This is a genomic window from Bacillus suaedaesalsae (genome assembly GCF_016890225.1).
Lineage (GTDB): Bacteria > Bacillota > Bacilli > Bacillales > SA4 > Bacillus_BS > Bacillus_BS suaedaesalsae.
In genome coordinates this window covers 1-48,597 of sequence record NZ_JAFELM010000027.1, presented here as the reverse complement: position 1 = coordinate 48,597, position 48,597 = coordinate 1, and the positions used below count along the sequence as shown (strand labels likewise).

The window sequence follows — 48,597 nt, the reverse complement described above, 5'->3', positions numbered from 1 at the left end:
AAATAAAAAAATCCGAACTCATTCAAATCCTATTAAACGAATTTGAGATGATTGTTCAGATTTTTCTTCACCGAGTATACTTTTTGCCCAGCCTCAAAAACTATTGTTTATTCGTTGTAATCGAAAGCTGTTTTCTAAAGTGTGTCATAACCATATAGGATACACCGTTTTGGTCATTGGTCCGCGTTACCCATTTAGCTGCTCGTTTGACTTCGTCTGTTGCATTCCCCATTGCAACTCCTAAGCCTGCTCTTTCAATCATTTTCAAATCACTACTTGAATCTCCTATTACGACGATTTCCTTCCAATCAATACCTAAATATCCGGCTAGAAGTTCTAACCCCTTATCCTTAGACATCGGCTCTGATACAACTTCTAGCTTTAACTTTCTATCAGTGTATACATGAATGCCCTCAAATGCGTTTTCAATGGTTACTTTTGCTCGTTCTAATTCCTCTTGTTCTTTAAAATAGACATCTATTTTCGGAGTCGAGACAGGTTCATCACGTAATGTATCTCCTAACGACTCTACAAATTGCATCGGATAAAAGAGTGGGTCACCAGAATTAAAAACAGCTTTTGCCACAATATTGTTGTTCAAGTTTACTCGATTTCCAAGTGAATATCTCTCGTGTAAAATACGAATTGTGCATTCAAAGTTTTCAAGCACTTGAACGAGATTAAATGTTTTTTCTTGTGAAATTCTTCTATTTATAATTGGCTGGTCAATGCTTGAAGCAATGAATGCACCACCATGAGTAACGAGAATACCGTCCAGTTTCAATGCTTTTGCGATTTTTTTTGCAGAGGGAAAATTACGGTTCGTAACTAAGGTGATGTACACACCTCTTTTTTTGACAAAATCAACTGCTTCTTTAATCCCCTTTTGCAAACGCCCGTTGGAACGAAGTAGTGTTCCGTCAATATTTATGGCAAGCATACGATGTGACATATGAACCTTCCCCTTTCAAGAATCACTTACCTAAAATTATGACGAGTATGGACTGAATAGAACTTGCCTGCACACTTACATTCTCCGCCATCCTTCTAACAATTAATGTTCCTACTACCAACAGTCAACATTTCTTCCTTATTTTGCACAAGTACAACCTATGAAATTTATACTATGATAAAGAGACCAAACTATAAAAGTGGTGAATATCAAATGCACGTTCTCATAATATTTAGACAAGAAAAAGTGATGAATTTACTACTTAATATATCTCTCGCTTTCCTATTCTTCATGATCTTAATCACTGCCATTTCGATATATGTTGGTTATCAAGTTATGAATCCTATGAGATTAGCAATCTCACAGTTACCTTCTGAATATCACCTTGAATATGAGGAAATTACCTTTTATAACAATTCAGATTCAGTGGAATTAAAAGGCTGGTGGATTCCAAGTACTAGACGGGATTTCATCACACAAAAGGCTGTTATTTTCTCTCATAGCTATGGTGACAACAGACAGAGTATGCCGATTGAAACGTTAAAGCTAGCGAAACGGTTATCTTCCGAAGGGTTTCATGTATTCATGTACGATTTTAGAAACAGTGGAGAGTCTGGTGGAAGATTTACAACAATTGGTCGTAAAGAAAAAACGGATTTATTATCAGCCATCCATTTCGTCAAACATGAAAAAGGTATTCATGAAATTGGATTGATAGGTTGGTCCATGGGGGCATCTACCTCGATTATTGTTGGAAGTGAGTCACCCAATGTTCGAGCAGTAATTGCAGACAGTCCTTTTGCAGATTTAGAAACTTATACGAAAGAAAGCTTTACGTACTGGACTGGATTGCCGAACCAAGTGAGCAAGTATATGGTTCAAGTAGCAGAGAATGTATTTATAGACTTAAATTTATCTGATGTGAAGCCATATATTGCTGCGAGACGTTATGAAAATAAAGGGTTAATGCTCATTCATAGTACGAAAGATGGAGCCATCTCCTATAAACAAAGCGAGCTTATTTATAACAATGCGCCTAACGCTGAAATATGGATTACAAAAAAAGGTGGGCACATTCGGAATTATAACCATCAAAAAGATAAATACGAAGAGCGGATCATTGAGTTCTTAAACAAATATATGTACGGCGACTTTATGTTTACACCAATATCAAAAATGACGTGGTCATAGACCGCGTCATTTTTGATACGAAATATTTTATTGATGCATTGGGCCGTATAAGTCCTCAAGAGGTTTCATAATAATTTGGTTTAACTCACCGATTACCATGCTCATTCGTTGTTCAGCTTCCATTAGTTTTGAAATTTTTTCATGTTGCTGAACGATCATTACCTGCTGTTGAGCTTGCTCGATTTCTTGCTGTGAGATTTCTTGACCAGACATTTGCTTTTGTTGAAGCTGCAGCTGAATATCACGGAAGCTTTCGAAAAGCTGCTTAGCTGATGGGTCATTATTGACATCATCATAGAGCTGCTTTAACTGTTTGTATTCATTACTTTCTCTAACCGCTTTTTCTAAATCATACGCTACATCATATAAGTTTGTAGACATATTCACCCTCCTCATTTAAGCTACTCTTTCACTATAACAAACTGTGTACTGTTTTTCACCCGATAGCAATCGCTAGTATTCCTTGGAATAATCCAATAATCCCACCTAAAACTGCTCCTAAATACGTAATCATCTTAAATTCTCTTTTAGATATAGATAGAACCATGTCCTCAAGACGATCAACGGAAAACCCTTCAACTTGATCACGAACTAAGTCTTCAACTCGTAACTTTTTCAGAAGAACATCTGTATGTGAAGCCAAATAACTTCCCGCTTTTTCAACTAAAAAAGGAATGCCCCTCTCAACTATATATGCTTGAACTGGAGCAACTATTTCTTTTAACGGTTTTCTTGTTAGTGTTGAGACAGAAAGTTCTTGAATAATTTTTCTCTTGATAAGCGAAGCGGCTTGTTCCTTTGAAAGAAAAGAACTAAATTCCTCTAATTTCCTGTTCTTCAGCTTGTTCCATTCTCTTCTTATCATTCTTGTAATAATATCTTTCGTCCCCTGATGTTGCATGAACTTTACAATCTCTGGATGCACCTTTTCAATTAAGCTACCTTGTCCTAAAAACATTTGAATCATATTGCCCAGCATCCCTCTTGTCGATAAGAAGTCATCAATCATCTTCTTTAAAGCAGCCTTTCCTTCTTCACTTTCAAAATATTCGGCTCCTTTTAACGTGATATATTCACTAATGGACGGTATTTTCTCTTCAGCTGACTCAAGTAATTGAGAGGGAAATAGTTCATGAAGCGGCTTGTTATAACTGTTATGTAAGAAACGAGTTATTCTAATTTCTAACGCATCTTTTAACTTCTCATTTAACTTATCGTCAATTTGTTTTATTCCTAGATCATCCGCAAGTTCCAAGACAGTTTTATCTGATTGAAGGAATTTTGTCGCCTCATTTGTTGCGAGTATTGTTAGCTCGTTAATAAAACTTGATTCTTGAAACTTCTGTTTAATCCCTTCTGCTGTAACAAGATGCTCTACCACTAACTTTCCCATCTGTACCGCTAACTCATCTCTCCGTTTTGGAATTAAGCCTGGAGTAAATGGAACTCTTTTCCCCATAATGTATTTCGCCTGATGTGGCCTAAAAAGCATCTTAATTGCAAGATGGTTCGTAACCCCACCTATAATTGCTCCAATGACCACCATCATGCCGATTGTTAGTAACACCATTAAATAAACACTACCTTTCACCAACTATTGCTTTCATTCATACGATACGATATCAGCATTTGCCTATATTATAGAGCTTGTCATCATCTCAATCAAATGAGGGCTGCATATGATTGTTAGTGAAAAAGTAAAAATAGAAAAAAAACAAGTGACCTCATCTCCAAGAGAAATTGAAATGGATGAAGTGTTATTTTATAAATGGTCTATATCTACTAGTAAAAAATACAAAATTCAATGTGGAGATAACAGTGTGCAAGTAACATTTATTCCTTCTGATATCCAGCAATCCATTCGTATGGATGAGTCGCTTTTTAGGGATCTACAGCTTCCGCCACTCACTCATTCCTTACATTTATATCTTCATGAAGGATTAGACATTTTCACTTTAGGGATTTTCATCGGGTTACTAACCGAGGTAAAAGAAACAGAATATGGTGTTAGTTTTGGCTCAGTTCATGAATTTTGCGTGGAACTAGCGACGTACTGTGTTAAAAATGAAACATTATTTTACGTGTTCTCACTAAAGAATTATCATGAACCTAATTTAAAGGGATATGTGTGGAACGGAGAAAGCTGGGAGTTGCATGATGTTCCGTGGCCACACGTTGTTCACAACCGAATTCATTCTAGAAAAAGAGAACAATCAACTGAATATCAGCAATTCACGCTGTACTTGAAGGAGAAACATATCCCCTTTTTCAACGACCACTTCTTGAACAAATGGGAATCACATCAACACCTAGTTCAGCAGGATCATTTATTAGCGTACCTGCCACACACAGAACTATTATTGAACTTCTCTACCTTAGATACCTTTTTACAACAACATAAAAGTGTGTATATAAAACCAATTCACGGAAGCCAGGGAAGAAAGATTTTTCGAATAGAGGACAATGGAAAGGAATATATCCTTGATTATACGACGTTTACTGGAGATATTGAAAAAAGCTATGAAACAACACATGACCTTTTCATAGCAATTCGTCCACGGTTAAAAGGAGCATTTATTATCCAACAAGGAATTCCGTTACTTCGATATGAAAATCGAATTCTTGACTTTCGATTTCTCTGTCATTTAAATACAAGCAATGACTGGAAAGTAACGTCTTCAGTTGCAAGGATTTCCTCCCCAAAGGAGTTTGTCTCCAATATTGCAAGAGGGGGAGAAATTCAAAAAGTACAGTCGGTTTTAAGAGAATTATTAGACCCAAAGCAAGCGATAACAGTAGGAAAAGTGCTACATGAGCTCGCGATTGAAATTGCTTCCTCGATTGGGCAATCAGAAGAAGGGTTGTTTGGTGAATTTGGAATTGACTTAGCGCTTGATGAAAACGGTAAGCCTTGGATTATTGAGGTGAATACAAAGCCCTCGAAAAATATGGACGCATCTACTCCATCCACAACCATACGTCCATCCGCAAGGTCAGTTATTAACTATTGTCTTTATTTAGCGAATCCGTTTAGAGGAGTGAATTAATTTGAAAATTATTGGTTTGATGACAATCCGGAAAAATCAAGAACTCTCGTATTTTACAGCCATCGCCTCCCATGCCCCTGATACAGTCAACATTGTACGTTTTACTCCTTTAGATATTGATCCATTAACAGAACTTGTTCACGGCTACTTCTATCATCATGAAGAGGGAAGCTGGGAGGAGACGACGTTTCCTATTCCTGATTATATTTACGACAGGTGTTTTTATAATGATCAGCTTCTCTCTAAAAAATGTGATCCGATTGTTAAATGGCTAAAGCAAAGACCACAAACGACATTTTTAGGATATGGTTTGCCCAACAAATGGGAGGTTTACGAAAATCTAATTAATGAGGAAACAATTGCCCCATATTTACCTGAAACAAACATTGTATCTTCTTATCCTAAGCTTATAAAACTACTAAAAAAGAATAAATCGGTCATTTTGAAACCAGTAAAAGGTTCAGGCGGGAATGGAATCATACACATAAAACTAGTAAAGAACGGTATCAACTTACACTATCAACGTAAAGGTGAAAATATTTATCAAACGTTCGCAAAGCAAAACGAATTCCGAGTATTTATTGAAAAACTTCTTTCCGAAACAAACTACTTATCACAAAGTTACCTACACCTTCAAAAAGGAAACCGACCATTTGATATACGTATTCTCTTGCAAAAAAACAAGGATGGAAAGTGGGGTGAGCGCGGAAGAGGAGTAAGACTTGGAACTGAAAACGGATTAGTTTCAAACCTGCAAAATGGTGGTATAGTTTTATCCTTTGAAGAGCTAATAAATGAATGGAAGCCTACCCAAAAGCAATTAATTCTAGAGGAAATTGATACAATTATCACTCATATTCCAAGATTATTAGAAGAAAAGTTTGGAAGATTATTTGAACTAGGGTTAGATATTGGAGTGAGTGCCAATGGTGCTGTCTGGTTACTAGATTTAAATTCAAAGCCTGGTAGAAAGGTTATTAATACGATAAAAGAAAACAAAGAATTATATACGTCAATAACAGACTATATGAAATATCTTGAGTTACAACAAACAACCATTCGAAAGGAGTGAACACAATGAAAAATACTGTCATGGTAAAAGAACTCCATGGTGAGACAATGACGGTCAAATTACCACCACAACTTTTTCGTACCTCACTCGGTGGGATCGGATTTGGAACAATGCAACTACATTGCTCTATCACTGTTCATTCAGATAACAGTGATGTGTTATACATGAGCTCTGACATTATTTCGGAACTAAATCTTCCACTTCATCGAACTCTTCATTATTTTATTCATCATGATATTTTTCATATTGGGCCTCTTATCGGGATTTTCACTGCAGGATTTACGGATTCTCTACTCCGTCCAATTGGGGAACGATCGTTATTTTTCGCAAAACTCTTATCTACTGAGAAATCGGTCGGTGTATGTGCATTTGTGTTTGGTGCACATTTAATTAATTGGGATGAAGGTACAGTAACTGGTTATTTTTATAATGAAAAAGAGGGATGGACGAAACAAAACATCCCACTTCCTAACGTCATTTATGATCGCTTACCAAATCGTCGAACGGAAAATCATAGCGGTATTAAATCAATTAAGCATAGACTTCAGTCTGAATATTTAATTCCTTGGTACAATCCTGGCTTTTTTAGTAAATGGGATTTATATCAACAGCTCATTCAGGATAAACATTTAAATAAATATCTACCTGAAACTCTCTATCAACCGAGTTTTAAGGATATTGAGCAAATGGTTAAAAAGCATAAGCATGTGTATATTAAACCAGCTAACGGTAGTCTTGGACTTGGCATTTATCAAGTCGTGATGTCAGATGAAGGGACGTATTATTGTCGTTATAAAGATGGTGAGGAAAACAGGTTGCAGAAATTTTCATCTTTAAAAAAGCTAATTTCTTACTTATTCAGACATAAAAATTTAGATCAATATTTAGTACAACAAGGAATTGATTTAATTCGTTATGAAAATCGTGCTGTTGATTTCCGTATTCACACGAATAGAGATGAAAACGGGACGTGGCGGATGACGGCACTTGCCGCTAAAATAGCTGGTCGTGGCAGTGTAACGACACACCTTAACAATGGAGGAATGATTAAGACGTTGGAGGAGCTCTTTCCAGCTAAGGAAACGTATGAGCAATTAAATTCTTCCCTTCAAAACACTGTTCTCCAATTTAGTCAGGCAATTTCAGAGAGAACAAATGGATGTATAGGTGAAATTGGGTTTGATATTGGATTAGATCGCGAAGGTCACATATGGTTATTTGAAGCGAACTCTAAACCTGGTCGTTCAATCTTTTCACATCCAAAACTCCGCATGCAAGATCGACTAACGCGTGAGCTCTCAATGTCTTTTGCTATCTATTTAACAAGACTCGAACTAGAGCGGCAAGAGGTACACTACAAATGAGCACGTCTTTTTTTCAGACCAACAATGAACACATTACGTGGGGGGAGCACTTACCTTTTCGTTCCTCTCCCCTCTCCTTTTTTCCGTTAGTTGGAATTTTAGCAGGAACTAGTACCCAAAAGGCATTCTTAGGCAATGAAGCAGCGTTCAAGAGAATTCAATTAACATTGCAGCGCGCTGGAGGACTTTCCTTTGTCTTTACTCCCTCTACCTATTCATCTGAGAAAATCTTAGGTTATGTATATGATTTTCAAAACGAATGTTGGAGAAGTTATCGGTTCCCACTTCCAAGTGTTGTATATAACAGAGTTCCCCTTCGGAAAATGGAGCAAACCAAGCAGTTCCTAAATCTAAAAAACTTCTTAAACACGTGTAACATCCCTTTTTTTAATGATTGTTTTTTCCACAAGGATGAAGTATTTACTATACTCTGTTCAAATGAAAACTTACTACCTTTTCTTCCAGTAACATGTGACCTAGATTCTATCATGACGTTTCATGACATGATTCAGCAATTTCAGTCTGTTTATTTGAAGCCTTGTAAGGGGAAGAGAGGAAAAGGCATTGTTGTTGTCAAAAAGAATGACGATGATTCATGGGATATAGAAACAATTGATACCAAACTCAAGATACATTCAGACATTGAATTAATCAATGGATGGATACAACCAATGTTAGATAAAGATTATATTGTGCAACAATTTGTCGCACCTTTAAATTGGAACGGATCTCGTTTTGATTATCGTGTACTTGTTCATCGAAAGAACGAAACAGATTTCGTAATGAGTGGAATCGGAGTTAGGCAATCTGGTCATCAACAAGTTACTACACACGTTCCAGCAGGTGGGAAAATACTATCCTTCTCTCAGCTCCCCTTTAAAGAAGATAAAAGAACTCTAAACTTCCTAGCAAGCGAGATCGGAAAAACACTCACCAACCAATACGCGAACATAGGTGAGTTTTCAATGGATGTTGGAAAAGGCAAGAATGGTGATTTGTATATATTCGAAGTGAACTCTAAACCTATGGTATTTGATGAAGATCATATACGAAGAAAAGGTTTAAAGAATCTAATTGAATTGTTTATTTTTTTCTCGAAGCAAAATGGAGAAAAGTGAAAACTGCTTTCCTCTCTTTTTAATTGTGTAGTATGATGAAAGAAAAAAGAGAAGGAAGCGGTTTGAATGTTATCACACTTTTCGTACAAGCCTTTGTTTCAAGACAAATCGTTACCAGGTTGGTATATCCGTTTTTACTATAAAGGACAACTTTTCGAAGCGACGTATCATAAAGATGGAAACATAGAATGGAAAGAACAAGCTCCTCCAAATGATGACTTACAGAACGTGATTTCTGCAGTTCATGAATTAATGCTATTTCACGTTTACGAGTAATTTTTTCCAGTAATTTTTTCCAGTATTAAACTCCTGTTCATTTACACAAGGTAAAAGGAAATGGAGGAGATTAATATGTCTAAAAAGAAACCAACTTTCCGTGAAGACTTAGAAAACGAAGGAAAAGAATTTGCCTACTTAGATGTTGACCGTATGATTAACGAAGGACTATCAGGTGGATCTGTTCATGGTAGAGGAGATATGGTCAATATTGAGGAGACGATTCATTTACCTGAAGAAGCACCGCCTAATGAAGATTAATTAGAAAAAGAGGCTGGGCCAAAAATATTTTCGGCTAAAAAAAATCCGAACAATCATCTCAAATTCGTTTAATAGGATTTGAATGATTTCGGATTTTTTATTTGTTTTGTTTGAGACTACGTATTGTTTTAAGTATGTTCTAGCTGTTAATTGGAGTGCAAGACGAAGACTCCTGCGGGAGAAGCGAGTTAGGTGAGACCCCGCAGGGAGGAACGACTGAGGAGGCTCACCAACCGCCCGCGGAAAGCGAAGTCTTGCGTGGAAATTAACAGGTGTATTAAAAGCCTATCTAATTTGAAATTGTTCGTCTTTAGAGTATCGTGTTTTAGTTTTGTCCCAACCTCTTTTTACATTTCACTACAAATCTCAATATAATGACCATCAGGATCTGCCACATACGCGACAGTTTGTCCCCATGGCTTCGTGACAGGCTCTAGTAAAACTTCCACACCTTGTCTCCGTAAATTCTCAACAGTCTCATCTACATCAAGTGCAACGAAGCCAAGTTCAAAAGTTTGTGAGCGCATCGATCCTACTGGCGTTTCTAATCCAGTTATATCTTTAAAGGATTCACGAGTGTTAATAGAAAGCGTAGTTGCACCTGTATCAAATTCCACGTATGTACCGTGCTCCCCTTTTACAGGTAGCTGTAAAATATCCCTGTAAAACTTCATCGTTTTTTCAAAATCATTAACATACATAATGACATATTTCATTGCAAGTTTCACTTTTAAACACTCCTTCAAATTTTGTATTCATTTAAAAAAAGACTACCATTTATTGATAGTCATTGCTAAATTCATATCTGTTCTTACCGTTATTTTTGGCAATATATAAGGCATCGTCCGCGAGCTTAATCATTAGTTCTGGACTTTGTCGATTATCTTCTCCATTACTTACATAAATTCCGATAGAAGTCGAAATATATAATTCTTCGTCATGTATCATTATTGGAGATGTTAACGTATTCAAAATTCTTTTTGCAAACAAATCTGCTTTCTCGCGATTGCAACCAGACGCTAAAATAACAAACTCATCCCCACCCATTCTACAGACAATATCTGTCTCTCGAACAGTTTGCTTTAACTTTTCGCCAAACTCAATCAGTACTTTATCTCCAATGTTATGTCCTAATTGATCATTAATTTTCTTTAAATTATCTAAATCTAGATAAAATAACGTAAAGGATTCATGAATTTTATTTGTTTTTTCAATTCATTCATCAGTTGTTCTATAAATAAACGACGATTTGGTAAACCGGTTAACGGGTCGTGAAAAGCAAGCCGTTTTAGTTCTTCCTCATAATTTTTTCTATCACTTATATCTCTTGATACTAATATAAATCGTTTTTCATTATTATCTCTTTCACACGTTCCTTTAACTTCGAACCACTTATGCCTCAAATCCTTCGTTACATATCTAATTTCAAAAACATCGGAAGTCTTGTTTTCACTTAACTTACTTAGCATAAGTTTCGCTTTTTTCTTATCTTCTTCATAGATACACTCCAAGAGATTTCTGCCAATCATATCATCAGGACTCAATTGTAAAATTTCTATTGATGAGGGTGAAATATAAGAAACTGAGGCATCTTCCTCTAATACTTGTATTAGATCAGTGGTATTTTCTGTTATAAAGCGATATTTTCTCTCACTTCAATTTATCGTCTCTCAATTTCCTTTTGCCTAGTTACATCTTTATACATAGCAACAATAAATTGAAGTTCTTTTGCTTCAGAAAGGTACGGCCTGTAACTTGCAACGATATCAATTAAATGACCTTTTTTAGTCACACGTTGCGCCTCATAATATTCTCGAGCTTCTCCTCGTTTCATTTGCTCCAAAAATGGTTGTTGTTCTTTAATTAAATGTGCTGGCAATATAGGCGGAACAGGGTCTTTTTCTAGCTCTGCTGGTGAATAGCCAAGCATTTTTTCAAAGGCTGGATTTGCCTTTAATACTGCACCAGTTGGAGCTATCAAAAAGATTGCATCATTTGAATTGTTCCAAATAATCTCTAGCTCAGATTGAGTAGCTTTTCCTAAATCATTTATTGTATAGTTGGAATTCATATTTTCTTCCTCACAATACGTTGTTATTAGACATTAGCAAACATTCCCATTTTTAATTATACAATGTTTCCATACATTTTAGTATAGTAAAGTATTTATATCATTTGATTCATATAAGTGTGTACCAGCTTCATTTTGTAAAGCTGCCTTTATCAATCCTTCAGCTACTCTATCAGCCGAGATTGGTTTATATTTGTTCATTTTTCCCGTAAATAAAAACGGTAATGCCTTACTAAGAAGTTCTGCTGCCTTTTCACCAAATCTAAACTCTTCTCTCTCTCCTAACAATAATGAAGGTCTAAAAATATGTAATGCTGAAAATGATATGGACTTCAGTTTTCCTTCTAGTTCTCCTTTTACTTGAGAATAAAAAAACGGTGATTCCAGACTTGCACCCATTGACGAAATTACTAAAAATTGATTCGCTCCTTGTTCTTTCGCAAGTATAGCTGCTTGAATTGGATAGTCATAATCAACTTTTCGGAACGCTTCCCTAGAACCAGCTTTTTTTATTGTTGTACCGAGACAACAAAATACATCATCGACAGCAAATTCATCCTTCCTATTTTCTAACCTATCGAAGTCTACCTTAACAGTGTTTAATTTTGAATGTCGAATGGATAAATCATTTCTAACTAGAATCGTGATTTTACTATAAGCTTGCTCATTTAGAAGTTTATGAACTAAGCTTTTTCCGACAAGACCAGTTGCTCCTATTACTAACGCTTCTTTTCCCACTGAATATTCCTCTTTTCTAAAAGGCATTTTCTTCATATTACCTTATTAGAAGGGTCTGTTAAACAATGTTGTTGATTTCCTAAGTTCTCTTTCACTATTTGTTTGCAAAAATATTAGCTGCCCTCTTCTTACTCGTACCTACTACTACAACTACAATCAACTATTAATAACATAAAATCAACAAAGCCTATAAACAAGATAAACTGAAACTTAAAAAGCTTTACCTCACTTGAAGTAAAGCCCCTCTCTTATTCTTCATCCTTCTCAACTAAATGTTTTAACATTGATATTTTGTTATCCCAAAATTGTTCATAAAACGCTAACCATTCTTTTAGTTCAAGTAAGGCTTCTGGTTGTAGTCTGCATTTCACTTCTCTACCTATCTTTTCCATACTCACTAAGTTTGAGGCAGTTAATATTTTTAAATGTTTCGTAATAGCAGTTCGACTCATCGGAAAGTGAGAACTGATCATCGTTACTGGTAGTTCTTCTTCTGCAAGAATACGTAAAATCTTTCGTCTTGTTGGATCAGCGATTGCTTGAAATACATCATATTGTTGCTGTGCTAACATTATCCTTCAACTACTTCACGTAGACGATCGTATACAATAGATTCCCATCCACCGTTCATCGTATTTCTAATATCTAGGTGTGTTTTATTAGCCGGTCCTGGGACAAGCTCGTCTTGTGGGCCCCAACCAGAATGTATTAACGTGAAATCTGTTTTACCATCCACTTCTTTTAACTCAAATGATACTCGCCAACCAAATTCGCCCCACGAAAAAACTAACTTGTTTGGAGGATTTAGTTCAACAACTTTACACAGTTGTGGTCCAAAAGGTGATTGAATGGTAAATTGAGATCCTAATTCTTGTTTAAAATCGTTCGGCATAAACCATGAATTGATCCCCTCTTGTGTTGCTACCGCATTCCAAACTTTTTCTATGTTTGCATTAAAGATTGCATGTTTTTTTATATCAGGTGTTTGTGTACTCATGTATATCCTCCTCCTTATATGTAACCAAAAGGTTTCGTAATAATTATACGAAACCTTTTGGTTACATGTCAATTGTACCTTCATCATCTTTGCCTCTTTTTATATTTTTATCTAGCTTTGATATAATAAAGAAAATACGAACATAAAGGAACGTTAATATGATAGAGAAATTACGAGAAGAGTTTCCTAGCCTAGTTCTCGAAGAAAAATTACCTACAAATCCCGAAATGCAATATTATCGTTTACAGGACGGTCAGTACATTGGTATTCACAAAAATGAATTGGACTCAAAAAATAGGAATGTGCTTTCTGTTTTTTTAACTCCGATCCATCTTGCTCATAATGTCACACCTCTTCAAGCCCTATGGCAAGAGGTATTACATACGAAAGCTGGAAACTCATTAACACATTTAAAAAAACATTATCCTCCATCACTTTTTATGAGATTTATACATTTTCAGTTGCAAAACGAAGTAGACAAAATAGCCTTTGAAGAGGCATTATCGTTTTTATCATTAAGTCATTATACAGTCATATGGATGAACTCTATTTCAGGTGTAATTATAGAGGAGAAAGATCAAGAGGCTGTATCAAAAAGTGAATTGATTGATTGGAGAAATGCCATTACTTCAGACTTTTATACAGATGTATACCTGTATGTTGGAGATTACTTCAAAGTGGACGAACATGTGCACTCACTGTATGAATTTGAAAACCATTGCTCTCATTTATCAAGGCAATATAATAGTAGCCAAACAGTCATCCAATCGTTTGAGCTTATCCCATATTTATTACTTCATGATGCAACGGTTGATACACGTAAAAGTATTGAACAATGTACTCGTGACATTACAAACGATGAACTGCAAGATATCAAAACTTTTATTGAATGTGGCTTAAATATCTCATTAGCAGCCAAAACGTTATTCATGCATCGGAACAGCTTGCAATATAGAGTCGATAAATTCATTGAAAAAACGGGCATTGATATAAAATCGTTTCAAGGTGCATTAGTTGTATATTTGGCAATATTAAGTAAAAAATTTTAACTTTCGTATACATGCACAATTGCATGTATTTTTTTTGTGCACCTTTTACATATCGACTCGTACAGTTTTTGGTTAAAATAAAGGTAGATTTTAGAATTCAGCTTTTAGGAGGAATATATTCATGGCAGAATTACGCTTAGAGAATATTTATAAAATTTATGATAACAAAGTAACAGCTGTAGAAGATTTCAACCTTCACATTCAAGATAAAGAGTTTATCGTATTCGTTGGTCCATCTGGTTGTGGTAAATCTACAACTCTTCGTATGATCGCTGGTCTTGAAGAAATTTCAAAAGGTGACTTTTACATTGATGAAAAGCGTGTAAACGATGTTGCACCAAAAGATCGTGACATCGCGATGGTATTCCAAAACTACGCATTATACCCTCACATGAGTGTATATGATAACATGGCATTTGGATTAAAATTACGTAAAATTGCAAAAGACGAAATCGATCGTCGTGTACAAGAGGCAGCTCGAATTCTAGGTCTTGAGCAATATCTAGACCGTAAGCCAAAAGCTCTTTCTGGTGGTCAACGTCAACGTGTTGCATTAGGACGTGCAATTGTTCGTGATGCAAAAGTATTCTTAATGGACGAACCATTATCAAACTTAGATGCTAAGCTTCGCGTACAAATGCGTGCAGAAATCACAAAGCTTCATAACCGTCTACAAACGACTACAATTTATGTAACGCATGACCAAACAGAAGCGATGACAATGGCAACTCGCCTTGTTGTTATGAAGGACGGTATTATCCAACAAGTTGGTGCACCAAAAGAAGTATATGATAAGCCAGAAAACTTATTCGTTGCTGGATTTATCGGTTCTCCTGCTATGAACTTCTTATACGGTAAGCTTGAAGATGGTAAGTTCGTTGTTGGAGATATTACGATAACTGTCCCAGAAGGCAAAATGAAAACATTACGTGAGCAAAATTACGTTGGTAAAGAAATTATCCTTGGTATTCGTCCTGAAGATATCCATGACGAGCCTGTATTCATTGAATCTTCAAAAGGCACAACGGTTACAGCTGAAGTTGAAGTAGCTGAGCTTATGGGTGCAGAAACAATGCTTTACTCTAACATTGCTGGTCAAGACTTCGTGGCACGTGTTGATTCCCGTACAGATATCAAGCCTTCTCAAAAGCTTGACTTAGCTCTTGATATGAACAAGTGTCATTTCTTTGATAAAGAAACTGAATTGCGTATTCGTTAATAAACACTTAAAACCCTCGTACAATTACGAGGGTTTTAAATGTATTTTTACCAACTTTTTTATCAATTTGAACTTAATTAATTAACGATTCCCATTACTTTTTTGATTATTAGGAAGCTTTTCGTCCTCATGTCCTTGTGCTTGTCTCTTTTTATTCTTTTCATCTTTCGCTTGTCTCTCATGTAAATTCTCTACGAATTCATGTGTACTTTCCATTATAATTCCTCCTTTAATATTGGACTGCTTATACTTTCTCCATCTTTTACTACATTCATTCTATTCTTTTACAAAGTATATTTGTTCTTGATGACATAATGGACAAACTAACAAATGAGCACATTGCTGATCTTGATGAGTTTGACTATATCCATCTATTTTTTTCATATCTTCAATTTCCATATAAGGACTGTAATCATCGAAATAATCGATGACACGCCCCTTGTCTTCTACCTCGGAGTGACAATATTCACAACTAATCGCTAACACTTCAAACCCATTACATAATGGACATATTCCCATAAGTCACCTCTGTTTTTGACTATATCATTATCTGTAGTTTCACGAGTTTGGCTCTTCATTATGTATGTCATCTACTTAATATAAAATTGGTAACAATTTCTACATTTTTTTTGAATAGTAACCCCGAATTCGACTCATAATACAATTAAACAAGCAAGCAACACACTTTACTCGATGGGTTAGAGCCAGGCGGCGGCGAACATGCTTCGCATACTGGTTCAATTCCAGCTAACCCAACCAAAAAAATTTATGAGGAGATGATTGCATCATGGCAAGCAACAACAACTCAAACCAATTATTAGTACCAGGAGTACAACAAGCTCTAGACCAAATGAAGTACGAAATCGCTAACGAATTTGGTGTAAACCTTGGCGCTGACACTACTTCACGTGCAAACGGTTCTGTAGGTGGAGAAATCACTAAGCGTTTAGTATCAATGGCTGAACAACAACTTGGTGGATCTATCCGCTAATCAACAATTAAATACTATGGCTTGAAATCCCAAGCAATTGCTTGGGATTTCTTTTTTTGGGCTTTTAATCAAGGTGTAGGGATTCCGTAGTTTTTAAAGGTTTATTGCCTAAAGTTGTTGAATATTTTTCAATTTTGAAATGTAATGATAAAAGTCGTAGGATTTTTTTTGAAGGGATGCTATTCTTTCTCCAGTAGACTGGCACAAAAACTTAATCATTTTCATATAGTAACCTTGAAGGAGGAGGTTATATGGAAGTGATGGATTGGAAATTCGTAAGCTTCATAGCCCTCACTATTTTGAATGATCATTATTTTGCACTTCATAAGCCTAAGGTTTATTATTGGACCCTGCAGGAATTTAAGGAGAGAAGTTGAGCTTTAATTGTTAGATAAACTTCGCTGATAAATGAGGTGAATCGTCAAAAAGTTAGCCACATCGCTGATATAAGCATGTACTCGATGGTTGATGATTCAACTTAGCTACCTTTACTCCGCTATATATAATCCATTTCCGTCGATTAACTACTTAATTTAGAAGATAAGCAAGATAAACGCTTATAAAGTTATGATATTTTTTACCTTTTGAAACAAAAATTCACTATAAAGTGAACCAATACAAACATAAATAAAAACGGTACCCTTCATACCGTTTTATTTTATGCTTGTATAAGATTTAGAAATTGTTTTGTTCTTTCTTCCTTTGGCTGGCTGAATAGTTCAGCTGGAGCTCCTCTTTCAATAATGACACCTTGATCCATAAAAATAACTTCATCAGCTGCTTCTTTTGCAAACCTCATTTCATGTGTGACGACAACCATTGTCATTCCTTCACTTGCTAAATCTTTCATAACTTTTAGTACTTCCCCAACTAATTCAGGATCTAATGCTGAAGTTGGTTCGTCGAAAAGCATTACTTTTGGTTCCATTGCAAGTGCTCTTGCAATTCCTACCCTCTGCTGTTGTCCGCCTGACAATTGATACGGGTAATCTCCCATTTTTTCTTGTAATCCAACTTTTTTCAACAATTCCTCTGCTTTTTGTTTTGCATCACTTTTGGATATCTTTTTAACTGTAACCGGTCCTTCCAATACATTCTCCAAAACAGTAAGATGTGGAAACAGATTGTATCCTTGAAATACCATTCCTGTTAGCTTGCGAAAGGATAGGATATCATTTCTATGTACTTTTTTTGTAAAATCTAACTTAGAATCTGCAATACTTATCACACCTGAAGTTGGAGTTTCTAATATATTTAGACATCGCAAAAAGGTTGTTTTCCCCGATCCTGAAGGACCAATTACAACGACTACCTTGCCTTTTTCAACCTTGAGACTAATTCCTTTTAATACATGTAAGTGATCAAATTGTTTATGTAAATCTTGAATCTCAATCATAGGGTGAAACTCCTTTCATCGTATTTATCTAGCCACATAACGATCGAGTTTCCTTTCAATTCGCCCTTGAACTAATGATAAGAGCAGACAAATTATCCAATATAAAAAAGCAGCCTCAATATATAAAAATAAGAATTCATATGTTTGAGCTGCAATTTCTTGAGCTCTTCTAAACATTTCTGTTACTAAGATAAGTGATGCCAGCGAAGTGTCTTTGACCAAACTAATAAACGAATTTGATAATGGTGGAATAGATACTCTAGACGCCTGTGGCAAAATGACTCTTTTTAGTGCCTGACCATAATTCATACCTACTGAAAAAGCAGCCTCCCATTGTCCTTTTGGAGTTGACTGAATCGCTGCTCTAATAATTTCGGATGCGTACGCACCTACACTTAATGAAAATCCAATCACCGCTGAGAGAAATGGATTAATCGTAATTCCAACTGAAGGTAATCCATAGAAAATAATAAATAGCTGAACTAATAATGGAGTTCCTCTTACAATAGAGACATATGCTCTGGCAATCCATGAAAAGATGGGATTTTTCGATATACGAGCAAGTGCGGTAAACACAGCTATAATGATTCCGAGTATAAACGAAATAATCGTTAATGGAATTGTATAATAGAGAGCCCCTTCTACCATTGGTAAAAGGGAGCTTATTAATATATCTGCTACTTTATCTAGACGTTCAGGATCTGAAAAAATGTTACTTAGATACATCTTCACCAAACCATTTCGTTGAAATTTCTTCGTACGTACCGTCTTCTTTCATTTCAGACAACGCTTTATTAACAGCTTCGACTAATGTCTCATTTCCTTTACGGAACATTAATCCACTCTCAGCAGCATCTTCTGCTGTAGCGACAATTTTAATATTTGCGTTCGGTCTTTCATTCATAAAATCTAATATGGATAACTTATCATTAATCGTTAGGTCCACACGATTAGAATTTAGAAGTTCAATTGCTTGGAACAGTCCCTCTACTCCTACTATCTCTGCTCCATTTTCCTTTGCCATTGTTGCATAATTACTCGTTAATGACTGAGCTGCTTTTAATCCTTTAATGTCCTCAAAGGATGTAATATTGTTATTATCTTTTTGAGTAACTAACACGGCAGCAGAAGATATATAAGGATTAGAAAAATCATACTTCTCTTTTCGGTCTTCTCTTATCCCTACTTGATTGGCAATCATATCGAATCGTTTTGCATCAAGCCCTGCAAACATTGCATCCCAAGCAGTTTCTTGGAATACAGGCTTCACACCTAAACGTTTTGCTACTTCGCGAGCAATTTCTACATCGAACCCTGTTAACTCACCTGTTTTTTCATCATGAAAGGTAAATGGAGGATAAGTTCCTTCTGTCCCAATTAAGAATTCACCTTTTTCTTGGATTGAAGATAATAAATCCTGTTCTGCAGTTTTGCTCTCTTCCTTATCGGCGTTTCCACCACACGCTGATAAAACAACTAATAACCCAAGTAGTAAAGTCAAACTAATTTTTTTCATAATTCTAATCCCCTCTATTCTTATATGAATTGTATAAAATAAACCAACTTTGTAAGTTTAACTCACGTAAAAAACGTATGTCAAAAAATTTGTTTATAGTTATTGTGTCCAAAAATTGGTTATTTATCTTACTATGTTTTTTTAGAGAAGGGCTTGGATTAGATTTTTCGCATAAAAAAGAGGTGCGCTATTGCACCTCTTTTAACCTGCCAATGTAGCTCCTTGCTGCAACTGATACATTTGATAATATCGTCCTCTAAGTCCCATCAATTCATCATGGTTCCCTCGTTCAACGATATTGCCCTTATCTAACACAAGAATTTGATCGGCATTTTTAATAGTAGAAAGTCTATGAGCGATAATAAAGGTTGTTCTTCCTCTTTTTAACACCTCTAACGCTTCTTGTATGATTGATTCAGTTTCTGTATCAATAGAAGCCGTTGCTTCATCTAGTATTAAAATGGCCGGATCAAACGCTAAAGCTCTCGCAAATGAAATCAACTGCCTTTGACCTGCTGACAATGTACTTCCCTTTTCAATCACCGGTTCATCGTACCCACCAGGTAAGTTTTCGATAAATTTATCTGCTCCAACGTCCCTTAACGCTTTTATCACTTTTTCACGCGTAATGGCTGGATCATGTAGACTTACATTGGAAGCAATGGTACCAGTGAACAAGAATGGGTCCTGCAGAACAATTCCCATATGCTTTCGAACTTGTTGCTTCGTTAAGCTTTGAATGTCCTTGCCATCGATTAGAATCTTCCCCTCCAACGCATCATAAAAACGGAATAACAGGTTCATGATTGAGCTTTTTCCTGAACCCGTATGACCAACAAGTGCAACAGTTTCTCCTTGATTTGCCTTAAAGTCAATGTCCTTTAAGACGTAATCTCCTTCTTTATATCCGAAAGAAACATGATCAAATTGAACGTCACCTCTATATCTAGGAGGGGTATCTTCTGACACATCTACCCCTTCTTCATCTAAGAGCTCGAACACTCTTTCTGAAGCGACTAGTGCCTGTTCCAGCATTGCTAATTGATTAACGATCCCTGTGATCGGCTGGAACAAGCGGTTTAAATAATCAACAAAGGCGTAAAGGACACCAATTGAGATAACTGTTCCTATTTCGAGAGATGCACCACCGAAATACCAGATCAACGCAACGAACGCTAAGTTTCGTAAAACGAAAACTAAGTTATGAGATGTCATTGAGTTCAAACTTAATAGCTTATTTTGATACGTAAAGTATTTGTCATTCATCACTTCAAATTCTTTCGTTGTCTCTTTTTGACGTTTGAACGCTTGTATGATTGTCATTCCTTGGATGCTCTCATTAATCATTCCATTAATATCACTCAGTGTGGAACGTATAACATGATTATACTTGGATGCGTATTTACGATAAATAATAATCCAGACAATTAAGATTGGTACTAGTATTAAGCATATTGCTGCCAGTCTTACATCTAGTAAAAATAGGGCAATGTAGATACCTGTAATATAAATAACCCCTGTGAAGAACGTGGACAATACTGTCACAAATAAATCTCTTATTGCTTCGGTGTCATTCGTTACTCGAGATACCACTTTCCCTGCAGGAAGGTTATCAAAATAGTTAATCGATAATCGTTGAATGTGTCGAAATACATCCTTCCTCATTCTTTGAATAATACGATTTGCTGATACTTGTAACAATACTCGCTGACCATATTGAAAGATAGAGGAAACGATAACTAAACCAAAATACAGACCCATCAGAAAAAGTATATTATCGATTTCAGGTGAGTAAAACCCAAATAAATCTTTGCCACTCAGTTTATCAGCTGAATATTCCGCTACACGACCGTCTCTTGTAATGGTAAGCGTCCCGTCCTTAAACGTTCTCACTCCATCAAACTCGATTTGTGAATGAACAAAGTAATAGCTTCTTCCGACTTGGAGTACCCGGACTTCGTTTCCCTTTTCATCACTTTCAAAGTGGTCAGAGCGTTTATATAACTTTCCGTTATATTTCACTGTATCTTTATCAGCATTTTCTGTCTCATGCCAAGGAAGTTCGATACCTAATATATGCTTATCAATCATCTGCTTCGCAATAAATGGGCCAGATAACTCTGCAGCCACTGAAAAAGAGAGCATAATGAGAGCAAAGATGATTGTTTTTTTATAAAGCATTGCATATTGAAATAAACGCCTTGTTATACTCATGCTCTCACCTCCTCTGTACCTAAAGCTTCTTCCACTTGTTGTCTTATCCATTGTTCTTTATACCAACCATCGTTTTCTACTAGTTGTTCATGTGTACCTTCTTCTACAATTTTCCCTTCATCAAATACAACGATCCAATTCGCATGTTGAACAGCAGACAAACGATGTGTTGATATAATGGTTGTCTTTCCAGCACGTTTGTTTTGAATGTTCTCGATAATAGCTGCTTCAGTTTTGGCATCTACTGCAGACAGTGAATCATCCAAAATTAATATTTCTGGATTAATGAGTAAGGCTCTCGCGATTGAAATACGTTGTTTTTGCCCTCCTGAAAGTGCTACACCTTTTTCACCGACGAGTGTTTGTAAACCTTCTGGTAACATTTCTAAATCCTTCCTAAACGCTGCCTGTTCAATTGCATGCTCTACCTCTTTGTCTGTTCCACCTGGCTTTCCGAACAAGATATTTTCTTTTACTGTTCTAGAAAATAAGATATGTTGTTGAGGAACATAACCGATCCAGCTTTGAATTCGTTCAATTGGAATTTTGTTTAATGGTACACCCGAAATGAGGATCTCTCCTTCACCAAGTGGGTATTCACGTAAAAGTTGCTTAATAAGTGTTGTTTTCCCACTACCTGTCTTACCGACAATGCCAAGCGTTTCACCTTTATTTAATGTGAGATTCACATCAATTAAGTTAGCGAAAGATGACGAAGGGTATTGAAACGTAACATGCTTGAAAACAATACTATCAGGTTTCTCGATTTCTATTGGTTTCCTATCATCCTTAACATCTTCTTCATACGATAACGTCTCCATTACTCTGTCTAAAGACGCATTTCCTTGTTGCATGATATTGATTAACTCTCCAACTGCAAACATCGGCCAAATGAGCATCCCAAGGTATACGTTAAAGGAAACAAGTTCTCCTAGAGTCAATTGTTGATGAAATACTAGATACGCTCCATAACCCAATCCAATTAGATAGCTGATACCTACCAATACTTTTATTGTTGGATCAAACAATGCATTAATTTTTGCTACATGGAGGTTTTTCTGAAAAACATCTTCTGTTAACGAATCGAAACGCTCGACATCTGCATGTTCTTGAACATAGGCACGTATTACCCTGACACCCGCAATAGATTCGAGTACATTGTCGTTTAAATCGCCAAATGCATCTTGTGCTGCAGTAAAGCGTTTATGCACTTTCTTTCCATAAATATTAATCACCACAGCCATGATTGGAAGCGGAAGGATTGCAGCAAGAGTTAACTTCCAGCTGATGAAAAATCCCATGGTAAAAATGATAATAAACATGAAGAAAAACGAATCTACAAGAGTTAAAATACCAAATCCTGCTGTTTGTGCGATTGCTTTAAGATCGTTTGTAGAACGAGCCATTAAGTCACCAGTGCGATTTTTCTCAAAAAAGGTTGGTGTCATTTTTAAGAAATGTCTCATTAATTTCGATCGTTGTAATCTTTCTAAAACAAATGCCCCACCAAAAAGCTTATACATCCATATATAAGTTAGTCCATACATTGTAAAAGTAATGAGTAATAATAAGCCAATATGCTTAAATAACTCATTAGATGTTAATGTCCCAACATGAATGGCATCAATCGCAATACCATAAATTTTAGGGGGAATAACTTCTAATCCACTTACAAGAATTAATAATGATACAGCTACTGTGTATCTCTTCCAGTTTTCTTTAAAAAACCAGCTTAGTTTGCGTAATACTGAAAACATTCAAAAACCTCTCCTTTCTTTATAAGCAATATTGTGTTATCCACCTTCTTTCTCTCCTGCGTAACATAGTAATCTGACATCACGAATTTTCATTGTGATTTCCTCCTATTCGTTATAATTTATAAATAAATGGCTATATACCAATTATCCCCAACAAAAAAAGACACAACCAATAGGGAATGTGCCTCATAAAAAAAGGCGCACGCCATGTATAACATGACCTGCGCTCCGGTAAATTAAAAAGAAAGTAAATGTAAAGGAACTACTTCATTATGGCCACGTTGATCATATTAAATTGAATTGAGTTTTTTGCGACAATCTTTTTCATGTTCAACGTAACCTCCATTTCCAAAATATACTATAATTGGTAGCTTATCACTGGGGTAACATTCTGTCAATTACCATTTTTACTACCTCGAACTTTTTTGTAAAAAAAATACAAAAATAACATCTATAATTTTAGTCCTTTTGGCTCACTTTAATAAGAGTAAAGAAATGGTTGTGGGGTGCACGATGGATGATAAGAAGCTTAAATATACCTATCCTATAGAGATGCTATTATGGAGTATTGCCCTGCCTGGATTTGGACAATTACTCAACGGACATTATATTAAAGCAATTTTATTTGTTATTTTAGAATTTTTAATTAATGTGCCAGGAAGACTTAATTTAGCCATAGTTTATAGCTTTCACGGTGATATATCACGTGCAATTGAAGTAGTAAATTACCAATGGATCATGTTTTATCCATGTTTGTATGTTTTTGCAATGTGGGACGCATTTAAAGGTGGCAGAGAACGAGCAAATATAAAGGCAGTTCCCTATGAATCAGTCCCGTTTTCAGTAGCAGCATATATTTGTACAATAGGCGTAATTTTCTCAAGTAAACCAATTTTATCGATTACTTTTGGCCCGATATTCACACCGATTATTTTTGTTATTATCGGTTTTTTCATCGGAAGAATTGTACAAAAACTGTTGCAAAAAAGATACTATTCTTTAGAAGAAAACAGTACTTAGCTTCTAGTTTTAGGATATTCACTGACGCTTGGCTTGTGATGAGCTTCCTTTGCTTCAAAATCAACATAAATAGTTAACAAAAGCACGTCCATGTGAGGACGTGCTTTTTAAGAGGATATTTTTATTTTCTCAAGTAATTGACGAGCAGCCTCTAGCGGCATGGGATGTTTACTAATCGCAGAAATAATAGCAATTCCATCTGCCCCCGCTTCAATTATACTTGGAGCATTTTCAGGCGTGATTCCTCCAATTCCTACTATGGGTATGTCCAGGTTCAAAGACCTCATTTGACTGATTGTTATTGGTCCGGTGACACATTCTGCGTCAGGCTTTGTATTAGTTTCAAACATTGGTCCGACACCTATATAGTCGGCACCTTTTTGAATTGCAGCTTTTGCTTCTTGTTCATTATGACAAGATAGGCCAATTATTTTACTTCCCACTTTTTCTCGTACATCTTCGATCGGTATATCATCCTGACCAATATGAATTCCATCTGCCTCAAGAAGAATGGCGAGGTCCAGATCATCATTCACGATAAAAGGGATACTATGTTTATGACACACCGATTTTAGTTGACGAGCTAGTTGTATCTTTTCCTCACCCTGCAGTGAATACTCCCCTTTTTCCCTGAATTGAAAAAGGGTGATTCCTCCTTGAATTGCCTGCTCTAGAGTTAGAACCGGATCAGAAACACAGTTGTTACTCCCCATTATAAAGTACAATTTCAAATACTCTCGAATGTTCATCGTATTGCTTCTCCTTGAAGCTGTTTGTATGCCCAATGATTAGTTGGTCCATGACCACTGCCAATCTGAAGGTCATATGTAATTGCTGCTTGAATGAACTGTTTTGCTATACATACTGCATCATTTATTGTATTTCCTTTTGCCAGTTCTGCAGTTAGTGCTGCTGAAAACGTACAGCCTGTTCCATGAGTGTTCTTTGTTTGAAGACGTGGAGAGCTTACCTCCTCAAATTTTTCACCATCAAAATATAAATCAATCGCCATGAAGTCATCATTGTGTCCACCCTTAATGACGACATGTTTAGCCCCAAGTTCATAAAGAATTCGTGCTGCAGTTTTTCTATCTTCCATTGACTGAATTATCATCCCTGTCAGTACTTCTGCTTCCGGAATATTTGGTGTAATTAAGGTCGCAAGAGGCAGCAAGTGTTTCTTCATTGAAGCGATGGCATCAGATTGTAATAAAGATGCTCCTCCTTTTGCTATCATGACTGGGTCAATTACAACCTGTTTCCATTGATACGTATCAATACAATGTGCTACTGCTTGAATAACTTCACTGCTAAATAGCATCCCTGTCTTGACAGCATCAGGTGTTAAGTCAGCAGCTATTGATTCAAGTTGTGAAGTGATCATGGAAGTTGGTACTGGATGTACTCCGCTCACACCAAGTGTATTTTGAGCTGTTATTGCTGTAATTGCCGACATTCCATAAACTCCAAGTTCTTGAAACGTTTTTAAGTCAGCTTGTATTCCTGCACCACCACCACTATCAGAGCCAGCTATTGTCAGTGCTTTTTTTGTATTCATTATTTCACCTCTACCCTAAGTATCGATGATAAATCCCCTTTGCTTCTGTAACATCCTTTGTTCCATGGATTAGCACTCTTCCGTCCTGAAAAATAACAAGTCGTTTGCCAGCAATCTCAAATGAAAGTAAAAACGGATTTCGCTCTATCTTTCCTCCAGTTAATGTCAATTGTTTCTCAAGCTCTTCGAGGTTACGTTTCAAACCGTCTTGTGGACGAATTTGAACAGTTTCACGACCACACAAAACAGCCGTTTTAAGCTGATTCTCAAATGATAAAAATGGATAGGTTCTATCTACTCCACAGGATGTGCATGCATCTCGTTTTAACTTCCCGACAGAAATGGCAGCATACTGATTCGTCCAAAGATCAAATGTTACAAGCTTTTTCCTAAGATTTCCGTTGTCTTCCACTAGTATTTTCAGTGCTTCTGAAACTTGATAGGAAACTACCATGCTGACAGCAGGGCTAATAATCCCAGCTGTATCACACGTCATTCCACCCACGGGCACCTTTTCAAGCAGGCAGTGAAGGCAAGGGGTTTCTCCAGGTACAATCGTATAGCTAATTCCATAGCTGCCAACACACGCACCATATATCCAAGGAATGTTGTATTTTTGAGATATATCATTGATTAAAAGTCTTGTATCAAAGTTATCTGTTGCATCAATTATTAGGTGTACATCTTTTACGAGTTGCTCAAACTCTTGAACAGTTGCGTCTGTCACAATCGCATTAACTTCAACATCACTATTTATTTCAGAAAGTCTGTTTTTAGCCGCAATTGCTTTCGGCAGCTTAAGGGCTACATCCTTTTCTCCGTAAAGTTGTTGTCGTTGAAGGTTGCTCCATTCAACATAGTCACGGTCAACAATCGTTAGTTTACCGATTCCTGCACGTGTTAGCGCCTCTGCACTTCCGCTTCCTAAAGCTCCTGCGCCAATGATTAATACGTGTTTCTCTCTAATTTTCTGTTGTCCTTCTACTCCGATGGGAGCAAATAATTCATGTCTTGAATAACGTTCACTCAAACAGTGCTCAATCCTTCCATCGGGCTGCTTGCAGTCGCATAGCGTTTTTTGGGAATTCTCCCCGCTTCAAAACCAAGTCTTCCGGCATCAATCGCAAGCTTCATGGCTTTTGCCATTTTTACAGGATCCTTTGCAGAAGAAACAGCTGTATTTAACAATACGCCGTCTGCTCCTAGCTCCATTGCCGTTGCTGCATCAGCAGGAGAACCAATACCTGCATCAACGATAACTGGTACCTCTGCTTGCTCAATAATTAAACTTAAGTTTAATGGGTTAACAATGCCTTGGCCTGAACCTATCGGTGAAGCACCTGGCATGACTGCATGCACACCCAGTTGTTGTAATCTTTTTGCTAATAATACATCATCTGAAATGTATGGTAAAACAATAAAGCCTTCTTCTAGTAATTGTTCACATGCTTTATACGTTTCAAACGGATCAGGTAAGAGTGTTGTAAAGTCTCCGATTACTTCAACCTTTATCATGTCACATAGGCCAGATGCCTTAGCTAGCTTTGCAATCCTTACAGCTTCTTCTGCAGTTGAAGCACCCGCTGTATTCGGCAGTAACGTATATTTTTTCACATCTAACTTTTCAAGGAAGTTAGGTTGCTTGGGTTCAAAAATATTCATTCTTCTAACGGCAAATGTTAATATTTCAGCTTCTGAAACGTCAACTGCTTCTTTTTGAATATCGTAGTTTGGATATTTCCCAGTTCCTAAAAGCAATCTTGATTGGAAAGAATATGGACCGATTTTCAACATATCATCCGCCTCCTACAAAATGAACGATTTCAATTTTGTCACCATCTTGAATCTTTGCTTGATGGTGTGAATCTTTTTCTAATATCTCGTGATTATGCTCGATAATGATAATTTTTTCTTGTAAGTTGAAATAAGACACTAAATCTGACATGTTCATCATTTCGTCTGGGACCGTTACTTCTTCACCATTTATGTGTAGCTTCATGAATAGCTTCCCTCCCTTTTAATGAAAAGGCTTTTGTACCGAAGTTGACATACTCACCAGTAATCAAATTCGCTATCCTTTCACCAGTAATGGGACTTAATAGAATACCATTTCTGTAGTGTCCTGCTGCAACATATACCCCTTTTAAAGTTGGGTGTTCGTCGATGAATGGGAGTTCATCAATTGTTTGTGGTCGTATTCCCGCCCAAACTTTTTCCCATTTTGCCTCTTTTAATTTCGGAAGTAAGTTTATTGCTTTATTTAATAGCGAATGGATTCCAGCGACGTTAACTCTTTCGTCATACGTTCCTTGTATAACAGTAGCTCCGACAATGTACCGGTTGCCTTGCTTAGGAACGATGTAACATTCGTCAGAAAAGATCGTTTTTGTTATTAGTTTTTCTTGAGAAGTAACCGAGAAGCATTCCCCTTTTACAGGGAAGATTGGCAAATCTTTTAATAGATGACTAGCCCAAGCTCCACCAGCAATCACCACATTTTTACTATAAAATTCATCGGTGTATGTTTTGACACCAACTACTCTTTCATTCTGTATTAATAGTTCGGTAACTTCTGTAAATTCTAGTAATCTACCACCGTAATTCTTCGCTCCCTCTGCAAAAGCAGTAGCTAATTTGAGAGGTGAGACATGGCCGTCATTTGAAGCAAACATGGCACCACAAATAGTAGATGAAAGATTTGGTTCAAGTTCGTTTAATTCAGTTGTGGGAACCCAGCAGGCAGCTTCTCCTTTTGATTGATGGAATTGTGTCATTTTTATTAGTTTTGCTGCATCTTCCTCTGTGTGAGCAATATTAAGCATCCCTTGTTGAATGAGTTCTATATCAATTCCTGTGTTTTCATAGAGTTCATCTCGCAGTTTTGGAAACATGTTTCTACTTGTTCTAGCAATGTCATAAAGTGGGCTTTCATCGGTTACTTCGGAAAGAGCCGCAAGCATGCCAGCTGCAGCACTTGTTGCTCTTTTATTAATTTTTCCTTTTTCAATTACTAAAGTTTTCATTCCCTTTTTACTTAACGAATAAGATATCGAATGTCCAATAATTCCTCCACCCACAATAATGACATCATGTTTTGAGTTCACTTTGTACCTCCTTCGACTCTTGGATTGCATTCCAGTATTGTTTTGCAGCCCATTTCGGATCTATTGCATCTAGAATCCCTGACATGACCGCGATGCCAGAGGCACCATTATCAAGCACTGATTTTGTATTCTCCGGTGTAATTCCACCAATTGCGATAAGTGGAAGATTTGTTTTACTCGTAATAAATCTAACCCTATTTAACCCCCGAGGCTCGAGGCCAGGCTTAGAAATAGATTCAAATACATGACCATAAAAGGCAAAATCTGCCCCACCAATCTCGGCATTATTCACCTGTTCATGTGAGTGCGTTGAACAGCCAATTACCAAAGTTGGATTCATTTTTCTTACAACTTCCACAGGCAGACTGTTAGTAGTTAATTGCACTCCTCTCACACCTAACCCTTCAGCAACATCCACTCTGTCATGGATAATAAGTTTCTCAGACTGCACACCACACTCAAGTAGTGTGAGAACATAAACAAATAAATCACGTGCACTCAATTGCTTTTCTCGTATATGAACATAATCAACATACTGATCAACTGTCTGCACCACTTCACTAAATTGTGTAGCAGTCATCCTACCATTCGAAACCAAATGCAACCCCATCCAATCCCCCCTCAAAATACTTTCACACTCTAAAGCGATGGGGGACAGGCCCCCGGTGCTTTAAAGCGTTAACGTGGTTTCGTATCTTACGTCTTGGATCGGGACGTATGGGAAGTGTGTTGATAGGATGTAGGCACTCGTTAGGATTAAGGAAATAACGCAAACGAAATACAGGTCTCGTTTCGAGAATCCAATCTTGTAATAATAGGTTCGTTTTGCGTTCGTTGTAAATTGTTTTGCTTCCATGGCGACTCCGATTCGAAAGGCTCTTCTAATGCTCTGGGATAATAAAGGTATGGTGTAGGCTTTTAGTTTATTCACAATGCCACTCCATCCTTTTTGTCGCCCAACTCCTCGTACTTTCATTGCACGGTGAATCACTTGAAACTCTTCCAGCATAATCGGAATTAACCGGTACCCTGCAAGGAAACTATAGGCGTATTTCGGACTGAGTCTTGCCTGCTGCATTAAAGAGTAAAAGAGATTAACAGGCTTTGTTGTAAGGGAAAACAGTAACCCTAGAAGTCCAAAGGCAAGTGCTCGTAATCCGATATGAATCCCACGGAAGAAACTTTCCTCTGTGATGTGAATCAATCCCCATTTCACCCAAGTTGTATCACCTTTCCCAAACATGATCATCGACGATGAAGTCGATACGAAGATTAATAAAAACGGCAGTAATAGTAGTAAAACGACTTTTAGGCTATGCCCATTGAACAATAGAAACAAAAGGAACAATAACATCGTTACATTTAATAGCGTATTTGGATTATGAATTAGCAAGATTAGGATAAACACTACTAGCATCACAAACAGCTTAAATGTTGGATTAATATGATACATCCACGTTTCTTTCATAGCATTCATCCCTTTACGAGTAAACTGCCTTTCTCTTGGTTACAAATGTATCCTCAACTATCTTGCCTTCCTTCATCATCCATTTTCTTGTTGCAAAATTTTCTACAATCCGTTCATCGTGTGTAATCATCACAATAACAGTTCCTGCTTTCCGTTCCTTTTCCAAAAGCTCAAGTAATTCAAACGTATTTTTGCTATCCTGACCAAATGTTGGCTCATCTAAAAGTAAAATTTTTTGCTTATTTAAGATCGCTGTAGCAACACTAAGTCGTCTCTTTTGTCCCATTGATAGTTGGTACGGGTGTTTATGACGATGATCAAACAGAGAAAATTTAGTAAGTAACTCATCTACCTTTTTTTCGATAACAGACTCCTCTTCTCCCTCTAATCGAAGGGAAAATGCTACTTCATCAAATACAGAGTGTGCCACAAATTGAAATTCAGGATTTTGAAACACATAAGCAATCTTCCTTGATAAATCTATTTTGGGAATAACGCGAACTCCATGAATCTCGTAATCTCCCGAAGTCTTTAAAAGTTGCATCATGCCTAGCAATAACGTGCTTTTTCCTGCTCCGTTCTCACCGACAACCGTAATCCATTCACCTTGATCAATCTTTAACTCATCGACAGAAGCGTAAACTTCTTTTTTTCGATATACATGAAAATCCTTCATGATCATAATCGAGCCGCTTGAAGTAGACGTAGATGATTCTCGCCTAACCTTACAGGACAAGTATTCCTCCCACACACCTGGATACCATATCCCATGACTTTTTAGTAATGGTAAATGTCTATCTATAACCTCTTTCTTCGGTGAGTCTACAAGAATTTCACCACTCTCATCAAAAACAATAATACGTTCAATGAGGTCGATTACATGATCAATTTTGTGCTCTACAACAATTAACGTTTGGTCTGTCATAATATCCAAAATGGTACTCCAAACTTGCTTCGTCCCATATGGATCTAGCATTGCAGTTGGCTCATCTAGCAATAATACTTCTGGTTCTAATGCTAAAATTGAAGCGATTGCAAGACGTTGCTTCTGTCCTCCAGATAACGAATTAATTTTAGTATGCAAAGGAACATCATGAAGGCCAACTTTCCGTAAATACTCAGTAATTTTGTCTCGCATTTCCACTCTTGGAACTTGAAGATTTTCCAAAACGAACGCAATTTCCTCATCAACGTATGGCATACAAAATTGACATTCTGGATCTTGAAATACATATCCAACTGAATTCGGGAGTTGTCTATGCTCCGCTTTCATCGGAACATCGATGGAACGAGGAATAATCCCCCCTAACACTTGAAGTAATGTTGATTTCCCACATCCAGAAGGGCCAAGAAGGAGAACCTTCTCACCCTTATAGATTGTTAGATTTGTATCTTTAAGAAGAAGTCTCTCTTCACCAGGAAATTTTAGTCTGAGCTTTTTTAAATCAATAATAGGTTCCACGTTCTCACCTATTTAACGCGTCATGGTCAGCAGCACTCGATTGTCTTAAGAGACTTGTAACTCCTGTTTTCTCAAGAGCCTTTACGAGAATATGAGCAAAAATTCCAGCTAACAAAATCGAGCCTATCACTCTGGCACTAATATATAAACTCAGATTCCATAAAGCTAAATCCCCGATATATCCTTTAGAAGCATCTAACACAATTGAACCTATGGCTGATCCGATTGCCGCCAGTGAAACGACGACTACATCGAAGCGTCTATAGAAGAACAATAAGAAAACGAGCTCTGCTCCAAGACCTTGAAACACACCGTACAACAATACTTCTAGTCCATACTCAGATCCCATTAGGAACTCTCCGCTAGATGCTGTTACCTCAGCTAATAGTGCTACACCTGGCTTACGAATGAGAAGAAATGCAACTGTCGCTGCGATAAACCACATACCATACATAAGCTGATCAATGTGTAATCCAAGTGGTTTAACAACGTTATATAGAGGACCCCACAGTTTATACACAACACCAAACACAATAGAAATTACGATTGTTACTAAAACATCTGTTAACTTCAATCCCTTATTCATATATGTTCCTCCTTAAGAAAGCGCAGGCTGCTCGATAGCAACTGGCCACTCTTCTAATCTAAATGCCATTTCCCAGAAGGAATACTCATACTGACTGCTAATCCAAAAATGTTCTCGCATTACATTTCGATCTTCTTCTGTTACATTTTTTGCGATTTCATCTAAACGGTTAATTTGTTCTTCCACTAACGTTCGGAACCAGTCTGCTCCATACGCTGCAATCCATTCTTGATAAATAGGTTCTTCCGGTACTGAACCTTTCAATCTTTCTCCAATTTCATAGTACAGCCAATAGCAAGGTAATAATGCTGCGATTATATGACCTAAGTGACCATCTGCAGCACGGTAGAGATGAGACGTGTACGCATAGGCAGAAGGTGCTGGTTTGAAGGCAGCTTTTTCTTCTTCCGTTATTCCTAATCGTTTTGAAAAATTCTCATGCAAGCTTAGCTCTGCTTCAGATGTGCCTTGAGCGTGTGCAGCCATTCGAGCGGTCGTGTGTAAATCACGTGCTTTTGCCGCACCTATTGCTTGAACTCTAGCAAACTGCTGCAGGTAATATGAATCTTGTAATACGTAGTACCGGAAGCATCCTACCGGCAAACTTCCATTTGCAAGCCTTGTTACAAATGGATGGTTAAAGCTTGCTTCCCAAATCTCATTAACTTCTTTCCTCAATTGTTCTGAAAACTTCATGATTATCCCTCCCGTTATGGTTTGAATAATTCCACTAGTTTTAGGTAGAGGTGGTTTTTATGTATATAAACAAAAAAACCACTTTTCTTACAGAGTACGTAAGAAAAGTGGTTAGTATCAGAAATAAGTTTATACAACTATTCCATCCTCCACTTCCCTACGCTGGTATAATCCAGATCAGGTTCAAAGGGTCTTAAAGTCTCACTTTAATCTCAGCCTTTATGAAGGCACCCCTAGCGGTAAATTATTCGATTAGTTTTCGAATTCATCATAAGCATTTCCAATTTGTATGTCAACAATGAATTTTCGAAACATGCTAAATAATATGTGTATAGTCTTCGAATTATTCTACAATTACAGCAGTACCGTAAGCAATGATTTCAGAAGCATTTTGCATAACAGCAGATGTTTGTAATCGCATACCAATAATAGCATTGGCACCTTTTTCTTCTGCATCCTTCACCATTTTGGATATCGCAATTTTCCTAGTGGCTTCCATCATTTCTGTATACTCAGAAATTTCTCCACCAACAATCGTACGAAGACCTGCAATTATATCTTTACCAATGTTTTTTGACTGAACCGTACTTCCTTTCACAAATCCTTTTAATTCTTTTACCTCTTTACCTGGTACAAAATCAGTAGTCACGATAATCATTTTCATCTTCCTCCTTTTTCTCTTTCAAACGGTCACGTAAAATCAGTAACAGCAACACTAATAAAGATAAGCCGTTCAAGGCAAAGCAAACAATTGCGGCTATATACTGTTGCTGCGTTAAGAAATAAAAACCAGCTAGTTGAAAAACAACTAATGAAATTATTAGTCCATATTTCATATTTCTCACCCTCTTAGTTCGATTGTACTGGAAAAGAGTAGCAATAGGAAGACTGAGTTAGCACCATGCCTTAGACACTTGTCTAGCCTTATAATTATGATTTTATTTCTAATATGCAAAAAAATACCATAGTGGGGTCACTATGGTATTTTTCGCTTTATTTAATTTGAGAAAGCTTTTCTACTGCGTTGTTTGTAAGCTTAATTGTCTCAAATAACTCATCATTTTTCTCATCTTGGTTTTGGACCGTTGCTGTAATTTGTTCGATTGCAGCAGTAGTTTCTTGAAGAACTGAAGCAAAATCGTTTACAGAACGTTCTACTTTATCTGTGTCTTGTCCAATCTCAGTAGCTAACTTTTCAAACGAGATAATTTCTTGTTGCAATGACTTTATATGTGTATCTATTCCTTGGAATATTGCTTTTGTTTGCTGAGAAATTGAAATATTCCCTTCCATTTCAACACCAATGTCTTGCATTTGTCCTTGTGTTTTCTCTGTGCTGACAGTTATTTCGTTTAAGTTTGAAGAGATTTGTTTTGCTGTTAGTTCAGTTGTTTCGGCTAGTTTTCTAATCTCCTCAGCCACAACGGAAAACCCTCTTCCACTTTCTCCAGCACGTGCTGCCTCAATAGAAGCGTTTAATGCAAGTAAGTTCGTTTGCATTGTAATCTCTTGAATCGCTTGAATTGAAGAAGTCGATTCATTTACAAACTGGCCTAATTTCTTCATTTCTTCAGACATAAATGAAATTAGTTCTTTAAAGTGCTGCATTTTCTCTTCTAATTGTATTGCTCTTTCACTACCTTGTTTTGAATCATTCACACTTTCATTTGTATGACCACTGATCGTCTTTACTCGGCCAAGCATACCTTGAACTTTGCCATTTGTACTTTCCACAACATCCATTATATCTGTAACAGCATTGGATTGAGACTGCATTCCAGTTGCTACTTCTTGAATAGAAATATTCACTTCAGAGAAGGATTGTTGGTTAACTGCAGCTTGTTCACTAATATCCTTCATGTTGTCAGCGATAATGACTGTATTGTCATCAATTAGTTTTCGAGTTTCTTGTTCCTTGGTAAGACTTTCAACCATTTGAACAGAAAATTCTTCAATCTTATTACTAAATTGCTTAGCAATTACGTCCTGTAAATAAAGAACAACGAATACTAAAGCAAGTAATAATAGTGCGTTAGGTAAATTTGCTATTAATTCTGATCCTACTGTTAAGAAATAACTAACCATTAGTCCCGCTGATAAGACCATACCTGTAAACAGTACTTTTCTATTCAAATAAATTGCTGCACATGTTATTAAATAAAACGGCATTAAAATATTCGTTTCTGATGCCCCACTCGACATAATGACTCCTAGAACACCAGTCACACCAACTATAGAAAAATAAGGAATGACCTTCGTTAATCTTTTCGTAAAGTGAAGGATTCCAGTAATCGCCGTAACTAAGCTTCCGCCTATTAGCGTATACAAAATTACTTTGAGTTCTGCACCAATTAATAAATCAACAATAACTGCTAAAGATACCGAAATAATTAGCATGATAAACATAATCTTATTCTTACGTCGTAACGTTTCTAGCAATATTAACTCTTTATCCAAGTTATTTAACCTCCTTTTTTATATTTCTACGTTTTATATCGGATTAGAAGCGTTAATTTTATAAGTGTAAGTTTTTCCAATTAAAAAAAGACTTAGAAATACTCTAAATCTTATTTCACTTATGCTGTTGGTAACCCTTGATTAAAGCTAAACCTTTTCAGAAATCCTCTTAAGTTTCAACTCACTTACATCAGCAGCAACTTCACAGTCGGAATATCCGCTTCTGCCCAATCCAAAGCTTTCAACTGCTCTAACTTAAACCAACGTAATTCCTCATGCTCTTTATTAACAGGAGATCCAGAAGTGATTTTTGCATTGTATGTGACTAGTAGTATCGTAAACTCCGCATATTCATGAAGAGTTTCTGCAATTTTGTCATATACCTCAATATCACATTGTAATTCTTCCTTTATTTCTCGAATAAGGGCATCCTGCTCGTTCTCATTCCTTTCTACTTTCCCACCTGGAAACTCCCACTTCCCTGGCATAGACATCGTAGTGGAACGTTTTGCACAAAGTATTTCTCCTAGGTCATTAACAATTACAGCCCCAACCACTTTGAGCTCATTCATGAAAAAATATCTCTCCTTTGGCTTGATCACTATCTATTATTATGACCTAATTAGTTGGTTTTATAGTAGAAACTAGTACAAGCATAAGAAATGAAATGAGTACCATGATGCCAGCCCATAACCACGCGAGTCCCATATTGCCGGTTTCAATGGCCAAATAAATCGCAGTAGGAACCGTTTGTGTTTTTCCGGGGATGTTTCCTGCTACCATTAGAGTTGCACCAAATTCTCCTAATGCTCTAGCAAAGCTTAAAATACTTCCGGAGAGCAGATACGTTTTGGCAAGTGGCATGGAGATATGATAGAACACTTGCTTACCATTTGCTCCATCCACTCTAGCCGCATCCTCAATATCTGAATCCACTGATTCAAATCCATTTTTGGCGGATTGATACATTAACGGAAACGATACGACTGTAGAGGCAATGATAGCAGCCCAAATTGTAAATACAACTGGCTGATCAAATATCCACTCAATCGCTTCCCCTATTGGACTATTAACTCCAAAGACAACTAACAAAACAAATCCAATAACTGACGGTGGTAATACTAAAGGCATTAAAAATAATGTCTCTACTAGAAGCTTTCCCCTAAAATTCCTGTGAGCCATTCCTTTAGCTATTAACGTACCGAAAGTTATGACAATGATACTTGCAATAATTGCAACTTGTAACGATATTCTAATTGGGTTTATTAATTCTTCAAGCATTTAATCATTCAATCCCTTAAAGCCATATTTTTCGAAAATAGTAATGGCCTCTTTACTTTGTAAAAATTGATAAAAAGCACGAGCTTCCTCAGCATGCTTTGTATTTTTTACAACTCCTGCTGAATACACGAGTGGTGTATGGAAACCTTCAGGAATTTCGTAAAGAACTTTTGCCTTCTTTGAGACAGAAGCATCGGTTTTATATACAATTCCTATTTGTACATTATCACTTTCCACATACGATAATACTTGACGTACATCCTTGGCAGGAACTAATTTATTTTCTATTTCATCCCAAACATTCTCAGCTTGCATAGCTTCCTTTGCATACTTTCCAGCTGGTACCGTCTCTGGTATACCAATAGAAACCCTTTTGATACTGTCGTTTGATAAATCCTTTAATGATTGGATTTTTAATGTCTCCGTGTTCGTCCCAATGACTACAAGTGAATTGCTCAATAAATCAGCAGACTGATTTCTATCAATTAAATTCCCGTCTACAAGTTTAGTAAGGTGCTCTTTCGAAGCTGATAAAAAGACATCAGTTGGTGCCCCTTGCATAACCTGTTGTTGAAGAGAGCCGGTAGAGCCAAGATTATAGTAAATTAAAACATTTTCGTTTTCTACTTCAAACGCTTGCTTAATTTCAGCAAGCGCATCTTTTAAGCTAGCAGCTGCCGAAACCGTGAGTTCTATCTTTTGATTTGATGGACCGGAACAACTCGTCAATATAACTAAACATAATATAAAAAGTGACCTTTTCAATATTCTTACCTCATTTAAACACATAAGTTATCCCTATTGTACCTATTTTCCTTTAAAATAGTAATAACTTACCCTTACATAATTACCACTATGTTGATGACACTATTTGAAAGGACAGGATTTTTTATACAAGGGCTACGTCCGCTACGTTTTGATAACGTCCTGTTGAAAATGCAGAGTTCGGCACATCCTTTACAAGCGCGGGAGCAGTGGGAAGCAAAGCACCTGTAACGGAAATCAAAATCATTAACAAGGCCTACATAAAAGGAGAGCCCAAATGGAGACGAAAGAAGAATTACTTCAACAACTAAAGTTAATTGAGAAATGGGAAAATGATCAAAAAGGTTTATGGTTTTGGGAAAAAATTGGACGATTGCCTTTTAAGCTATTAGATAAGATTACACCAGCATTTGTTCAAAAGAAAATTGGTGTATTATTAGATGAACTAGGACAGTACATACAAAGTGGAGGAAAGTATTTAGTTCAGGAGCAACAGATTGTTCATAAATATCAATCTAAGTTTAGTGAAGAAATCTCAACGCTTGATGATATTTCAACTGTACCATTACACGTGATGAATCAAGTATGCTTAGAAGTCGTTCAAAATCGTCAGAACTTCGCGACTGTTCAAGGGGCATCCACAGGTTTTGGTGGAATTTTCACTTTATCAATCGATATCCCTTTACTTCTTGGTCTTTCATTAAAGACACTACAAGAAATTGCAATGATTTATGGATATGATCCAAATGATCCCGCGGAGCGCATTTTTATCGTAAAAAGCTTACAATTTGCTTCCTCAGATATTGTGGGAAAACAAGCGATATTAAATGAGCTAACTGATTTTTATCACCGCAGCGAACATCAAAATGAAATGATGAGTCAACTCCAGGGATGGCGCGAAGTCATTTATACCTATCGTGATCAATTTGGTTGGAAAAAGCTATTTCAATTAATTCCTGTTGCCGGAATGATCTTTGGGGCATTTGTAAATCGATCTATGATTTCAGATATTAGTGAAGCAGGTACCATGCTTTATCAAAAAAGAAGAATAATGGATAGATTACAAAACCAATAATAAGAGAAAAAGATTGAAGGTGACGTTATGGTTTTAACAAAAAACTTAACCGAAAGCATCAAGAAACATGCTCTGCCCTTTCAATGTCCTGATGATTTATATCCACTTATACATGCGGCTAGTCATGCGAAATATGTGTTACTAGGAGAAGCCTCACACGGAACAAGTGAGTATTACAAAACGCGAACAGAAATAACAAAGAAACTAATTCAAGAAAACAACTTTAATTTCATTGCTGTTGAGGGAGATTGGCCTTCGTGTTACGAAGTAAATCGATATGTAAAAGGCTATGACCATACATACAAAAATGGAAAAGAAGTACTTGAAGCATTTAATCGTTGGCCGACATGGATGTGGTCAAACGAAGAAGTATTAGAACTCATTGAATGGTTAAAGAAATATAACGAAACACAAGAAGTGAAGGTTGGATTTTACGGGCTAGATGTTTATAGCCTTTGGGAGTCAATGGAGGCTATTATCGCGTACTTAGAAAATACGAACTCTCCACATATTGAAAAGGCAAAAAAAGCGTTTGAATGCTTCGAACCTTTCCATCGTCAAGCTGAACAATACGCAGTCTCTGCAGCCATTTATGGAGAAGACTGTATGAATGAAGTTCTTGATTTACTACGTACAATGACAGCTAATAAAAAGTATTATGAAAACGATACAGAAGCATCTCTAAACTTACTCGTAAATTCCTTAGTGACAGCCAATGCTGAATTTTACTATCATACGATGATTACAAACGATAATGAATCCTGGAATATTCGTGACCGTCATATGGTACAAGTGTTAGATCATGTTTCAGAGTATATTGGTGAATCCGCAAAAGGGATTGTGTGGGAGCATAATACCCATATCGGTGATGCTCGTGCAACTGATATGTATTCACAAGGGATGGTAAATATTGGCCAACTGACACGTGAAAAATATAACATTGAAAGTGTGTTTGCAGTTGGCTTTGGATCATATAAGGGGACAGTGATCGCATCTACGAAATGGGGTACTCCTTATGAAGTGATGAATGTTCCAGAAGCAACACCCGGGAGCTTTGAATATTATTTACATCAGGCTAGTAGTGGTGATAAATTCCTACTATTTAACGAGGATAATCAACATGAATTTTCAGAAACAATCGGTCATCGTGCCATTGGTGTTGTTTATCATCCCGAGTATGAGCATATGGGAAATTACGTACCTTCTCGAATATCCCAGCGATACAATGCATTTATTTATCATGAAACGACTGAAGCATTACATCCTATCACTGTAAATCATGTCACCGTTTAAGTGTTGCACTCTATGTGCAGCACTTTTTCTACGGTCTCCACACGCACATTTGGATATTTATGGTATTACCAATTTATTATGGCTGTTTTCGCAAAGATTTTTGTTTATCTTATTGCAGAAAGTTTAATTCATCTTAACTCTTCCAATATATGAATCTATTTTTTGATCAAGCTCTTCAATAAGTCGGAGTTCTTTCTTTCGGTCCCATGTTACATAATGATGAGAATGACCGGGGAGTTTTCCCTGTTCATCAGCTAAATGAACTACTTTTTGCAGAGGATCTAATTCGTAAGCTCCATCAGGTAAAATGGAATCTGTATGAAACAATATAGCGCGTGCTATCGCTTTGGCTGCTAGTTTATTTTCACCCAGCCTGACAAGCAGCTTATGCGCTCTTTCTGCTCCTTTTATTGGATGTATATCAAACTCTTTATATTTTCCATAGTCCCATTGACCATTTCTCTTATACCAGTCATAATGACCAATATCATGTAAAAAGCCTGCTTTCACAGCCCAATCTGGATTCACGTTATATTCCTTTGCAAGCTTAAAAGCGTGATAAGATACAGAAATTGCATGCGCCATGCCAGATCGCCTTACGAATTTCTCTGCAATTGGATGTTCGTAAATTTCCTTTAATGTTACTTGTCTCATAAGACGCCCCCTTAACTTAGTTAAATTATCGATATATTACATCATCTGATCTTGTAATTCAATCATTTTTTTCCCTTTTTACATGGTGAGTAAACGATCTGATATGAGAGAAAGGTACGAAATGTATGACTGAATGGCTTATTCATCTTTTTGAAAGTAACATACCATTTGCCCTGCTACTTAGTATTCTTCTGAATGTTATCATCAGTATCCTAGCTGTTGTTCCAAGTGTGTTTATTACAGCTGCGAACATTGCTGTATTTGGCTTTTGGGAAGGAACATTACTCTCATTAGCAGGTGAAGTACTTGGCAGTGTAATTTCGTTTCAGTTGTATAGACTAGGATTTACGAAATTACGTAGTCAAAACTGGGACTCAAACCACATCGAAAAACTCCGTCATGTGCAAGGTGTGCAGGCATTCATCATTATCTTATCTATGCGCCTTCTGCCTTTCGTACCATCTGGATTAGTAACGTTAGGAGCTGCGTTTGGGACAGTCTCACTACCTACTTTTGCAATCGCAACGTTAATCGGCAAAATACCAGCCATTCTAATGGAAGCATACTCTGTACATACCTACTTAAACTGGGAAAATGAAGCAAAAGTCTGGTTAACGGTGATAGGCATTTTATTAATTGGAATGTATTTACTATTTAAGAAAATGAAATAGAACCGGAGTGAAGCATTTATGAAAAAGGGGACAATCATTCTTCTGAATGGAGTTTCTAGTTCAGGAAAATCCACCCTTTCAAAACAATTAACCAATCTTTTACCAGATTTTTTTCATCTTAGTGGTGATGATTACGATTTAGTCATAGAAAAGATGGAAGATCGAGTGAATGAAAGATTAATACCCGTACCTACTGAATACTTTATTCACAGAACCATTGCTATGTTTTCAGATAAAGGAATAAATTTAATCGTTGATCAAATATTACATAATGATGAAACATTTGTTGACTGCCTAGAGGTCCTTCATCATTATCCTGTTTTATTTGTTGGCGTCCACTGTCCGTTAGATGAGCTATCTAGACGTGAAAAAGAGCGTGGTGATCGAAAGATTGGACAAGCCGTCTTTCAATTAGAATACGTCCACCAGCAAAAAGAAGAATACGACATTGAAGTAAATACAAAGGTTAACACGGTCGAAGAGTGTGCAGAATTGATTGTTAAACAGTTGGAAAAACCGATGAACGGTTTTTCTAAAACTTATTCCACTCATAAAAATCAATAATCTCCACATTTTTTGGAAATGCTTATTTAGAAACTGAAGAATTGGAGATGATGAAATGGATAAGAAAGAAAACAGGCAACAAAATAAGAAAACGAAGTCTTTTCAAGAGCTTTCTCAGGAAATACAAGAAAATCCTAACTTAAAGAACGCTCAACCAACTCTTAATCCTGATGATTTTGAGGAAATTGAGTATTAGGCCCAATACATGGGTCTTTTTATTTGTTTTTCTCACCTATACCCCCTTCCCTTTAACGTATGAATCTATTTATCTATGCTAAAAACAGTTCCAATTCGTTGACTATATTTTAGTTGTATTGTAAATTTAAAGTATCTAACTTAAAGGAGTTGAGTTCATTGGGAAGTTTTATAGATTAGAAGGATTAGGCATCAGTTTCATTGTAAAAACGAGTATACCTGCCTTTAAATCAAGATAACCGGGACAAACTTTCTAGTTGAACTACCTCATCTACTCTAAACCCCAAATAGTGATCTTCAGGCATTGGACCTCGTTTCTACAATATATATTCTCATTATTTTGAATAAAACAAACATTCATCTAGTAAATATTACTATTACAACAAAATCAGGAGGTGTAATCTTTATTAGCCACTGGCTAATAAAGAGACTGCTTGGACATATTTAATATCATTATGGTGGCCCTATTAATTGTATTGACGGGATTTTTTGTTGCTACGGAATTTGCGATTATTAGAATTCGTAGTTCAAGAGTTGACCAGCTTGTTTCAGAAGGAAACAAAAATGCAATAGCCGCCAAACATGTAATATCGAATTTAGATGAGTATTTATCTGCTTGTCAGCTTGGTATTACCGTAACCGCGTTAGGATTAGGTTGGATTGGTGAATCTACAATAGAGCATTTACTACATCCTGTTTTTGAAGCGCTTGATATCACACCTGCAGCTTCAGGGATACTCTCAATCATTATCGCACTAAGTATCATGACGTTTTTGCATGTCGTAATTGGTGAATTAGCACCAAAAACCATTGCCATTCAAAAGGCAGAACGAGTTACACTTTTATTTGCAAAACCTATTATTTTCTTCTATAAACTTATGTACCCATTTATCAAAACTTTAAACGGATCAGCGCGATTTATTACAGGATTATTTGGTTTAAAGCTCGCTTCTGAACATGAAGTAGCACACTCAGAAGAAGAACTTAGGTTAATTCTTTCCGAAAGCTACAAAAACGGAGAAATTAATTCATCTGAATACAAATATATGAACAACATCTTTCAATTCGACGACCGTATCGCAAAAGAGATCATGATACCACGAACTGAATTGATCGCCTTTAGCAAAGATATGCCTTTAGTTGAATGCATTCGACTGGCATCGGAAGAAAACTATACACGTTACCCTATATACGATGGAGACAAGGACCATATTATCGGGATGGTCAACATGAAAGAAGTCTTAACTGATTATATTAAAGGGAAAAAGCAGGAAGTAGCTATCCAACACTATTTGAGACCAGTTATTCAAGTTATTGAATCTGTTTCACTGCAGGACCTACTCGTAAAAATGCAAAAAGATCGTGTTCATATGGCGATCTTAATTGATGAATATGGTGGAACAGGTGGACTTGTAACGGTAGAAGATATACTTGAAGAGATCGTTGGAGATATTCGTGATGAGTTTGACTATGATGAATCACCAGATATAAGAAAAATAGATAATAACAAGACCATATTAGATGGAAAAGTTCTTGTTGAAGAAGTAAACTCACTTTTCGGTTTAAATATTGATGATACAGACATTGATACAATTGGTGGCTGGATTTTAAGTGAAAAGATGGATGTTCAAAAAGGAGACGTATTGTCTGTAGATGATTTTGATTTCCATATCGTTGAAGTTGAAGGATTCCATATTAAAAAAATTAAAGTTGAAAAGTCATTCATACAACGTTCACCAGCGTAAAGAGAGGATTTACTCCTCTCTTTTTATTTTATTGTTTTATCATTTAACACTTACATATTTTGTTGTCTAATAAAATTTAAGGACCATTCTACTCGCAGTAAGTAGTACCAATAACATGGAGAAATATCAATATAATTAGTACACAACAGAGTTGGGGTAAATTTAAGTAACCCCCACCCTTTTTGATTTTATGTGTAAAGTGCTTATTGTATTATAGCCCCCGTTAGTTTAAGTGAAGCTTTTCACAATGTTTCCATATTATTCTCGTAACTAGCTAATGCCTTCTCATCATGTTTATATTCAATACCGCTTTCTACAAAAACCTAATACCCCTCAGCTTAATTTTATACATAGGAAACCATACAAAAAATTAGTTAATTATTTTAAGGTCAACTCACTCGCAGGAGGAAAAGTTACCTATTAACAATCTCCGTTATGGTATTCTAAATTATTTTTCTCTAAACTCAATCTCAAAAATAAATTAAATCGTCAAAATCATCGTCTAAATCAAAACCATTACAATAATTCACTTTTAGTTATATCCCACTTCCTTAGCAAAAATCTAAACGGAAACAGCGTAAAAAAGGCAAAATTATATCATATATATCATATTGAGTATATTGGGAAAGTTGTGAAATAAATAGCTATTTAATAGCCATTAAAGTGAGTAATTTTCCCAATACAACTAATTTACTAGTGTGATATAGTTGTATAAAGGTCGACCTAACCAAATACATTAGTAAAGGTAGGTAGGAAACCTTATGTTTACAAAGAGCATAATAAAAGTAATAGCAATAGTACTGTTTGGAACGACTTTCCTCGGCTTTGCGAATAGTAGTGCCGCAGAAGTATCTACAGTTCCACTTATTGAAGAGCCGCCTCAATATGTATATGAGGATGCAGGTATATATTGTGGAACTTATTGTGGTTGGGAAGTATATAAAAGAGAGAACTTTAGTGGTCAAACTCCACAACAATTTAAAACTTGGTTAGGTTATGTAACTGGAGCGACTGGATTGGGAAGTACATTTTATGCTAAAGCAGCATCAGCACTTATGCTAACAGCATCAGCACTTTATGACTTGAACGATGCATTAAGTGGTGGTGCTTATGGAGTAATGACAATTTACAAAAAGCCAGGGTATAATAGATATGTAATCATGTCTATTTCGTATAATAGAGATGGTTCATTGCGTTCTGCAAAGTACGGTCAACAAATGAACAATTTAGATCTAATTAGACTAAGATACTGGTAAGGGGAATTTAAATATGCTGTATAATTTTAAAGCTAGAATTATAGTATGTATAATAATAGTTGGATATACCTTTTACATCCGTCCAAAGGTTGGAGAATGGACTAATCTAACATTCACATTAGTTGCGCTTTTATACTTTATTAGTTCTATAATATATAGCTTTAAAAACAGAAAAAAAGAACTTCATTAGAGATACATATCTTAGTTGTAGCCCCCATAGTTGAAACACTCAGCTATCGGGGGCTATATTAAATTAATAAGATTTGCTGGCAAACGAATTTTAGATTTTTAATATTCGAGACGCGCCATACATCTGCCGATTTTTTAGCCCAAACATTAAAGTCCTGCATCTGTACGTTTGTAGCATTGTAATATTTCACAATGTGTCTGAACTTTTCCACTAGAAATCTTCTCTAAAAACAAAACATTTCTATTTAACATGATTATTACTATTCATCATCATATTCTTTTCGTTGTTGTTTTATAATTAACAACTGATAGCAACTAAGTTTAAGAAAACAGCCTTCATAAAAAACCTCCATTTTAAACATAACATCTAATTGCTTATCTTTTATGATTCGTCATTTAAAGATATTATTATAATAGAAATAAAAAAACATTATGATTTTAGTTAGTCGAGTAGAAGAGAGTCTCTCTACCCTTCGGTAGATTGTACTCTCCCCCCTCACAGAACCGTGCTTGCGCTATTCACGCACACGGCTCCTCCTAGTTACCGTTCACAAAAGGTAGCTTGTCTCTTTCAAGTATAACTTGCTACTCCTGCTATCTTTACTAGTTTTGTTTCCATTTATTAATCCCTACCTCTGTGTGTAGTAAATGTATCGCTAGCAAAGGTGGTAACTTGGTAGCAGCCTTTCCTCCATCGGCATTACCCAACTTCATTGGTACTACGCTGCTATCCGACTCCCTAATCGGCGTTTAGCTTCCTTGCTTTGTATCGCTTGTACACCATACTCTTCTATAATAGAAAAGACCGATTAGGGTCTCCCGAGTTGCCGTATCATATCAATGTGTTACGTGCCAAGGTCTCTGACCCCAGAGAGGTTTCATTCTTCTTGCCATTTACGAGGAATGAAATATTGCTTTCTGTCGAAGTTAAAACATCAGCCCTCTCGATTTACTAACATTATGGAGCTCAATCCCTTCAACCATTTGGCTTTCGGCCCGCAACCTAACTGTCTACGCTTAAAGACTAAAGTTACCTTTAGCCCTCCAAGACTCGCTACGAGTGAAAGGCTAGTTCTTACTCGACGGGAATCCCACCCGTTATATGATACGACCTAGGCTCGGCCGCACAACTTCCCTTTAGTAAAAAAATTTCAGCCCTCAACCATCTTTATATAAGGTATTTCTATTCCGTTAACTATAACAATAAATGCTGGAGTATTTGTTTCATAAATCATAGTCCCAACTGGTAACTTATTTGCCGTCCCGTTTTTAAAACCACTCGCTTTGCTAGATTGTTTACTTATTTCTCCAATTTGTTTACCTAATGTGTAATCTAATTCTGTCACCCAATTTACATCTTCAGCATTTGAATATACATATCCTCCAAGTAAAAATATATCGGCCCCATCTATTTTCAACATTTCTTCAGGGGATGGATGTTCACTTTGATGTGTACTAATGCATCCTACTAAGAAAAACAAAAATAAAATTGATGTAAAATAGATCTTCATAGTTTTTATTGTAATACCCCCTACTTCCCCGTTACTTTAATAAGAACATTGTGACAGAATGGCAAAACCTATAACTACTATTAATATCGTAAAGATTTTAGTGAGACACCCACCTTTAAGTAATGCTGATGGATCTCCTATAACAGAATGGTTAACTGCATCAGAAAAATTCCCGTAGGATTGTGCTCAAGCTCTTTTCTCCGCATTTTCTCTTGGTTATCTATACTCACTAAATCATCCCCTTCGTATATGCTGCTTTCATAAGTTAAGAAGTAATACGGAAGGAAAAGCTTATTAGTTTCACTATATTGTTTCTTTAAGTTTTCTTTCCTTTAGTATAGTTGTGTGTATAAACTAGTATGTATATTGAGTAAGTTAAAGAAGCACTCTGTACGAGTGCTTAGTTCTTTAGGATAGGATGGTAAATACTTTATAAGCGATATATAGTGTCGCTAAGCCTGCTAATGGAGAAGCAATTTTACTGGGGATTCTAAGAAGCTTCAGGATATATACTACAATGAATCCTAATATTAAAGTAACTCCAATAAATATCGTCAACTGCAATGCTAGATTATTTGAAAACTGTTCTAATGGGCTGAAATCAAGTTTTTCCATACTTCACCTCTAACCAATATATCGGTCAGAATAAAATAAATTTTATATATACCCTTGATTCTAGAATTTTACTATCCTTTCCGTTACTTCAATAAAAGAAGCGATCCTTCAACTTAATGAATCTTCCAGATAATATAAATTAGAATCTCCTTAAATGTTCATAATAATAGCAACATTAAAAAATGGAGGATTCTTATGAAGAAAAGCCTTTTAATATTGATTGCCTTTGTCACTCTTTTTTCTTATTCTCCTGTTCAAGCTGAAACCGAAGCTAAAAAAGATATAAGCTTGCGTGATGATATAATCCTGAATTTGCTATTTCTACCCATTTACAAAGCAATTGACAACCATTTCGGCAAACCGAAACAGTTTTATTGCGAAAAGATTCTTCAAATAAATGAAAAGGTAGAACACGAAACTTACCGCTACTATAATGTCACCGTACAGCTAACAACATTTGAAGGTGCTCACGATTTACCATATGATTTAGTAACTATCACCTTTAGTAATAAATACAGTATGGAGTGGAGGGCTATTGATGTAAAGAGCAGAAGGTTACAGCCAAATGAAATAACTGAATGCAAACATCCTCAATAGAAAGGATTCTCTCCAGGAAGTTTCTTCAACTAAACTTTCCCTTTAGTTCAACAACCATTGTTTCCTGTAGCTTAAGTGGTAACAACTCCTCCTTATTCCCACCCCTAGAAACAATCTGTTGAATAGCAAGTAAGATTAAAATGCTGATAAATTCTAAGAATCGAAGAATAGGATAAAGGTCAGGATTTCATAGATTTCAATCATTACTATAACAGTGATTATTATTTCAGCAATAGCAATAAAATACATTGATTTATTTAATCTTTTCTTATGAACCAAGTACAATAGAAAAGCAATCAATACTGAAATTATAAGTGAAACAATTGACGGAAAAATTAGAAACTTACCAAATTGTAAACTAAAATTTAAATTACCAATTAGAAAAAAATAAAAGAAGATATAATTTACAAAAGAAATAAATACTATAAATTTCATCTTAAAAAAATTATCTAATATTTTCATCTGTTCCCCTCCTTTTAAATAAAAAATAATAAACTGCCTTTTTTATATAATCTTAGAAAATTGACCAGTAGAATAACTGGCCAACTAGAAAAAGCTATATTTAATAAACGACCTCTCTAATCTTAACCTTGTTCAACTATCCTT

General features: G+C 36.2%; 55 protein-coding genes, 1 pseudogene and 1 riboswitch. Of the genes and pseudogenes, 19 read left to right on the top strand and 37 right to left on the bottom strand.

The features are described from left to right. Positions 1-100: 100 nt before the first annotated feature. Positions 101-952, bottom strand: a complete 852-nt coding sequence (locus tag JR050_RS08890) for a Cof-type HAD-IIB family hydrolase (RefSeq protein WP_204203150.1) — start codon at positions 950-952, stop codon at positions 101-103. 213 nt (positions 953-1,165) lie between these two features. On the opposite strand from JR050_RS08890, the gene JR050_RS08885 reads away from it, so the two are divergent. Further along, a complete protein-coding gene (locus tag JR050_RS08885) occupies positions 1,166-2,143 on the top strand; it encodes an alpha/beta hydrolase (protein WP_204203149.1) in 978 nt (325 codons plus the stop codon). A 27-nt stretch (positions 2,144-2,170) separates the two neighbouring features. Here JR050_RS08885 and JR050_RS08880 read toward each other — a convergent pair whose 3' ends face one another. Together JR050_RS08880 and JR050_RS08875 are read right to left on the bottom strand one after the other, a co-directional pair. Beyond that, on the bottom strand, positions 2,171-2,524 hold the full coding sequence (locus JR050_RS08880; protein ID WP_204203148.1) for a YlbF/YmcA family competence regulator: 354 nt from the start codon (positions 2,522-2,524) through the stop codon (positions 2,171-2,173). Positions 2,525-2,579: 55 nt separating this feature from the next. After that, on the bottom strand, positions 2,580-3,713 hold the full coding sequence (locus JR050_RS08875) for a DUF445 domain-containing protein (RefSeq protein WP_204203147.1): 1,134 nt from the start codon (positions 3,711-3,713) through the stop codon (positions 2,580-2,582). Positions 3,714-3,822: 109 nt separating this feature from the next. Here JR050_RS08875 and JR050_RS08870 point away from each other — a divergent pair, with 109 nt between their 5' ends. The 6 genes from JR050_RS08870 (at position 3,823) to JR050_RS08845 (ending at position 9,281) form a co-directional block, all read left to right on the top strand. Further along, positions 3,823-5,190, top strand: coding sequence for a YheC/YheD family endospore coat-associated protein (locus JR050_RS08870; protein ID WP_204203146.1), 1,368 nt, complete (start codon positions 3,823-3,825; stop codon positions 5,188-5,190). A gap of 1 nt (position 5,191) precedes the next feature. Further along, complete coding sequence (locus tag JR050_RS08865) at positions 5,192-6,262, top strand: YheC/YheD family endospore coat-associated protein (RefSeq protein WP_204203145.1); 1,071 nt, start codon at positions 5,192-5,194, stop codon at positions 6,260-6,262. A gap of 5 nt (positions 6,263-6,267) precedes the next feature. After that, the gene (locus JR050_RS08860; protein ID WP_204203144.1) at positions 6,268-7,626 is read left to right on the top strand and encodes a YheC/YheD family endospore coat-associated protein; all 1,359 of its coding nucleotides are present in this window, start codon (positions 6,268-6,270) and stop codon (positions 7,624-7,626) included. Next, on the top strand, positions 7,623-8,744 hold the full coding sequence (locus JR050_RS08855) for a YheC/YheD family endospore coat-associated protein (protein ID WP_204203143.1): 1,122 nt from the start codon (positions 7,623-7,625) through the stop codon (positions 8,742-8,744). Before JR050_RS08860 ends, JR050_RS08855 begins: the two co-directional genes overlap by 4 nt. A 66-nt stretch (positions 8,745-8,810) precedes the next feature. Further along, entirely contained in the window at positions 8,811-9,020 is a 210-nt protein-coding gene (locus JR050_RS08850) for a YheE family protein (RefSeq protein WP_204203142.1), read from the top strand. A 75-nt stretch (positions 9,021-9,095) separates the two neighbouring features. Next, entirely contained in the window at positions 9,096-9,281 is a 186-nt protein-coding gene (locus JR050_RS08845) for a hypothetical protein (RefSeq protein ID WP_204203141.1), read from the top strand. A 347-nt stretch (positions 9,282-9,628) separates the two neighbouring features. Here JR050_RS08845 and JR050_RS08840 read toward each other — a convergent pair whose 3' ends face one another. The 7 genes and pseudogenes from JR050_RS08840 to JR050_RS08810 all read right to left on the bottom strand — a co-directional run bounded on the left by JR050_RS08840 (position 9,629) and on the right by JR050_RS08810 (position 13,087). After that, positions 9,629-10,009 carry a VOC family protein gene (locus tag JR050_RS08840; RefSeq protein WP_204203140.1) on the bottom strand — a complete coding sequence of 127 codons (381 nt, stop codon included), beginning with the start codon at positions 10,007-10,009 and terminating at the stop codon, positions 9,629-9,631. Between the two features lie 49 nt (positions 10,010-10,058). Beyond that, entirely contained in the window at positions 10,059-10,478 is a 420-nt protein-coding gene (locus tag JR050_RS08835; protein WP_346726730.1) for a GGDEF domain-containing protein, read from the bottom strand. After that, positions 10,448-10,924, bottom strand: a pseudogene (locus JR050_RS08830) (GGDEF domain-containing protein); the annotation flags it as partial. The pseudogene JR050_RS08830 and the gene JR050_RS08835, both read right to left, overlap by 31 nt. Before the next feature lie 17 nt (positions 10,925-10,941). Beyond that, positions 10,942-11,352 (bottom strand): PAS domain S-box protein, encoded by a 411-nt coding sequence (locus JR050_RS08825; protein ID WP_204203139.1) that lies wholly within the window; start codon positions 11,350-11,352, stop codon positions 10,942-10,944. A 78-nt stretch (positions 11,353-11,430) separates the two neighbouring features. Then, entirely contained in the window at positions 11,431-12,090 is a 660-nt protein-coding gene (locus tag JR050_RS08820) for an oxidoreductase (RefSeq protein ID WP_346726729.1), read from the bottom strand. A 248-nt stretch (positions 12,091-12,338) separates the two neighbouring features. Then, the gene (locus JR050_RS08815; protein ID WP_204203138.1) at positions 12,339-12,662 is read right to left on the bottom strand and encodes an ArsR/SmtB family transcription factor; all 324 of its coding nucleotides are present in this window, start codon (positions 12,660-12,662) and stop codon (positions 12,339-12,341) included. After that, positions 12,662-13,087, bottom strand: a complete 426-nt coding sequence (locus tag JR050_RS08810; protein WP_204203137.1) for an SRPBCC family protein — start codon at positions 13,085-13,087, stop codon at positions 12,662-12,664. The genes JR050_RS08815 and JR050_RS08810 overlap by 1 nt, the downstream gene beginning before the upstream one ends. A gap of 158 nt (positions 13,088-13,245) precedes the next feature. On the opposite strand from JR050_RS08810, the gene JR050_RS08805 reads away from it, so the two are divergent. Beyond that, on the top strand, positions 13,246-14,136 hold the full coding sequence (locus JR050_RS08805; protein ID WP_204203136.1) for a PucR family transcriptional regulator: 891 nt from the start codon (positions 13,246-13,248) through the stop codon (positions 14,134-14,136). 121 nt (positions 14,137-14,257) lie between these two features. Then, positions 14,258-15,355, top strand: a complete 1,098-nt coding sequence (locus JR050_RS08800) for an ABC transporter ATP-binding protein (RefSeq protein WP_204203135.1) — start codon at positions 14,258-14,260, stop codon at positions 15,353-15,355. Between the two features lie 81 nt (positions 15,356-15,436). Here the strand turns inward: JR050_RS08800 and JR050_RS08795 are convergent, their stop codons facing one another. Beyond that, positions 15,437-15,571, bottom strand: coding sequence for a DUF4023 domain-containing protein (locus tag JR050_RS08795; protein WP_204203134.1), 135 nt, complete (start codon positions 15,569-15,571; stop codon positions 15,437-15,439). A gap of 60 nt (positions 15,572-15,631) precedes the next feature. After that, positions 15,632-15,874 (bottom strand): hypothetical protein, encoded by a 243-nt coding sequence (locus JR050_RS08790; RefSeq protein ID WP_204203133.1) that lies wholly within the window; start codon positions 15,872-15,874, stop codon positions 15,632-15,634. Between the two features lie 268 nt (positions 15,875-16,142). On the opposite strand from JR050_RS08790, the gene JR050_RS08785 reads away from it, so the two are divergent. Continuing rightward, positions 16,143-16,346 carry an alpha/beta-type small acid-soluble spore protein gene (locus tag JR050_RS08785; protein ID WP_149219640.1) on the top strand — a complete coding sequence of 68 codons (204 nt, stop codon included), beginning with the start codon at positions 16,143-16,145 and terminating at the stop codon, positions 16,344-16,346. A gap of 658 nt (positions 16,347-17,004) precedes the next feature. Here the strand turns inward: JR050_RS08785 and JR050_RS08780 are convergent. From JR050_RS08780 to JR050_RS08760, 5 genes are all read right to left on the bottom strand, one after another. Beyond that, on the bottom strand, positions 17,005-17,742 hold the full coding sequence (locus JR050_RS08780; RefSeq protein ID WP_204203132.1) for an amino acid ABC transporter ATP-binding protein: 738 nt from the start codon (positions 17,740-17,742) through the stop codon (positions 17,005-17,007). Between the two features lie 24 nt (positions 17,743-17,766). Continuing rightward, complete coding sequence (locus JR050_RS08775; RefSeq protein WP_204203131.1) at positions 17,767-18,468, bottom strand: amino acid ABC transporter permease; 702 nt, start codon at positions 18,466-18,468, stop codon at positions 17,767-17,769. Then, positions 18,455-19,258, bottom strand: coding sequence for an amino acid ABC transporter substrate-binding protein (locus JR050_RS08770; protein WP_204203130.1), 804 nt, complete (start codon positions 19,256-19,258; stop codon positions 18,455-18,457). The genes JR050_RS08775 and JR050_RS08770 overlap by 14 nt, the downstream gene beginning before the upstream one ends. A gap of 201 nt (positions 19,259-19,459) precedes the next feature. Then, a complete protein-coding gene (locus JR050_RS08765; protein WP_204203129.1) occupies positions 19,460-21,472 on the bottom strand; it encodes an ABC transporter ATP-binding protein in 2,013 nt (670 codons plus the stop codon). Next, positions 21,469-23,229 carry an ABC transporter ATP-binding protein gene (locus JR050_RS08760; RefSeq protein WP_204203128.1) on the bottom strand — a complete coding sequence of 587 codons (1,761 nt, stop codon included), beginning with the start codon at positions 23,227-23,229 and terminating at the stop codon, positions 21,469-21,471. The genes JR050_RS08765 and JR050_RS08760 overlap by 4 nt, the downstream gene beginning before the upstream one ends. A gap of 513 nt (positions 23,230-23,742) precedes the next feature. Between JR050_RS08760 and JR050_RS08755 the strand changes: the two genes are divergently transcribed. Then, positions 23,743-24,249: a hypothetical protein gene (locus JR050_RS08755; protein ID WP_204203127.1), complete on the top strand. Its 507-nt coding sequence runs from the start codon at positions 23,743-23,745 to the stop codon at positions 24,247-24,249. Positions 24,250-24,356: 107 nt separating this feature from the next. Here the strand turns inward: JR050_RS08755 and thiE are convergent, their stop codons facing one another. The 17 genes from thiE to modA all read right to left on the bottom strand — a co-directional run bounded on the left by thiE (position 24,357) and on the right by modA (position 37,626). Beyond that, complete coding sequence (thiE, locus tag JR050_RS08750; RefSeq protein ID WP_204203126.1) at positions 24,357-24,998, bottom strand: thiamine phosphate synthase; 642 nt, start codon at positions 24,996-24,998, stop codon at positions 24,357-24,359. Then, positions 24,995-25,807, bottom strand: a complete 813-nt coding sequence (gene thiD, locus JR050_RS08745) for a bifunctional hydroxymethylpyrimidine kinase/phosphomethylpyrimidine kinase (RefSeq protein ID WP_204203125.1) — start codon at positions 25,805-25,807, stop codon at positions 24,995-24,997. Before thiD ends, thiE begins: the two co-directional genes overlap by 4 nt. A gap of 10 nt (positions 25,808-25,817) precedes the next feature. Continuing rightward, entirely contained in the window at positions 25,818-26,837 is a 1,020-nt protein-coding gene (locus tag JR050_RS08740) for a thiazole biosynthesis adenylyltransferase ThiF (protein WP_204203124.1), read from the bottom strand. Further along, complete coding sequence (locus tag JR050_RS08735) at positions 26,834-27,601, bottom strand: thiazole synthase (protein ID WP_204203123.1); 768 nt, start codon at positions 27,599-27,601, stop codon at positions 26,834-26,836. Before JR050_RS08735 ends, JR050_RS08740 begins: the two co-directional genes overlap by 4 nt. A 1-nt stretch (position 27,602) precedes the next feature. Next, complete coding sequence (gene thiS / locus JR050_RS08730) at positions 27,603-27,806, bottom strand: sulfur carrier protein ThiS (protein ID WP_204203122.1); 204 nt, start codon at positions 27,804-27,806, stop codon at positions 27,603-27,605. Beyond that, positions 27,784-28,911: a glycine oxidase ThiO gene (gene thiO, locus JR050_RS08725; protein WP_204203121.1), complete on the bottom strand. Its 1,128-nt coding sequence runs from the start codon at positions 28,909-28,911 to the stop codon at positions 27,784-27,786. The genes thiS and thiO overlap by 23 nt, the downstream gene beginning before the upstream one ends. Continuing rightward, entirely contained in the window at positions 28,895-29,521 is a 627-nt protein-coding gene (locus JR050_RS08720) for a thiamine phosphate synthase (protein ID WP_204203120.1), read from the bottom strand. The genes thiO and JR050_RS08720 overlap by 17 nt, the downstream gene beginning before the upstream one ends. A gap of 60 nt (positions 29,522-29,581) precedes the next feature. Beyond that, positions 29,582-30,379, bottom strand: coding sequence for an energy-coupling factor transporter transmembrane component T family protein (locus JR050_RS08715; protein WP_239454231.1), 798 nt, complete (start codon positions 30,377-30,379; stop codon positions 29,582-29,584). A gap of 13 nt (positions 30,380-30,392) precedes the next feature. Then, entirely contained in the window at positions 30,393-31,841 is a 1,449-nt protein-coding gene (locus JR050_RS08710) for an ATP-binding cassette domain-containing protein (protein ID WP_204203118.1), read from the bottom strand. 4 nt (positions 31,842-31,845) lie between these two features. Beyond that, entirely contained in the window at positions 31,846-32,427 is a 582-nt protein-coding gene (locus tag JR050_RS08705; RefSeq protein WP_204203117.1) for an ECF transporter S component, read from the bottom strand. A gap of 12 nt (positions 32,428-32,439) precedes the next feature. Then, the gene (gene tenA / locus JR050_RS08700; protein WP_204203116.1) at positions 32,440-33,123 is read right to left on the bottom strand and encodes a thiaminase II; all 684 of its coding nucleotides are present in this window, start codon (positions 33,121-33,123) and stop codon (positions 32,440-32,442) included. A gap of 137 nt (positions 33,124-33,260) precedes the next feature. Continuing rightward, positions 33,261-33,368, bottom strand: a riboswitch (TPP riboswitch). Positions 33,369-33,466: 98 nt separating this feature from the next. Further along, the gene (locus JR050_RS08695; RefSeq protein WP_204203115.1) at positions 33,467-33,781 is read right to left on the bottom strand and encodes a YbjQ family protein; all 315 of its coding nucleotides are present in this window, start codon (positions 33,779-33,781) and stop codon (positions 33,467-33,469) included. After that, positions 33,762-33,959: a hypothetical protein gene (locus tag JR050_RS08690; protein ID WP_204203114.1), complete on the bottom strand. Its 198-nt coding sequence runs from the start codon at positions 33,957-33,959 to the stop codon at positions 33,762-33,764. Before JR050_RS08690 ends, JR050_RS08695 begins: the two co-directional genes overlap by 20 nt. 157 nt (positions 33,960-34,116) lie before the next feature. Next, entirely contained in the window at positions 34,117-34,701 is a 585-nt protein-coding gene (locus JR050_RS20805; protein ID WP_430392872.1) for a methyl-accepting chemotaxis protein, read from the bottom strand. A 1,064-nt stretch (positions 34,702-35,765) separates the two neighbouring features. Beyond that, positions 35,766-36,152 (bottom strand): (deoxy)nucleoside triphosphate pyrophosphohydrolase, encoded by a 387-nt coding sequence (locus tag JR050_RS08680; RefSeq protein ID WP_204203113.1) that lies wholly within the window; start codon positions 36,150-36,152, stop codon positions 35,766-35,768. Between the two features lie 46 nt (positions 36,153-36,198). Beyond that, positions 36,199-36,861 carry a molybdate ABC transporter permease subunit gene (gene modB, locus JR050_RS08675; protein WP_204203112.1) on the bottom strand — a complete coding sequence of 221 codons (663 nt, stop codon included), beginning with the start codon at positions 36,859-36,861 and terminating at the stop codon, positions 36,199-36,201. Next, the gene (gene modA / locus JR050_RS08670; RefSeq protein ID WP_239454229.1) at positions 36,862-37,626 is read right to left on the bottom strand and encodes a molybdate ABC transporter substrate-binding protein; all 765 of its coding nucleotides are present in this window, start codon (positions 37,624-37,626) and stop codon (positions 36,862-36,864) included. 277 nt (positions 37,627-37,903) lie between these two features. Between modA and JR050_RS08665 the strand changes: the two genes are divergently transcribed. Continuing rightward, positions 37,904-38,701: an EcsC family protein gene (locus JR050_RS08665; RefSeq protein ID WP_204203110.1), complete on the top strand. Its 798-nt coding sequence runs from the start codon at positions 37,904-37,906 to the stop codon at positions 38,699-38,701. Positions 38,702-38,728: 27 nt separating this feature from the next. Further along, positions 38,729-39,994 (top strand): erythromycin esterase family protein, encoded by a 1,266-nt coding sequence (locus tag JR050_RS08660; RefSeq protein WP_204203109.1) that lies wholly within the window; start codon positions 38,729-38,731, stop codon positions 39,992-39,994. Between the two features lie 123 nt (positions 39,995-40,117). Here the strand turns inward: JR050_RS08660 and JR050_RS08655 are convergent, their stop codons facing one another. Then, positions 40,118-40,648, bottom strand: a complete 531-nt coding sequence (locus JR050_RS08655) for an HD domain-containing protein (RefSeq protein WP_204203108.1) — start codon at positions 40,646-40,648, stop codon at positions 40,118-40,120. A 125-nt stretch (positions 40,649-40,773) separates the two neighbouring features. Between JR050_RS08655 and JR050_RS08650 the strand changes: the two genes are divergently transcribed. The 5 genes from JR050_RS08650 to JR050_RS08630 all read left to right on the top strand — a co-directional run bounded on the left by JR050_RS08650 (position 40,774) and on the right by JR050_RS08630 (position 45,079). Continuing rightward, positions 40,774-41,319, top strand: a complete 546-nt coding sequence (locus JR050_RS08650; RefSeq protein WP_204203107.1) for a TVP38/TMEM64 family protein — start codon at positions 40,774-40,776, stop codon at positions 41,317-41,319. Positions 41,320-41,337: 18 nt separating this feature from the next. After that, on the top strand, positions 41,338-41,883 hold the full coding sequence (locus JR050_RS08645; RefSeq protein ID WP_204203106.1) for a chloramphenicol phosphotransferase CPT family protein: 546 nt from the start codon (positions 41,338-41,340) through the stop codon (positions 41,881-41,883). Between the two features lie 55 nt (positions 41,884-41,938). Then, a complete protein-coding gene (locus tag JR050_RS08640; RefSeq protein ID WP_204203105.1) occupies positions 41,939-42,079 on the top strand; it encodes a hypothetical protein in 141 nt (46 codons plus the stop codon). A gap of 433 nt (positions 42,080-42,512) precedes the next feature. Continuing rightward, positions 42,513-43,823, top strand: a complete 1,311-nt coding sequence (locus tag JR050_RS08635; protein ID WP_239454227.1) for a hemolysin family protein — start codon at positions 42,513-42,515, stop codon at positions 43,821-43,823. Between the two features lie 761 nt (positions 43,824-44,584). Further along, the gene (locus JR050_RS08630; RefSeq protein WP_204203104.1) at positions 44,585-45,079 is read left to right on the top strand and encodes a hypothetical protein; all 495 of its coding nucleotides are present in this window, start codon (positions 44,585-44,587) and stop codon (positions 45,077-45,079) included. Between the two features lie 1,340 nt (positions 45,080-46,419). On the opposite strand, the gene JR050_RS08625 is transcribed toward JR050_RS08630, so the two are convergent. Then, the gene (locus tag JR050_RS08625; RefSeq protein WP_204203103.1) at positions 46,420-46,779 is read right to left on the bottom strand and encodes a hypothetical protein; all 360 of its coding nucleotides are present in this window, start codon (positions 46,777-46,779) and stop codon (positions 46,420-46,422) included. Between the two features lie 408 nt (positions 46,780-47,187). Further along, positions 47,188-47,394, bottom strand: coding sequence for a hypothetical protein (locus tag JR050_RS08620; protein ID WP_204203102.1), 207 nt, complete (start codon positions 47,392-47,394; stop codon positions 47,188-47,190). 195 nt (positions 47,395-47,589) lie between these two features. Here JR050_RS08620 and JR050_RS08615 point away from each other — a divergent pair, with 195 nt between their 5' ends. Then, on the top strand, positions 47,590-47,991 hold the full coding sequence (locus JR050_RS08615) for a DUF3888 domain-containing protein (RefSeq protein WP_204203101.1): 402 nt from the start codon (positions 47,590-47,592) through the stop codon (positions 47,989-47,991). The last annotated feature ends 606 nt before the right edge of the window (positions 47,992-48,597 follow it).

What these genes read in the sequence shown, in the direction of transcription:
- JR050_RS08890 (WP_204203150.1), bottom strand. Translation starts at nt 952, where the DNA reads ATGTCACATCGTATGCTTGCCATAAATATTGACGGAACACTACTTCGT.
- JR050_RS08885 (WP_204203149.1), top strand. Translation starts at nt 1,166, where the DNA reads ATGCACGTTCTCATAATATTTAGACAAGAAAAAGTGATGAATTTACTA.
- JR050_RS08880 (WP_204203148.1), bottom strand. Translation starts at nt 2,524, where the DNA reads ATGTCTACAAACTTATATGATGTAGCGTATGATTTAGAAAAAGCGGTT.
- JR050_RS08875 (WP_204203147.1), bottom strand. Translation starts at nt 3,713, where the DNA reads ATGGTGTTACTAACAATCGGCATGATGGTGGTCATTGGAGCAATTATA.
- JR050_RS08870 (WP_204203146.1), top strand. Translation starts at nt 3,823, where the DNA reads ATGATTGTTAGTGAAAAAGTAAAAATAGAAAAAAAACAAGTGACCTCA.
- JR050_RS08860 (WP_204203144.1), top strand. Translation starts at nt 6,268, where the DNA reads ATGAAAAATACTGTCATGGTAAAAGAACTCCATGGTGAGACAATGACG.
- JR050_RS08855 (WP_204203143.1), top strand. Translation starts at nt 7,623, where the DNA reads ATGAGCACGTCTTTTTTTCAGACCAACAATGAACACATTACGTGGGGG.
- JR050_RS08850 (WP_204203142.1), top strand. Translation starts at nt 8,811, where the DNA reads ATGTTATCACACTTTTCGTACAAGCCTTTGTTTCAAGACAAATCGTTA.
- JR050_RS08845 (WP_204203141.1), top strand. Translation starts at nt 9,096, where the DNA reads ATGTCTAAAAAGAAACCAACTTTCCGTGAAGACTTAGAAAACGAAGGA.
- JR050_RS08825 (WP_204203139.1), bottom strand. Translation starts at nt 11,352, where the DNA reads ATGAATTCCAACTATACAATAAATGATTTAGGAAAAGCTACTCAATCT.
- JR050_RS08815 (WP_204203138.1), bottom strand. Translation starts at nt 12,662, where the DNA reads ATGTTAGCACAGCAACAATATGATGTATTTCAAGCAATCGCTGATCCA.
- JR050_RS08810 (WP_204203137.1), bottom strand. Translation starts at nt 13,087, where the DNA reads ATGAGTACACAAACACCTGATATAAAAAAACATGCAATCTTTAATGCA.
- JR050_RS08805 (WP_204203136.1), top strand. Translation starts at nt 13,246, where the DNA reads ATGATAGAGAAATTACGAGAAGAGTTTCCTAGCCTAGTTCTCGAAGAA.
- JR050_RS08800 (WP_204203135.1), top strand. Translation starts at nt 14,258, where the DNA reads ATGGCAGAATTACGCTTAGAGAATATTTATAAAATTTATGATAACAAA.
- JR050_RS08795 (WP_204203134.1), bottom strand. Translation starts at nt 15,571, where the DNA reads ATGGAAAGTACACATGAATTCGTAGAGAATTTACATGAGAGACAAGCG.
- JR050_RS08790 (WP_204203133.1), bottom strand. Translation starts at nt 15,874, where the DNA reads ATGGGAATATGTCCATTATGTAATGGGTTTGAAGTGTTAGCGATTAGT.
- JR050_RS08785 (WP_149219640.1), top strand. Translation starts at nt 16,143, where the DNA reads ATGGCAAGCAACAACAACTCAAACCAATTATTAGTACCAGGAGTACAA.
- JR050_RS08780 (WP_204203132.1), bottom strand. Translation starts at nt 17,742, where the DNA reads ATGATTGAGATTCAAGATTTACATAAACAATTTGATCACTTACATGTA.
- JR050_RS08775 (WP_204203131.1), bottom strand. Translation starts at nt 18,468, where the DNA reads ATGTATCTAAGTAACATTTTTTCAGATCCTGAACGTCTAGATAAAGTA.
- JR050_RS08770 (WP_204203130.1), bottom strand. Translation starts at nt 19,258, where the DNA reads ATGAAAAAAATTAGTTTGACTTTACTACTTGGGTTATTAGTTGTTTTA.
- JR050_RS08765 (WP_204203129.1), bottom strand. Translation starts at nt 21,472, where the DNA reads ATGAGTATAACAAGGCGTTTATTTCAATATGCAATGCTTTATAAAAAA.
- JR050_RS08760 (WP_204203128.1), bottom strand. Translation starts at nt 23,229, where the DNA reads ATGTTTTCAGTATTACGCAAACTAAGCTGGTTTTTTAAAGAAAACTGG.
- JR050_RS08755 (WP_204203127.1), top strand. Translation starts at nt 23,743, where the DNA reads ATGGATGATAAGAAGCTTAAATATACCTATCCTATAGAGATGCTATTA.
- thiE (WP_204203126.1), bottom strand. Translation starts at nt 24,998, where the DNA reads ATGAACATTCGAGAGTATTTGAAATTGTACTTTATAATGGGGAGTAAC.
- thiD (WP_204203125.1), bottom strand. Translation starts at nt 25,807, where the DNA reads ATGAATACAAAAAAAGCACTGACAATAGCTGGCTCTGATAGTGGTGGT.
- JR050_RS08735 (WP_204203123.1), bottom strand. Translation starts at nt 27,601, where the DNA reads ATGTTGAAAATCGGTCCATATTCTTTCCAATCAAGATTGCTTTTAGGA.
- thiS (WP_204203122.1), bottom strand. Translation starts at nt 27,806, where the DNA reads ATGAAGCTACACATAAATGGTGAAGAAGTAACGGTCCCAGACGAAATG.
- JR050_RS08720 (WP_204203120.1), bottom strand. Translation starts at nt 29,521, where the DNA reads ATGGGGTTGCATTTGGTTTCGAATGGTAGGATGACTGCTACACAATTT.
- JR050_RS08715 (WP_239454231.1), bottom strand. Translation starts at nt 30,379, where the DNA reads ATGAAAGAAACGTGGATGTATCATATTAATCCAACATTTAAGCTGTTT.
- JR050_RS08705 (WP_204203117.1), bottom strand. Translation starts at nt 32,427, where the DNA reads ATGAATAAGGGATTGAAGTTAACAGATGTTTTAGTAACAATCGTAATT.
- tenA (WP_204203116.1), bottom strand. Translation starts at nt 33,123, where the DNA reads ATGAAGTTTTCAGAACAATTGAGGAAAGAAGTTAATGAGATTTGGGAA.
- JR050_RS08695 (WP_204203115.1), bottom strand. Translation starts at nt 33,781, where the DNA reads ATGATTATCGTGACTACTGATTTTGTACCAGGTAAAGAGGTAAAAGAA.
- JR050_RS08690 (WP_204203114.1), bottom strand. Translation starts at nt 33,959, where the DNA reads ATGAAATATGGACTAATAATTTCATTAGTTGTTTTTCAACTAGCTGGT.
- JR050_RS20805 (WP_430392872.1), bottom strand. Translation starts at nt 34,701, where the DNA reads ATGTCTGAAGAAATGAAGAAATTAGGCCAGTTTGTAAATGAATCGACT.
- JR050_RS08680 (WP_204203113.1), bottom strand. Translation starts at nt 36,152, where the DNA reads ATGAATGAGCTCAAAGTGGTTGGGGCTGTAATTGTTAATGACCTAGGA.
- modB (WP_204203112.1), bottom strand. Translation starts at nt 36,861, where the DNA reads ATGCTTGAAGAATTAATAAACCCAATTAGAATATCGTTACAAGTTGCA.
- JR050_RS08665 (WP_204203110.1), top strand. Translation starts at nt 37,904, where the DNA reads ATGGAGACGAAAGAAGAATTACTTCAACAACTAAAGTTAATTGAGAAA.
- JR050_RS08660 (WP_204203109.1), top strand. Translation starts at nt 38,729, where the DNA reads ATGGTTTTAACAAAAAACTTAACCGAAAGCATCAAGAAACATGCTCTG.
- JR050_RS08655 (WP_204203108.1), bottom strand. Translation starts at nt 40,648, where the DNA reads ATGAGACAAGTAACATTAAAGGAAATTTACGAACATCCAATTGCAGAG.
- JR050_RS08650 (WP_204203107.1), top strand. Translation starts at nt 40,774, where the DNA reads ATGACTGAATGGCTTATTCATCTTTTTGAAAGTAACATACCATTTGCC.
- JR050_RS08645 (WP_204203106.1), top strand. Translation starts at nt 41,338, where the DNA reads ATGAAAAAGGGGACAATCATTCTTCTGAATGGAGTTTCTAGTTCAGGA.
- JR050_RS08640 (WP_204203105.1), top strand. Translation starts at nt 41,939, where the DNA reads ATGGATAAGAAAGAAAACAGGCAACAAAATAAGAAAACGAAGTCTTTT.
- JR050_RS08630 (WP_204203104.1), top strand. Translation starts at nt 44,585, where the DNA reads ATGTTTACAAAGAGCATAATAAAAGTAATAGCAATAGTACTGTTTGGA.
- JR050_RS08625 (WP_204203103.1), bottom strand. Translation starts at nt 46,779, where the DNA reads ATGAAGATCTATTTTACATCAATTTTATTTTTGTTTTTCTTAGTAGGA.
- JR050_RS08620 (WP_204203102.1), bottom strand. Translation starts at nt 47,394, where the DNA reads ATGGAAAAACTTGATTTCAGCCCATTAGAACAGTTTTCAAATAATCTA.
- JR050_RS08615 (WP_204203101.1), top strand. Translation starts at nt 47,590, where the DNA reads ATGAAGAAAAGCCTTTTAATATTGATTGCCTTTGTCACTCTTTTTTCT.